This window comes from Streptomyces albidoflavus (genome assembly GCF_000719955.1).
Taxonomy (GTDB): domain Bacteria; phylum Actinomycetota; class Actinomycetes; order Streptomycetales; family Streptomycetaceae; genus Streptomyces; species Streptomyces albidoflavus.
Map to the genome: position 1 here is coordinate 1 of NZ_JOII01000037.1, position 50,805 is coordinate 50,805.

A 50,805-nucleotide genomic window follows, 5' to 3' on the forward strand; every position below is an offset into this window, starting at 1 on the left:
GACTTTTAGCACGCTGTTGAGTTCTCAAGGAACGGACGCTTCCTTTGTACTCACCCTCTCGGGCTTTCCTCCGGGCGCTTCCCTTCGGTATTTCGTGTTTCCAACCTTACCAGATCGTTTTTCCGTTCCGTTTCCGGTGCGGAATTCATCTCCGGTGGCCGTTGGAGGGCCTTTGCCTTTCGGCTGGGCACTACGTTAGCGGATTCTCTTCGCACCTCATAATCGAGGTATTCGGGATTTCATTCGGAGCATGCCGAAAGAAGCCCGGTGAAGGGATGTTGCTGGAGTAGTGGGTGCCGCCTCGGCCCGCAGAAGTGCGGAACCGTGTTCAGCGGCTCGGGCCACGTTATACCTCCGCCAGGGACGAGTCAAGTTCGTGGCCGGCGCCGGGGTGCGTGGGCCCGGTAGGGGCTGACCGTGCGGTCCTCGGCCTGCCAGTAGCGCCAGGGCCGGATGCCTCCTTCTCCGGCCACTCCCGTGCGGGGGCCGGTGCGGACCTGGTCGGCGGGGACCGGGCGGCCGGTGAGGATGCGCAGCGGTGCCGAGGGCGGGCCGCAGGCGTCGGCGCCGTCGAGCGCCCGGTCGATGGCGAGGGCCGTGGCGAGGCGGGCCGGGCCCTTCGCCAGTTCACGGTCGTGCCGGGCCGCCGGGCGCCGCGGCCGGGCCAGTTCGGCGCCGCGCACCACCTCCCCCGCGCGGAGCAGTACGGCTCCGGGGTCGCCGTCCTGGCCGCAGACCAGGTTGACGCAGTGCCACATCCCGTACGTGAAGTAGACGTAGACGTGGCCCGGCGGGCCGAACATGACGTCGTTGCGGGCGGTGCGGCCACGGTAGGCGTGCGAGCCCGGGTCGGTGGGGCCCGCGTACGCCTCCACCTCGGTGAGGCGGAGTTCGACGGGGCCGGCCTCGGTGGTGCGGACGAGGAGACGGCCCAGGAGTTCGGGGGCGACCTCCTGTACGGGCCGGTCGAAGAAGGACCTGCTGAGGGGCGTACGGTCAAGGGCCGCGATCATGGCGACCGAGCGTAGTCCAGGCTTCTCCCGCGCGCCGTGTGCCGTGCGGGCGGCGGCCGTTCGGGGTGCGTACGGAACCGGGCGGGCGCGGATCGCGTTCTGTCCGGCAGGAAGAAGACGACACCACAGGCGGGGCCTGGGGGAGGAGCGGGACATGGCTTTCAAGCGGCTGCTGGCGAGTCTGGGCGCGGGGGGTGCCTCCGTGGAGACGGTGCTGACGGAGGTGAACGTCGTACCGGGCGGTGTCGTCCAGGGCGAGGTGCACATCCAGGGCGGCTCCGTCGACCAGCGGATCGAAGGGCTCTCCGTGGGGCTCCAGGCCCGTGTCGAGGTGGAGAGCGGGGACCAGGAGTACAAGCGGGACATCGAGTTCACCAAGATGCGGCTGGGCGGTGAGTTCCAGCTGGAGGCCGAGGCGATGCACACGGTGCCGTTCGGGCTGGAGATCCCCTGGGAGACGCCGATCACCGTCTTCTCCGGGCACCAGCTGCCGGGGATGAACATCGGGGTGACCACGGAGCTGGCCATCGCCCGTGCCGTGGACTCCGGCGACCTCGACCCGGTGAACGTGCACCCGCTGCCGGCGCAGCAGGCGATCATCGACGCCTTCGGCCAGCTCGGGTTCCGTTTCAAGCACGCCGACATGGAGCAGGGGCACATCAGGGGGACGCGTCAGCGGCTCCCCTTCTACCAGGAGATCGAGTTCTACCCGCCGGCCCAGTACCGCGGGCTGAACCAGGTGGAGCTCAGCTTCGTCGCCGACGACCGCGCCATGGACGTCGTCCTGGAGATGGACAAGAAGGGCGGGCTCTTCAGCGAGGGCAGCGACACCTTCCGCTCCTTCCAGGTGGGCCTGCACGACTTCCAGAACACCGACTGGGCGGGATACCTCAACCAGTGGCTGTCGGAGGTCGGAAGCCGGCGCAACTGGTTCTAGGCTCGGCGGCGGCAGAGAGAACGACAGCCGTACTTGGAGGTACGCACGTGAGTGACCCGAGGCCCCCGCTCCCCCATGACTTCCTGCCCGAGGTCGCGTCGTTCACCGTGGTGAGCGACGAGGTGAAGCCGGGCGCGACGCTGGACGACGCGCAGGTGCAGGCGGCCGGGAACCGGTCGCCGCAGCTGCGCTGGGAGGGCTTCCCGGCCGGGACGAAGAGTTTCGCCGTGACCTGCTTCGACCCGGACGCGCCCACCGGCAGCGGGTTCTGGCACTGGGTGCTCTTCGACATCCCGGCCTCGGTGACCGAGCTGCCCGCGGGCGCCGGGTCGCCCGGTTTCGCCGGGCTGCCCGAGGGCGCCGTGCACGCGCGGAACGACTACGGCACGCGGGAGTTCGTCGGTGCCGCGCCGCCGCCCGGGGACGGCTCGCACCGCTACGTCTTCACCGTCTACGCGGTCGACACCGAGCACCTGGACGCCGACGCGGACTCCTCGCCGGCGGTGGTCGGCTTCAACCTGCGGTTCCACGCGCTGGGCCGCGCCCAGCTCGTCGGTGAGTACGAGGTGCCCGCCGAGGGCTGAGCCCTCCGCCCCGCTCCGCGTCCGCGCGGAGGTGTTTTCCCGATTGCTGCCCGCCCGTGGTCTGAATGTGGCCACGGGCGGGCAGCTTTCTTGCGTCGGGTGGCCGCCGTGCCCACGGCCGCCCGGTGCGCCGGCCTCGATATTGCGTTGTCCGCCGCGCCGCGCCCGGCCAGAGTTGTAGCGGTCCGCCAGGGGGCGGGCGGCGCACGGGAGGTGGGCTGGACATGCGGGACACGCTGGTGCTGAACGCGAGCTTCGAGCCGCTGTCGACGGTGACGTGGAACCGGGCCGTGGTGCTGGTCCTCCAGGACAAGGCCGTCGTGGAGATGGTCCACCCGGATCAGCGTGTGCGGGCCGCGCTGGTGGACATACCGGTGCCGCGGGTGATCAGGCTCTGCCGGTACGTACGGGTGCCGTTCCGAAGACGGGCGCCGTGGTCGCGGCGCGGGGTGCTCGTACGGGACCAGCACCGGTGCGCGTACTGCGGCGGGCGCGGGACGACGGTGGACCACGTGGTGCCCAGGTCGAAGGGCGGGGCGGACTCGTGGCTGAACACCGTGGCGTGCTGCGCCGCCGACAACCACCGCAAGGCCAACCGGACGCCGGAGGAGGCCGGGATGCCGCTGCTGCGGCAGCCGTTCGAGCCGACGCCCTCGGACGCGATGCTGCTTGCGCTGGGCCGGGGCGGCACCGAGGAACTGCCGGAGTGGCTGGCGCTCCCCGCCGCCTGATCCCGCCGCGTACGGCGAAGGGCCGCATCCCTGGTGCCAGGGGTGCGGCCCTTCGCCGTAGGCCGGCGTGCGGTCAGTCGATGGTGGGCTTCTCCATGCGCTCGCGGCCCGGTGCCTGAGGCGCCGCCGGGGCCGGGGCGCCGCCCAGTCCGCCGAGGTTGCCGAAGGCGCCGCCGAGGCCCTTGAGGGCGTCGCCGATCTCGCTGGGCACGATCCAGAGCTTGTTGGCGTCGCCCTCGGCGATCTTCGGCAGCATCTGGAGGTACTGGTAGGAGAGGAGCTTCTGGTCCGGGTCTCCGGCGTGGATGGACTCGAAGACCGTACGGATGGCCTGGGCCTCGCCTTCCGCGCGGAGGGCGGCGGCGCGCGCCTCACCTTCGGCGCGGAGGATCGCGGACTGCTTCTCACCCTCGGCCCGCAGGATCTCGGACTGGCGGACACCTTCGGCCTGGAGGATGGCGGCGCGCTTGTCGCGGTCGGCGCGCATCTGCTTCTCCATCGAGTCCTGGATGGAGGTGGGCGGCTCGATCGCCTTCAGCTCGACGCGGTTGACGCGGATGCCCCACTTGCCGGTGGCCTCGTCGAGGACGCCGCGCAGCGCCGCGTTGATCTCCTCGCGGGAGGTCAGCGTCCGCTCCAGGTCCATGCCGCCGATGATGTTGCGGAGGGTGGTGACGGTGAGCTGCTCGATGGCCTGGATGTAGCTGGCCACCTCGTAGGTGGCGGCCCGGGCGTCGGTCACCTGGTAGTAGATGACGGTGTCGATGTTGACGACCAGGTTGTCCTGGGTGATGACGGGCTGCGGGGGGAACGGCACGACCTGCTCGCGGAGGTCGATGCGGTTGCGGATCGTGTCGATGAAGGGGACGACGATGTTGAGGCCCGCGTTGAGGGTGCGGGTGTAGCGGCCGAAGCGCTCGACGATGGCGGCGCTGGCCTGCGGGATGACCTGGATCGTCTTGATCAGGGCGATGAAGACGAGCACCACCAGAATGATCAGGACGATGATGATCGGTTCCATCGCGGCTCCCCGTGCCTTTCGTGCCTTCGCGGGCTGGTGTTCCCTCCCGCCGGACGTGCGGGAGGATCTTGGTGGCCGAGTCTGTCAGACCTCGGCGGTGCGTGGGACCGATCCGGTCACATGACGACGGCCGTGGCCCCGTCGATGTCCACGACGTCGACCTCGCGGCCCGGTTCGTACGCCTGGTCCGCGTCGAGGGCGCGGGCCGACCAGATCTCGCCGGCCAGTTTGATGCGGCCGCCGGAGCCGTCCACCCGCTCGACCACGACGGCCTGTCTGCCCTTGAGGGCCTCGACGCCGGTGACCGTGCCCGGTGAATGGGCGCGGTTGCGCGCCGCTATGGGGCGGACCACGGCGATCAACGCCACCGAGACCACCACGAAGACCAGTACCTGGGCGACGATGCCGCCGCCGAGCCCCGCCGTGATCGCCGCGGCGACCGCTCCGACGGCGAACATGCCGAACTCCGGCATGGCCGTCATCACGAGCGGAATGCCGAGGGCGACCGCGCCGACAAGCCACCACACCCACGCGTCGATGTCCACGTGTTCATGGTAGGTGCGGGGGCCGCCCGGGGACAGGGCCCTTTCGGGCCCCTGTCTGACGGAAGGTCAGCGCATCGGGAGACCGCGGGCGGTCCAGCGGTCGTCCTGCTGCTCGACCACGAGGGGCAGGCCGAAGCAGCGGGAGAGGTTACGCGAGGTCAGTTCCAGCTCCAGCGGTCCGGCGGCGAGCACCTGGCCCTGGCGGATCATGAGGACGTGGGTGAAGCCGGGGGCGATCTCCTCGACGTGGTGGGTCACCATGATCATCGAGGGGGCGATCGGGTCGCGGGCCAGCCGGCCGAGGCGGCGGACCAGGTCCTCGCGGCCGCCGAGGTCGAGGCCGGCGGCGGGCTCGTCGAGGAGGAGCAGCTCGGGGTCGGTCATCAGGGCGCGGGCGATCAGGGTGCGCTTGCGCTCGCCCTCGGAGAGGGTGCCGAACCTGCGGTCCAGGTGCTCGTTCATCCCGAGGCGGTCGAGGAAGGCGAGGGCGCGGTCGCGGTCGACGTCCTCGTAGTCCTCGTGCCAGGCGGCGGTCATGCCGTAGGCGGCGGTGAGCACGGTCTGCAGGACGGTCTGGCGCTTGGGGAGCTTTTCGGCCAGGGCGATACCGGCGACGCCGATGCGCGGGCGGAGTTCGAAGACGTCCGTGCCGGGCTTGCCGAGCTGCTCGCCGAGGATCGAGACGGTGCCGGTGCTCGGGAAGAGGTAGCTGGAGGCGAGGTTGAGCAAGGTGGTCTTGCCGGCGCCGTTGGGCCCGAGGATGACCCAGCGCTCCCCCTCCTTGACCGACCAGGAGACCTGGTCCACCAGAGCCCGGCCCTCGCGGACCACGGATACGTCCACCAGCTCCAGCACATCGCTCATGAGCGCGTTGTCTCCCATTGCAGTCTCGGTGTTCGGCCGCGCCCCCGGACCTCCGGGACGCGGGCCCCCGTACAAACCTACGCCACCCGCCGAGCAGTGCCGTCCCCCCTCCTGTCCTTAGGGTGGGGGGATGCTCACGGAACCGCGTTCAGGACTGTTGGCGGCATGGGGAAATGCCCTACTTGCCGGATTGGTGTCCCCTGATGACGCCGCGTCGGCCATCGTCGGGGAGGACGCGCGCCATCGCGTCGTCGGGCTGCCGGACTGGCCGGAGCCGGCCGGGCTGACCCTCGCGCTCGGGCGGCTGCGGTCGCTCGGGGCGACCGGGTTCCGGGTGGCGCTGCCGGTGCCGGGCCACCCGCTGGGGCTGAGCGGGCCCCCGGAGTTCAACGAGCGGGCGATGGAGGCCGAGGAGGCCGTGGTGACGGTCGGGGCCGGGCTCGGTCTCGTACCGGAGGTGGCAGTGGCCGGGCCCGAGGGGGATGTGCACGTGGAGGTGGTGTGGCACTGCCTGCCGGTGCGGGAGGCGCCGCCGGCCGACGTGCCCTCGCTCGGGGAGGCGGAGCGGGAGCTGGCGCAGGCACTGCGGGAGGCGACCGAGGTGCTGGCCCGGCTCGACGTGGCCGGTTCGGGTCCGGTGGCGGAGGCGGCGCTCGACGCCTACCGGGCGCGGGCGCACGCCGGGGCGAAGGACGCGCTGGCGCCGGGGTACCCGCAGCGGGCGGTGCGGGTGCTGGAGCTGGCCGACCGGGTGGCGCTGCTGGTGGAGCTGGCGGGCAGCAGTGGCCACGGGGGGGCGGTGAGCGCGGCGGAGATGGCGGCGCGGGCCGAGGCGCTGCGGCCGGTGGAGCGGACCGCACGGCGGGCGAAGGTGGCGGCGTACGGGGCGGCGACCGAGGGCTGAGCCCCCACCCGCCCGTCCGCGCGGGGCGACGGCCCCTCGGGGGGAGCCGGGGGGCCGTCGCGGCAGGGTGGTGCGGGTCAGCCGTTGAGGCCGAGGTTGCCGAAGGCGGGGTTGAGGAGCCCGACGACGTTCACGGTGTTGCCGACGACGTTGACCGGGACGTGCACGGGGACCTGGACGGCGTTGCCCGAGCCGACGCCGGGCGAGTGGAGGGCGGCGCCGTCTGCCTGGGCACCGCCGGTGGCGGAGGCCGCGCCCGCGCCGGCGGCGAGGATGCCGCCCGCGATCATGGTGACGGCGGCGGCCTTCTGGAACTTCTTCACTGCTTACTCCTCGTACGGGGGACAGGTGCCGTGGCCGGCCGCCACGGCATGCCCCAGGAACGGGGTGCGCCGCCGCCCGGATACGCCGTCCGGGTGACATCCACCCGACAGTATGAATCTCATCCCGGCCGGGAACCGGGCCCTCCCACCGCCACGTACGCGCCGTTTCCGCAGGTCGTCAGCGCGCCATTCCGTGGCGTACGGCCCACAGGGCGGCCTGGGTGCGGTCGGCGAGGTCGAGTTTCATCAGGATGTTCGAGACGTGGGTCTTCACCGTCTTCTCGGAGAGGACGAGGGCGCGGGCGATCTCGCGGTTGGAGCGGCCGTCGGCGATCAGGCCGAGCACCTCGCGTTCGCGTTCGGTCAGGGAGCCGCCGCGCCCCTGGCCCTGGCCGTGCTCGTCCTGGCTGAGGAGGGCGCCGGCGACCTCGGGCTGGAGGAGGACGTGGCCGGCGTGGACGGAGCGGATGGCGCGGGCCAGCGCCTCGGGGTCGACGTCCTTGTAGACGTATCCCCCGGCGCCGGCGCGCAGGGCGGGGACCACGGTGCGCTGCTCGGTGAAGCTGGTGACGACCAGGACGCGGGCGGGGTTGGCCAGTTCCCGCAGGCGGCGCAGGGCCTCGACGCCGTCCATGCCGGGCATCTTGACGTCCATCAGGACGACGTCGGGCTGGAGCTCCTCGGCGCGGGCCACGCCTTCGGCTCCGTCGCCGGCCTCGCCGACCACCTCGATGTCGTCCTGGACCTCCAGGAAGGTGCGCAGGCCGCGGCGGACCACCTGGTGGTCGTCGACGAGGAGGACCCGGATGACCTGGGTGTGCCGTTCCTCGCGCTCGGTGTCAGCCACCGGGTACCTCCATCTCGATCGTGGTGCCCCTGCCGGGCTCCGCGTGCACGGTGAGGCGGCCGCCCACGCCGCCGGCCCGGTCCCGCATGGAGACCAGGCCCAGATGCCGTCCGGCTTCCCGGGTGGCGTCGGGGTCGAACCCGCTGCCGTCGTCGCGGACGGTCAGGACGGCGCCACTCCCCTTCTTCTCCAGGGCCACGTCGACGTGGGCGCCGCCGGAGTGGCGCAGCGCGTTGTGGAGCGCCTCCTGGGCGACCCGGAGCAGGGCCTCCTCCTGGGCGGCGGGGAGCGCGCGGACGCCGGTCGAGGTGAAGGTGACGCGGGCGGCGTGGGCCCGGTCGAGGACCTGGACCTGGGTGCGCAGGGTGGCAACGAGGCCGTCCTCGTCGAGGGCGGCGGGGCGCAGCTCGACGACGGCGGCGCGGAGTTCCTCGGCGGCCTCGGCGGCCAGCGCGGCGACCTGGTGCAGCTCCTCCTTGGCGCGGTGCGGGTCGCGGTCGACCAGGGCGGTCGCGGCCTGGGCGGTGAGGCGGAGCGAGAAGAGCTTCTGGCTGACGGCGTCGTGGAGCTCGTGGGCGAGGCGGGAGCGTTCCTCGGCGATGGTCAGCTCGCGGCTGCGCTCGTAGAGGCGGGCGTTGGTGAGGGCGATGGCGGCGTGCTGGGCGAGGATCGACAGAAGTTCCTCGTCGGCCTCGGTGAAGCCGCAGCTGCCCTCGGGCTTGGGGCAGCGCTTGTTGGCGAGGTAGAGGGCGCCGATGGTGCGGTCGCCGTCGCGGATGGGCAGGCCCAGGAAGTCGGACATCTCCGGGTGGGCGTCGGGCCAGCCACCGAAGCGGGGGTCCTCGCGGACGTCGGCGAGGCGTTGCGGGTGGTCGTCGTGGAGCATCGCGGCGAGGATGCCGTGCTGGCGCGGGAGCGGCCCGATCGCCTTCCACTGGGCGTCGCTGACGCCGTCCACCACGAACTGGGCGAAGCCGCCATGGTCGTCGGGGACGCCGAGGGCGGCGTACTCGGCGTCGAGGAGTTCGCGGGCGGAGGCGACGATCGTCTTGAGGACGTCGCGGACCTCCAGGGGGCGGCTCATCGCGAGCAGCGCGGAACTCACCGCGAGGAGCCCGGCGCCGGACGGCCGGCCGCCGGTCCTGGCGGGGCTCGTGGGGTCGGTCATGCGGTCACGCTACCGGCGGGCGGGGGCGGGTGTATCGGTCCCGGGGTCCGGGTGGCCGGGGCCGTGGGCCTAGGCCCCGGCGGGGTGCGGCCTAGGGCGAAGTGCCCCGGGGGCGTGGGGCGGGTGGCGGAGGCGGTGACGGGCGTCACCTTCCTACGGTGGGCGGGCCGGTGACGGTGACGGCCCGTGAGGGGCCACTCACGTCGTGCCGCCGGCGCCGGGGCGCGGCCGGTGCCCCGCGACGCGAGAGACAACGAGGGACAAGGGGAGAGCCATGCCGGTGGCGGTCGTCACAGGGGGTTCGAAGGGGCTGGGGCGGGCGCTGGCCCTGGCGCTGGCGGAGCGGGGCTGGTCGCTGGTGCTCACGGCGCGCGGTGCCGGGGAGCTGGCGGAGGCGGGGCGCGCCGCCGAGGGGCTGGGCGGCGTGGTGCGGACGGTGGCGGGGGACGTGGCCGACGCCGGGCACCGCGGTGCGGTGGTGGCGGCCGCGCGGGCGCTGGGCGGGGTGGATCTGCTGGTCAACAACGCCAGTGCGCTCGGGGCGTCCCCGCTGGTGGCCCTGGCCGGGCTGGACACGGCGGGGCTGCGGGAGGCGCTGGAGACCAATGTGGTGGCGGCGCACGGGCTGGTGCGCCAGGCGCTGCCGTTGCTGCGGGCGGCCCCGGCGGGCGCGGTGGTCTCGGTGAGTTCGGACGCGGCCGTGGAGGCGTACCCCACCTGGGGCGGGTACGGGGCGTCGAAGGCGGCACTGGACCACTGGTCGGCGGTGCTGGGGGTGGAGGAGCCGGGGCTGCGGGTGTGGGCGGTGGACCCGGGGGACCTGCGGACGGAGCTGTACCGGGCGGCGGTGCCGGACGACCCGGACGAGGCGGGGCGGCCGGAGCCGGAGTCGGTCGTACCGGCGTTCCTGCGGCTGCTGGACGAGCGGCCGGCGAGCGGGCGGTACACGGCGGCGGCGCTGCTGGAGGCGGCGGTGGACGGGGCGGGCCGGTGAGCGCCCGGGCCGTGGTGGGCCGGGTGCCCGGGGAGCTGTCGGCGCGGGTGCCGGTGGAGGAGCGGGAGCCGGGCCGGGGGCGGGACGGGGTGCGGCTGCTGGTCTCGGCCGGGGAGCGGGAGCCGAGGGTGGGGTGGTTCACGGAGCTGCCCGGGCTGCTGCGGGCCGGGGACCTGCTGGTGGTCAACACCTCGGCCACGCTGCCCGCGGCGGCCGACGGGCGCCTCGGCGGTGAGCCGGTGGTCGTCCACTTCTCCACGCGTGCGGACGGGACGGGACCCGGCGAGCGGTGGGCGGTCGAGCTGCGCTCGCCGGACGGGCGCGGGACGACGGTGCCGCGCCCCGGGGGTCCCGCCGGGGCCGTGGTGACGCTGGCGGACGGGGCGCGGCTGGAGCTGGTGGAGCCGCTGGCTCCGGGGGCCGAGCGGCTGTGGTGGGCGCGGGCCGGGGGGTTCGGGGCGGCCGACGGGTCCGGGTCGGCGGTGGTGGCGTGGCTGCGCCGGCACGGGCGGCCGATCCGGTACGCGTACACGGAGCGGGACCAGCCCCTCGCGGCGTACCGGACGGTCTTCGCGGCGGCCGGGGAGGACGGCGGCGGTTCGGCGGAGATGCCGAGCGCGGGCCGCCCGTTCACCGCGCGGACGGTCACGGAGCTGCTCCGGGCCGGGGTGCAGTTCGCGCCGGTGACGCTGCACACCGGGGTGGCCTCGGCGGAGGCGCACGAGCCGCCCTACCCCGAGCGGTACACGGTGTCGCCGCACGCGGCATGGCTGGTCAACGCGGTACGGGCCGGGGGCGGGCGGGTGATCGCGGTGGGCACGACGGCGGTGCGGGCGCTGGAGTCGGCGGTGGGCCCGGACGGGCGGGTGCGGGCCGCCTCCGGCTGGACGGGCCTGGTGGTGACCCCCGAGCGCGGGGTGCGCGTCGTGGACGGCCTGCTGACCGGCCTGCACGAACCGGAGGCCTCGCACCTGCTGATGCTGGAGGCGGTCGCGGGGGCGGCGGCCGTGGAGCGCGGCTACGCGGCGGCGGTACGGGCCCGGCTGCTGTGGCACGAGTTCGGGGACGTGCACCTGCTGACGCGGAGGGGGTGAGGGGCGGAGGCGCCGGAGGAGAGGGGCGGGCATGGGGCCGTGGGTCCTGGGCAGGCGCGGGACAGGACGGTTCAGACCCTGCGGAAACGCCCACTCCTCCGGAACTCCCTCGAAATCGGTCACGGAATGCGTTGCAGTGGCAACGGAGCGCGAGATCGAGGGGGGTGCCCTGTGAGGCCCGGCATAGGGCCCAGGTCACGTACGAAGCCGGTTAGTGGACCCGAAAAGCCTGGTTTGGCGAGGCGTAAAAGGGACAAGCGAGGAGTCTTCGCGTCCGGCGTCCACTATCCGGCTTCGTACGTCACATGATTGCCACGCATTTTTGCGGCCGCTAACAATGGCTCACGTCGCTCGGCGCTGCGACGGGCCAACCGCCCCGCAGCGTTAGTGCCGGAACATCGCAACTGTCCCCGCCGAGCCGAGAGCGACCTCCGCTACACGAAGAGGTCCTTCCCCATGACGCAGTCCCGCATTCTCGGTCTGAACACGCTGACCCGAAACCAGAAGATCACCATCGGTGGTGTCGCCACCGCAGGCATCGCCGCCCTGACGGTCTCCCTCGTTCCGGGCTCGTCCTCGACCGGGATCGAGCCTGTCGCCGCCTCCCACTCCGCCGTGGCCCCCGCGTGGTCGACCGCCAAGCAGTGGGAGCAGAGCTCCGAGCTGAGCGACCACGTCGCCCAGCAGCAGGTCGTCGCCTACCAGGGCGCGAAGTCCGCCGCCGCCGAGGCCAAGAAGGCCGAGGCCGCGAAGAAGGCCGAAGCCGTCAAGAAGGCCGAGGCCGAGAAGCAGGCCGCCAACGAGCGCAAGGCCGAGGAGTCGGCCAGCCGCTCCGCCGAGCGCTCGAAGCCGGCCTACGCCAACAACCTCGACGGCTGGATCAACGAGGCCCTCGACATCATGAAGGACAAGGGCATCCCCGGGTCCTACGAGGGTCTGCACCGCAACATCATGCGTGAGTCGTCGGGCAACCCGAACGCGATCAACAACTGGGACATCAACGCCATCAACGGCGTCCCGTCCAAGGGTCTGCTCCAGGTCATCCAGCCGACCTTCGACGCCTACCACGTCGCCGGCACCAAGCACGACCTGTACGACCCGGTCGCCAACATCACCGCCGCGGCCAACTACGCGGCCGACCGTTACGGCACCATCGACAACGTCGACAGCGCGTACTGATCGAAACCTCTCGCGGAGGTGTGTTCCGCACACGAGGACAGCAGTGAGGGCGGCACCCGGACCGGGTGCCGCCCTCGCGGCGTGTCAGCGGCGCCGGGTCAGTTGCGCATGACCTCGGGCTCGTGGCGGCGCAGCAGCCGGGCCACGGCGAAGCCGCAGATGGCGGCCATCACCAGGAGCACGGCGACGTTGATCCCCCACTGGGCGACCGTGGACTCCCAGAGCGGGTCGAGGTCGGTCGGGTTCTCGCGGTCCCACGGCGGCATGAGGTGGGCGAGGTCCAGGGTGGTGGCCGCACCGGCCATCGCCCAGCGCGAGGGCATCAGCCAGGCGACCTGCTCCAGGCCCGGCGAACCGAAGACCTTGAAGAGGACGCCGGTGAAGACGACCTGGACGATCGCGAACATGACCAGCAGCGGCATGGTCTTCTCGGAGGTCTTGACCAGCGAGGAGATGACCAGGCCGAACATCATCGACGTGAAGCCCAGCGCGATGACGACCAGGCACAGCTCGAGGGCCGGCGGCATCATCAGGCCCTCTTCGGGCAGCTCGCGCGGGATGAAGCCGATGGCGCAGATGATGACGCCCTGCACCGCGGTGATCACGCCGAGGACGATGACCTTCGACATCAGGTACGCCGAGCGGGAGAGGCCGGTGGCCCGTTCCCGTTCGTAGATGACGCGTTCCTTGATCAGCTCGCGGACCGAGTTGGCGGCGCCGGAGAAGCACATGCCGACCATGATGATGAGCATGATCGTTCCGGCGGTGCTGTTGAAGGTCGCCGGCGGGGTCGGCGGGGCCAGGCCGAAGTCGGCCGGGATCACCGTGGAGACCACGCCGAGCACGGCCGGCAGGGCCAGCATCAGCCCCATGAACCCCTTGTCGGAGGCGATCACCGAGGCGTATCTGCGGATCAGCGTCATCAGCTGGGAGCCCCACGCCTGCGGCTTGGGCGGGCGGATCGACTCGGCGGGCGGGACCGCGCTGGGCTGCGAGGCGACGGCGTCGATGTCGGCCGCGTACATCTGGAAGTGCTGCGAGCCCTTCCAGCGGCCCGCCCAGTCGTAGTCGCGGTAGTTCTCGAAGGCGGAGAAGACGTCGGCCCAGGTCTGGTAGCCGAAGAAGTTCAGCGCCTCCTCGGGCGGGCCGAAGTACGCCACGGAGCCGCCCGGCGCCATCACCAGGAGCTTGTCGCAGAGAGCCAGCTCGGCCACCGAGTGGGTGACGACCAGCACGGTGCGGCCGTCGTCGGCGAGGCCGCGCAGCAGCTGCATGACGTCGCGGTCCATGCCCGGGTCGAGGCCGGAGGTCGGCTCGTCGAGGAAGATCAGGGAGGGCTTGGTCAGCAGCTCCAGGGCGACCGAGACGCGCTTGCGCTGGCCGCCGGAGAGGGAGGTGACCTTCTTCTCCTTGTGGATGTCGAGCTTCAGCTCGCCGAGGACCTCGTCGATCCGGGACTGCCGCTCGGCCTCCGTGGTGTCCGCGGGGAAGCGGAGCTTGGCCGCGTACTTGAGGGCCTTCTTGACGGTCAGCTCCTTGTGCAGGATGTCGTCCTGCGGGACCAGACCGATGCGCTGCCGCAGCTCGGCGAACTGCTTGTAGAGGTTCCGGTTGTCGTAGAGGACGTCGCCCTGGTCGGCGGGGCGGTAGCCGGTGAGCGCCTTGAGCAGCGTCGACTTGCCGGAGCCGGAGGGGCCGATCACCGCGATGACCGACTTCTCCGGGACGCCGAAGGTGACGTCCTTGAGGATCTGCTTGCCGCCGTCGACGGTGACCGTGAGGTGGCGGGCGGAGAAGGAGACCTCGCCGGTGTCGACGAACTCCTCCAGCCGGTCCCCCACCAGCCGGAAGGTCGAGTGGCCGACACCGACGATGTCGTTCGGCCCGATCAGCGCGGTGCCCGACTTCGGTATCGGCTGGCCGTTGAGGTACGTGCCGTTGTGCGAGCCGAGGTCGCGCAGCTCGAACCGGCCGTCGGGCGTCGCGGTGAACTCCGCGTGCAGCCGCGAGACCTGGAGGTCGGAGACGACCAGCTCGTTCTCCAGCGCACGGCCGATCCGCATCTTGCGGCCCAGGGCGACCTGGTGGAACGTGGTCGGGCTGCGGTCGCCGTGGACCGGCCCGCCGCCCTGCTGCTGCCCGCCCTGCGGCGGCACCTGCGCCTGCGCCGCGTGGCCCTGGTGGGGCACCTGCTGCTGCGGCTGCTGGTGCTGCTGCCACTCCTGCTGCGCGTACTGCTGCTGGGCGTACGGGTCCTGCGCGTACGGCGCGGGCGCGGGCTGCTGCTCGGGCGCCGGGGCCTGAGCCGCCCAGCCTCCCGCCTGCTGCTGCGCGGGCGCCTGCTGCTGTGCCTGCGGTGCGGCCGCCTGCGTGGCGGCGCTGAGGTTCAGGCGCGGTCCGTCGGTGGCGTTGCCGAGATTGACGGCCGAGCCGGGACCGATCTCCTGCTGCTGGACGCGGCGCCCTTCGACGAAGGTGCCGTTGGTGGAGCCGTGGTCCTCGATGACCCAGCTGCCGCCCCTCCAGCTGATCGACGCGTGCCGCCAGGAGACCCTGGCGTCGTCGAGTGCGATATCCCCTTGCGGATCACGTCCGAGGGTGTATGGCCGGGACGCGTCGAGCGTCCAGGTCCGTCCGTTCACTTCCAGTACGAGTTCCGGCACTCCAGCCCCACTGAGTTGTCCCCCGATTAGCCCCCGTGGACGGGGAGTCTGAGGATGTCGAACATCGAGGCCGAACTATTCCAGGCCGGGCCCCAAGACCGAAAGTCGGGCCGCGGTGAAGACCTCGTGGCCGGGCCCGCGTTCGCCTCGCGCACGCCGGGCAAACAGCCCCGAAGCGGAGCATCGGCCCCACCGGCGGGAGCCGGTTTTCGGCCACCGGGCACCGCGCTGTCCACTCCTCGGCCTCGGGGACCGCGCGGTGCGGAAGCCGGATACGGTGGGACGCACCATGAGCGCATCGCAGCCCCCAGAGACCAACGGCGCACCGGCCGCCGACGTCCCCACTCTGCTCGTCAAGATCTTCGGCAAGGACCGGCCGGGCATCACCGCGGGCCTGTTCGACACACTCGCGGCCTTCTCCGTCGACGTGGTCGACATCGAGCAGGTCGTGACCCGGGGGCGCATCGTGCTGTGCGCCCTGGTGACGGAGCCGGCGGGGGTGAGCGAGGGAGAGCTGCGGGCGACCGTGCACGGCTGGGCCGAGTCGCTGAAGCTCCAGGCCGAGATCATCTCCGGTACGGGCGACAACCGGCCGCGCGGCGTCGGCCGCTCCCACGTCACCGTCCTCGGCAACCCGCTGACCTCCGAGTCGGCCGCCGCCATAGCGGCCCGGATCACCGAGACCGGCGGCAACATCGACCGCATCTTCCGGCTCGCCAAGTACCCCGTGACGGCCGTGGAGTTCGCCGTCTCCGGCGCGGAGACCGAGGCGCTGCGGACCGCGCTGGCCACCCAGGCGGCGGCGCTCGGTGTGGACGTCGCCGTGATGGCCTCCGGCCTCGGGCGCCGCGCGCAGCGGCTGGTGGTGATGGACGTCGACTCCACGCTGATCCAGGACGAGGTCATCGAGCTGTTCGCGGCCCACGCCGGGTGCGAGGAGCAGGTGGCCGAGGTGACGGCCGCGGCGATGCGCGGCGAGCTGGACTTCGAGCAGTCGCTGCACGCCCGGGTGGCGCTGCTGGCGGGGCTCGACGCCTCCGTGATCGAGAAGGTGCGCGGCGAGGTGCGGCTGACGCCCGGCGCCCGCACGCTGATCCGCACGCTGAAGCGGCTCGGCTACCAGGTCGGGGTGGTCTCCGGCGGCTTCACCCAGGTCACCGACGACCTCAAGGAACGGCTCGGGCTGGACTTCGCCCAGGCCAACACCTTGGAGATCGTCGACGGGAAGCTGACCGGCCGGGTCACCGGGGAGATCGTGGACCGGGCGGGCAAGGCGCGGCTGCTGCGCCGGTTCGCGGCCGAGGCGGGGCTGCCGCTCAACCAGACGGTGGCGATCGGGGACGGCGCCAACGACCTCGACATGCTGAACGCGGCCGGCCTCGGCGTGGCCTTCAACGCCAAGCCGGTGGTCCGCGAGGCCGCCCACACCGCGGTCAACGTGCCCTTCCTGGACACCGTGCTGTACCTGCTGGGCATCACCCGCGAGGAGGTCGAGGCGGCCGACGCCCTCGACTCCTGACCAGCCTCCCGCCGCACGCTTACGCGCCATGGGCCGGCCCCCCGAGGAGGGGGACCGGCCCATGGCGCGTACCGGGGTCCGTGCCGGGCGGGTCAGCCCGGGTGCGGGGTCCAGAACTCGGTGAGGGTGGCCGAGCCGGGCTCCAGGCTCTTCCAGGGGCCGGTGAAGGTCAGCAGGGCGACGGCGGCGGTGGGGAAGCCGCGGCGGCCGACGAGGGCGGCGGCCTCCGGCTCGGCGCTGCCGGCGAGGATCTCGGTGATGCCCTGGACCCCCGGGTTGTGGCCGATCAGGACGAGGTCCTGGACGTCGTCGTCGACCTCGTTGAGCACGGCGATCAGCTCGCCGGGCGAGGCCTCGTAGACCCGCTCCTCGTAGACGGTCCTCGGGCGCCGGGGCAGTTCGGCGACGGCCAGGCGCCAGGTCTCGCGGGTGCGGGTGGCGGTGGAGCAGAGGGCCAGGCCGAAGGGGAGGCCGGTGGCGGCGAGCCGGCTGCCGGCGGCGGGGGCGTCGAGGCGGCCCCGGTCGGTCAGCGGGCGCTCGTGGTCGCTGCTGTCGGACCATTCGGCCTTGGCGTGGCGGACGACGGCGATGGTGCGGACGGGGGACGGTCCGGGGGTGGTCCCGGTGGACGACTCAGCGGCACTCATGATTCCCAGCTTCGCACGAAACGGGGGGTGCGGCGCAGGGAGTTGGCCCCTCGCTCCCCTTCCGGGTAACGGTGTTCCCCAAGATCAGCCGGGGTGGTGGCCGAGGCTCTGCTGGACCCGCTCCAGCAGCTGCGGCAGGACGGGGTCGCCGCTCGCGGAGGCGGCGGTGGGCCCGAAGGCGAGCAGCAGCAGCACGGCGAAGGTGAGCGCGGGCAGGACCAGGGCCCACCAGGGCAGACCGGCGTGGGCGGAGGACGGGGCGGGGGTCCCGAGGGGCTCGGTCGTCGGGGCCTGCATGGCGCCTCCTGGCAGCGGTCGCACGCGTACATGACGGTGTGCGACGCCGGCGAGGGGGCCTGCGGAGCCCCGGTGCGGCCGCACGCTTCGAACGTACGCAGGTGAGGGTGCCGGGCCCATCAGGCGTTCCACCCAGTCGCCCCTGACGCTCGCCCCCTAGGGGACGGTGGGGCTGGCCCCACCCCCGCCGGAGACGGGGGCGGGGCGGTGGCCCCCGCGCCTCAGGGTGAGGCGATGGTGGCGATGATGCCGATGATCACGCTGATGCCGAGTATCAGGCTGAGCAGGCCGAGAAACTTGCGCTGCCCGTTCGGAGGGTTCGGTTCCAGTACGCCCATGGCCCCATTGTCGCAGCGCCGCCCGTCCCCGGTGGACCCGGGTCAGGCCCGTGCGGCGGCCTCGTCCTCGATGACGCGGTTCTTGCCCGCGAGGATGCCGGCGACGATCTGCGGCACCATCAGGGCGGCCATCAGCGCGATGGGCAGGCCCCAGCCGCCGCTGTGCTGGTAGAGGACGCCGACCAGGAGCGGGCCGGGGATGGAGATGAGGTAGCCGGTGCTCTGGGCGAAGGCGGAGAGCGAGGCGACCCCGGGGCCGGTCCTGGCGCGCATGCCGATCATGGTCAGGGCGAGCGGGAAGGCGCAGTTGGAGATGCCGAGCAGCACGGCCCAGAGCCAGGCACCGCCGACCGGCCAGAGGTAGAGCCCGGCGTAGCCGATGAGGCCGCAGGTGCCGAGGACGACCACGACCGGGCCCTGGCGGGGCAGGCGGGAGGCGACGCGGGGGATGACGAAGGCGAGCGGGATGCCCATGGCCATGGTGACGGCGAGCAGGATGCCGGCGGTGCCGGCGGCGACCCCGGCGTCGCGGAAGATCTGCGCCATCCACCCCATGGTGATGTAGGCACCGGTGGCCTGGAGGCCGAAGAAGACGGCGAGGGCCCAGGCGGTGGGGCTGCGGACCATGCTGAGCCTGGCGGCGGGCGCCCCGCCGGTGGGGGCGGGGGCGGCCTGTTCCTGCCGCTCGCGGACGAAGAGCAGCCAGGGCAGGACGGCGGCGACGCCGAGGGCGGCCCAGACCAGCAGGCCGAAGCGCCAGTCGTCGCCGAGGGCGCGGGTCAGCGGCACGGTGACGGCGGCCGCGGCGGAGGTGCCGACGGCCAGCGCCATGGAGTAGAGGCCGGTCATGGTGCCGACGCGGTCGGGGAACCAGCGCTTGACGATGACCGGCATCAGGACGTTGCTGACCGCGATGCCCATCAGGGCCAGCGCGCTGAAGAGCAGGAACGCCGGGGTGGTCCCGGTGAAGGGGCGGACCAGCAGGCCGGTCGCGATGGCGGCCATGCCGGCGCAGACCACGGCGGGCGGGCCGAAGCGGCGGGCCAGCCGGGGCGCCATGACGCCGAAGAGGGCGAAGCAGAGCGGGGGCACGGAGGTGAGGAGTCCGGCGACGCTGCCGCTCATGCCGAGCCCGTCGCGGACCTCTTCGAGGAGGGCGCCGAGGCTGGTGATGGCGGGGCGGAGGTTGAGCGCGGCGAGGACGACGGCGAGCGGCATGAGCCGCATCGCCCAGGTGCGCGCCGCGGGGGGTGCGGCGGGCTGCTGCTCGGTGGGTGCGGGCCGCTGGGGGGCGGGGGCCGTCCTCGTCTCGGTGTCGGTGTCCTCACGTGCCATGAGAGCCATCATAGATTCATGGGATGATTGGTTGTCCAATCGTCGTACGGTGCCTCCGGTCACCCGTGCCGCCCGCACGGCCCGGCCTCCGGCCGCCTTTCGATACCGTCTGTCTCCGCACCCCCTTCCGCCCCCGGCCGCCGCGACACCCCTCCGGCGCCGGGGCCCGACCGCACGAAGGTCCGACATGCCGCTGACTTCGCCCCGCCGCTCGGCCCTGTCCGAGCAGGTCATCGCCGAGCTGCGCCAGCAGATCACCTCCGGCGAGTGGCCGGTCGGCTCCCGCATCCCCACCGAGCCGGAGCTGGTCGAGCAGCTCGGGGTGGCCCGGAACACGGTGCGTGAGGCGGTGCGGGCCCTCGCCCACAACGGCCTGCTCGACATCCGGCAGGGCTCGGGGACCTACGTGGTCGCCGCCAGCGAACTGGCCGGGGTGATGCACCGCAGGTTCGCCGACGCCGACCCCCGGCACATCGCCGAACTGCGGGCCACCCTGGAGTCGACCGGCGCCGAGCTGGCCGCGGTCCGGCGTACCGAGAAGGACCTCAAACAGCTCGACGCGCTGCTGGGCCGCCGGGAGGACGCCTGGGAGTCGGGGGACGCGGAGCGGTTCGTGCAGGCGGACGCCACCTTCCACCTCGCGGTGGTCTCGGCCTCCCACAACGACGTGCTGACCGCGCTCTACGCCGACCTCGGCGAGGTGCTGCGGCACTGGCTGCGCGGCGACATCGGCGACCAGCTCCAGCCGGAGAACCACATGGACCACGACCGCCTGGTCGACGCGATCCGCGAGGGCGACGCGGAGCGGGCCGGGGCCGAGGCGGCCACCTACCCGCTGATGTGCCGGCCCGGACGGCTCTGGCAGCGCTGAGCCCGCCCGGGCCGCTCAGCGGGCGTGGCTGACCCAGGCGGTGTCGACCGCCTGCCAGCAGCGGCCGGTCAGCTTCACCGTGCGGGCGGGGCCGATCTCCCGGGCCGGACCGTCGGTGTCCAGGTCCCACCAGGCCGCGCACCGCAGGTGGAGCCGGACCTGGTCGGATTCGGGATACGGGTTGTGGCAGACGCCGGTGACCTCGGAGTCCTCGGTGATCACCCGGCAGTGGGCGCCGAAGGCGCGCGGGGGCGGGTCCTCGTCGGCCGCGTGCGCGGGGACGGCGGTCAGCAGCGGCAGGAGCAGCGCGAGCGCGGCCGCCACGGCGCGGGGACGACGGGCGGCGGGGCGGGGCGGGCTCGGGGACGCGTACACGGGAGGGACCTCCTCGGCCGTACTGCGCCCGGGCCCGGTGGGGCCGGGGCGCTGCTGCACCACAAGGGGTTACTCGTGCTCCACCCTGCGGCCCGGCCCCTCGCGCCGCCCGCCGGGCCACCCGAACGGGCGACGCCCCGCCACCCGCCGAGGTGCGGGGACGGGGCGTCGTCAGGGCGCCTACGCCGAGGTCAGGCTCCGATGGCGTGGAGGCCGCCGTCGACGTGGACGATCTCGCCGGTGGTCTTCGGGAACCAGTCGGAGAGCAGCGCCACGACACCGCGGGCGGCGGGCTCCGGGTCGCTCAGCTCCCAGGCGAGCGGGGAGCGCTCGTCCCAGACGGTGGCGAGGTCCTCGAAGCCGGGGATGGACTTGGCGGCCATGGAGCCGAGCGGTCCGGCGGAGACGAGGTTGCAGCGGATGTTCTTCGGGCCGAGGTCGCGGGCGAGGTAGCGGCTGGTGGACTCCAGGGCGGCCTTGGCGACACCCATCCAGTCGTACTTCGGCCAGGCGAGGGTGGCGTCGAAGGTGAGGCCGACGACCGAGCCGCCGCGCTTCTCCAGGAGCGGCAGCACCGCCATGGTGAGCGACTTCAGGGAGTACGCCGAGACGTGGACGGCGGTGCCGACCGACTCCCAGGGCGTGTTGAGGAAGTTGCCGCCCAGGGCGTCCTGCGGGGCGAAGCCGATGGAGTGCACGACGCCGTCGATCCCGGCGTCGTCGCCGTAGTGCTCGGCGACCTTGTCGGCGAGGGAGGCGAGCTGCTCCTCGTTCTGCACGTCCAGCTCGATGACGGGGACGGGCTTGGGGAGGCGCTTGGCGATGCGCTCCACCAGGGAGAGGCGGCCGAAGCCGGTGAGGACGACGTCGGCGCCCTCGTCCTGGGCGAGGCGGGCGACGTGGAAGGCGATCGACGCCTGGGTGATGACGCCGGTGACGATGATGCGCTTGCCTGCGAGAAGTCCACTCATGGCGATCAGTGACCCATGCCCAATCCGCCGTCAACGGGGATGACGGCTCCAGTGATGTACGCGGCGTCGTCGGAGGCGAGGAACCGGACGGCGGCGGCGATCTCCGCGGGCTGCGCGTAGCGGCCCAGCGGGACCTGTCCGACGATCCCGGCGCGCTGCTCGTCGGTGAGGACCTTGGTCATGTCCGTGTCGACGAAGCCCGGGGCGACGACGTTGAAGGTGATGTTGCGCGAGCCCAGCTCCCTGGCGAGGGAACGGGCGAAGCCGACCAGGCCGGCCTTGGAGGCGGCGTAGTTGGCCTGTCCGGCGGAGCCGAGGAGGCCCACGACGGAGGAGATCAGCACGACGCGTCCCTTGCGGGCGCGGAGCATCGCGCGGTTGGCGCGCTTGACCACGCGGAAGGTGCCGGTGAGGTTGGTGTCGAGGACGGAGGTGAAGTCCTCCTCGGACATCCGCATCAGCAGCTGGTCCTTGGTGACGCCGGCGTTGGCCACCAGTACCTCCACGGGCCCCTGCTTCTCCTCGATCTCCTTGTAGGCCTGCTCCACCTGTTCGGCGTCGGTGATGTCGCACCGGACGGCGAGGAAACCGGCGGGGGGCTCACCGGAGCGGTAGGTGATGGCGACGTTGTCGCCTGCGTCGGCGAAGGCCTGGGCGATGGCGAGGCCGATGCCCCGGTTGCCTCCGGTGACGAGTACCGAGCGGCTCAACGGACCACCCTTTCGGTTGCGGTTGTGCGGGCGCGACTACAGCCGAAAACCTATCGGTACGGACAGTGAACCGAAGAATCGGTCACCGACAGGGGCGTGCGGGCGGCACTGTCGGGTCTCTACAGTCCGGGCCGCGGTCCCGCCCGCGCGGGCGGTGGCGGCTCCACCGCGCTCCGGGGCGCCCATACACTGGCCGGGGGGTCGTGATTCCCCCTTCACCATCGTTCAAGGAGACAGTGGATCGTGACGGACATCGTCGACGAGCTGAAGTGGCGCGGGCTGTTCGCCCAGTCCACCGATGAAGACGCTCTGCGCAAGGCTCTCGCGGACGGGCCCGTCACCTTCTATTGCGGGTTCGACCCGACCGCGGCCAGCCTGCACGTCGGCCACCTGGTGCAGGTGCTGACCATGCGGCGGCTCCAGCAGGCCGGGCTCAGGCCGCTGGCGCTGGTCGGCGGCGCGACGGGCCAGATCGGCGACCCGCGCCCGACCGCCGAGCGCACGCTGAACTCCCCCGAGACCGTCGCGGAGTGGGTGAACCGGCTGCGCGACCAGATCGAGCCCTTCCTCGACTTCGACGCCTCGCTGCCCAACGCCGCCCGCATGGTCAACAACCTCGACTGGACCGCGAACCTCTCGGCCATCGAGTTCCTGCGGGACATCGGCAAGCACTTCCGGGTCAACAAGATGCTCACCAAGGAGTCGGTGGCCCGCCGCCTGGAGTCGCAGGAGGGCATCAGCTACACCGAGTTCAGCTACCAGCTCCTGCAGGGCATGGACTTCCTCCAGCTCTACCGGAACTACGGCTGCACCCTCCAGCAGGGCGGCAGCGACCAGTGGGGCAACCTCACGGCGGGCATCGACCTGATCCACCGCCTGGAGCCGGACGCCCAGGTGCACGCCCTGGCGACGCCGCTGATGACCAAGGCGGACGGCACCAAGTTCGGCAAGTCGGAGGGCGGCGCCATCTGGCTGAACGCCTCGATGACCACGCCGTACGCCTTCTACCAGTTCTGGCTCAACACCGACGACCGGGACGTCTCGCGGTACCTGCGCATCCTGTCGTTCCGCAGCCGCGAGGAGCTGGAGGAGCTGGAGAAGGTCACCGAGGAGCGGCCGCAGGCGCGGACCGCGCAGCGGGCGCTGGCCGAGGAGCTGACCACGCTGGTCCACGGCGAGGACGAGTGCCGGGCCGTGATCGCGGCCTCCAAGGCGCTCTTCGGCCAGGGCGAGCTGGCGGACCTCGACGCGGCGACGCTGGAGGCGGCCCTGTACGAGCTGCCGCACGTGCGGGCCGACGGCTTCGCCCCGGTGGTCGACCTGCTCGCCGAGACCGGCCTGGTGGCCAGCAAGTCGGCGGCGCGCCGGACGGTGAAGGAGGGCGGCGCCTACGTGAACAACGTCAAGGTGACCGCCGAGGACGCCGTCCCGGGCCCCGAGGACCTGCTGCACGGCCGGTGGCTGGTGGTGCGGCGCGGCAAGAAGAACCTGGCCGCCGTCGAGATCACCGGCTGACCCCGGGCGTACGCCTGCTGCCCCGGTCCCCTCGGAAGGGGGCCGGGGCAGCGGCGCCTGGGGGGCCGGGTCAGGTGCGTGGCCTGCCCTTGACCTTGGCCCAGAACATGTCGCCGATCCAGACGATGAGGACGGCACCGGCCAGCTGGAGCACGTGCCTGATCCAGTCGATGCCCTTGGTGTCCCCGACGCCGAGTCCGCTCGCCACGGAATTGCCGATGATGCTGCCGATGATTCCGCAGATCACCGTCAGCCAGATGGGGATCTGCTGCTTCCCGGGCAGGATCGCCTTGGCGAGCAGACCCAGGATCAGGCCGACGATGATGGCCCACAACCAGCTCATGTCTCCTCCTCGGGGAGGCGTACTGTCGCCCCAGTCTCCGCCCGGCGGGCGTTCGGCGCATGTCGGACATGGCCAACGGGCCACCCGCCGGTGCCCGCGCGGGCGGGCGGGCGTAATCTGAGGGCCGCCGGGGCGGTCTGGCTCCGGCGGACGGACCTGTTTCTCCCCGGGCCCCCGATGGAGCGAGGAAGGATGGCGGAGCGGATGCGGAAGCAACGCGGAGCCGAGGTCTTCCGGATCACCGGGGCCCGGCAGTCCCTCGCGGACGACGTGCGGGGCCGCCAGCGGCGCTATGTGATCGCGATGCTGGTGCGCACCCTGTCGGTGATCGCGGCGGCGGCCCTGTGGAACGTCGAGCGGTACGTGGCGGTCGTCGCCCTCGTCCTCGGCGTCCTCCTCCCCTACGTGGCGGTGGTGATCGCCAACGCCGGCCGGGAGAACGCGCCGGGGCTGCCCGACGCGTACGTACCCTCGGGCCTCAAGGCGCTGCCCTCGGGGTCCTACGAGCTGCCCCCGGCGGCCGGGCGGGAGTCCGCAGGGGCACGGAGCGAGGGCACAGCCCCCTCCGCCTGAGCGCGACCCGGGTGTGGACACCGGCAGACACCGGCTCTGATCAGGGGCGTTACCGGCTCTCCTGATCCGCTTCCCGGAAACCTCAAGAAAAGCTCAGATCAATCATGTTGTTCCGGTGCACCGCACCGGGTACCCCGTGACATACTTCGAAAGCGCTCCGCATCCCCCGTCGGAGCGACGGACCGACGCCGGGCAGCTCCCCCCGTGGCTGCCCGGCGTCGTTTTCCTTTCCCCCTCACCTCGGCTGACGACGCGTCAGGTGAGCGCCTCCGGAAGCTCCATCGGGACGGCGCGCAGGCTGCGGCCCCGCCGGTCGAGGACCCGTCCGACGTTCTTCTCGGTGCGCAGCACCATCACCCGGTCGTCGACGCGGAAGCGCAAGTGGGCCAGTTCCTGGACGAGATGGGCCTCCAGGGTGTGCACCTCGGGGACGCCGCGCAGCCACACGTCGAGGATCAGGTTGTGCGGACCGGCGGTGACGGTGCAGAGCCGCAGTTCGGGCAGGGTGCGCAGGGAGGCGGTGGCCGCGTCGAGGTGCTCGGCCGGGACCGAGGCGAAGTAGACCACCGAGACGGGCCAGCCGGTGAGCGGGCGGGCGAGGCTGCACCGCAGCACGAACTGGCCGCTGCCCACCAGCCGCCGCACCCGCCGGCCGACGGTGGCGACGCTGGTCCCCGCCCGTCGGGCCAGTTCGGCCAGCGGCATCCGCCCGTCCTCGCCGAGGGCGACCGCGATCCGCCGGTCGACGGCGGTGACCGGCTCGGGCCTGGCCGGGGCGGCGGGCGGGGCGAGCCGGGCGCGCTGCCCGGCCGACAGACTCCGCAGCCGCCAGCGGCTCCCCTCGAAGGGGGCGCCGGTGATGACGTGGGTACGGGTGAGGCGGACGCCGGGCAGGCCCGCGATCCGGCCGCCGATGTAGTCGACCAGCCCGTCCATGTCGTACGCCCAGACGATGGCGAGGAGGTCGCGGGCGCCGGAGGTGTGCTTGACGCTCATCGTCTCCGGGTCGTGGGCGATGATCCGGCCGATCTCCCAGGAGCGGTCGGCCTCGGTGACGATCTCGACCTGGGCGCGGACCTGCCCGTCGTCGGCGGGCGGCCAGTAGCCGTCGACCCAGGCGGTGCCGGAGTCGCTGAGCCGCTTCCAGCGGCGGGCCACCGTGGCGGCGTCGACGCCCAGCACCTCGCCGACCAGGGACCAGGGGGCGCGCGGCTGGATCTGGAGGGCGTTGACGACGGCGAGGTCCAGCTCGGTGAGGGCTGGCAGCGGCGCGTCGGCCGGTCCGGGCGGCGCGGCGGGCCTTGGCCAGAGCCTCTCCGGGGCCGCCCACGGCTGATCGGTCTGCCGCTCCCGGGAGCCCGGGCTGATCGATTCCTGCATTGGATCTCTTCCTGTGACCGGATCAGGCGATTACACCGTGTCGTGACCCTGGCGTTCCAGCGTGCTCCGTCACACGCACGTTCCGGCGTGGAGGCGAGGACCGCTCCTTTTCGCGGCCGTCGCCTTCCCCCACCGGCTGGAGAAGGAGTCACCTGTGACCACCGCCACCCCCCTCAGGATTACCGGCGCCCGCATCGTGGACGGCACCGGCGCCGCCCCCGTCACCGACGGGGTGGTGTGCGCGGACGCGGACGGCGTGCTGCGGTACGTCGGTCCGGCGGCGGGGGCGCCCGCGGCGGCCCCCGGCGACCGGGTCGTGGACGTCGCCGGGCGGACCGTGCTGCCCGGCTTCATCGACTGCCACGTCCACCTCGGCGTGGAGACCGCCAAGGACCTGGGCAACCGGGTACGGCTCGATCCGACGGTGGAGGTCTTCCGGACCGCCGAGCGGATGCGGCGCACCCTGGAGGCGGGCATCACCACCGTGCGCGACCTGGGCGGCCTGCCCGCCGGGTACCGCACGGCCGTCGAGACGGGGCTGGCCGTCGGCCCGCGCATCCGGACCGCCGTGCGGCTGCTCGGGCACACCGGCGGCCACTCGGACTTCACCCTGCCCGGCGGCTTCGACCCCTCGGCGGGGCTGAGCGAGATCGCCGACTCCCCCGACGAGGTGCGGGTGGCGGTGCGGCGGCTGCTGCGGGACGGCGCGGACGTGATCAAGCTCTGCGCCACCGGCGGCATGAGCAGCCCGCACGACCACCCCGACGACGAGGGGCTCAGCGAGGAGGAGATCCGCACCGTCGTCGACGAGGTCTCCCGGCACGGCGGCCGGCCGGTGGCCGCGCACGCGCAGGGCACGGCGGGCATCCTCAACGCCATCCGCGGCGGCGTCACCAGCGTCGAGCACGGCTACGGCCTGGACGCGCACGCCCGGGAACTGGCGGGCGAGCGCGGCACGTACGTGGTGCCGACCCTCTCCACGGTCTTCGACGGCATCGACCGCAGCCGGATGGAGCCCTCGCACTACGAGAAGAAGGTCCGCTGGTCGGGGGTGACCAAGGAGAACATCTCGGCGGCCATCGCCGACGGCGTGAGGATCGCCCTGGGCACCGACTCCGCGATGGTCCCGCACGGCCGGAACCTGCGGGAGCTGATGCACCTGGTGGCGCTCGGCATGTCCCCCGCGGACGCCATCGCCGCCGGGACCCGCGTCGCCGCCGAACTGCTCGGCGTCCAGGACCGCGCCGGGACGCTGGAGGCCGGCAAGGAGGCCGACCTCGTGGTCTGCGACGGCGACCCGCTGGCCGACGTCGCCGCGCTCGCCGACCCCGCCTCGGTCCGCCTGGTCGCCCAGTCCGGCGTGATCCGCAAGGACACCCTGCCGCGCGGCTGACCCCCTGAACGGGGCGCCGGGTGCGGCAGGGAACCGCCCGCCGCACCCGGCCGCCCACCACCCGCACCACGACCAGCCCGCACCGCTGTCACCCCGCTGTCACCCCCACCCCCGTCCCCGACCTCGAAAGGCCGCCGCAGTGCAGGACACCGCCACCGCGCCCGACACCCGGGCCGGACGCCTACTCGACCGGCTGATGACCGGCCTGGAGCGCTTCGGCAACAAGCTGCCCCACCCCTTCTACCTCTTCACCGTCCTCTTCCTGGTGCTCGGTGTCGTCTCCACCGTCCTGGCCGCCACCGGCGCCGGGGTCACGGTGCCCGGCACCGAGGAGCGCCTGGAGGTGAAGGGGCTCTTCTCCGGCGCCGGGATCAGCTGGCTGCTGGAGAACGCGCTGGTCAACTTCACCGGCTTCCCGCCGCTCGGCACCGTGCTGCTGATGATGATGGCGGTCGGCGTGGCCGAGCGGGCCGGTCTGCTGGAGACCGCCGTCCGCGCCACCATCGCCCGCGCCCCGGTCCGCGTGCTGCCGTACGTGGTGGCGTTCGTCGCCTGCCAGGCGCACGTGATGAGCGACATCGCGATGCTCGTCATCCCGCCGCTGGCCGCCCTCGCCTTCCGGGCCGCCGGGCGCAACCCGGTGGCGGGGCTGATCGGCGCGTTCGCCTGCGTCTGCGCCGGTTACGCGGCCGGCTTCACCGTCGGCGCGCTGGACGCGCTCTACGTGGGCATCACCGAGAAGGCCGCCCAGGTGCTGCCGATGGGCGCCGAGATGGCCACCCATCTGCTGGTGAACTACTTCTTCACCGCCTCGGCCAGCCTCCTGCTGGCGCTGGTCGGCGGGCTGCTGATCACCAAGGTGCTGGAGCCGCGGCTGCCGCAGCCGACCGGCGACGGTTCGGCCCCGGAGGGCGAGGAGGAGCACTCGGGCGAGGTCACCCCGCTCCAGATGCGCGCGCTGCTGGCGGCGGGCGCCGCCGTCGCCCTCTACGCGGCGGTCGTGCTGACGGTGTGGCTGATGCCGGGCAGCCCGCTGCGCGGGGAGGGCGGAGCACTGGTCCCCTCCCCCGTGCTGACCGGTGTGGTGCCGCTGCTCTTCGGCGCCTTCCTGATCGGCGGCGTGGTCTACGGCGTGGTGGCCCGCACGGTGAAGCAGGCGGCGGACGTGCCGCGGATGATGGCCGAGTCGGTGACCGGCATGGCCTCGTACATCGTGCTGATCCTGGTGATCGCGCAGTTCATCGCGGTCTTCAACTGGTCGAACGTCGGCACGCTGCTGGCCGTGGAGAGCGCGGAGCTGCTGGAGTCGGTGGGGCTGACCGGCTTCACCGCGGTGGTCCTCTTCGTCCTGCTGGTGACGGTGCTGAACCTCTTCATCACCTCGGGTTCGGCCCTGTGGTCGCTGATGGCGCCGGTCTTCGTGCCGACCTTCATGCTGCTCGGCATGGAGCCGGCCTTCACCCAGGCCGCGTTCCGCATCGCCGACTCCGCGACGCAGATGATCACCCCGCTCAACCCGTACCTCTTCCTCGCCCTCGCGCTGCTGAAGCGGTACGAGCCCAGCGCGCAGCTCGGCACGCTGATGTCCCGGCTCGCCATCTTCGTGGTGCCGTTCCTGGTGACCTGGCTGGCGGTGCTGGGGCTCTTCTACGCCTTCGACCTGCCACTGGGGCCGGGGGCGGGAATTCACCTGGAGTAGGAGAGTTAGGGTCGCGGGTGTGAATCTCCCCGACTTTCCCGGGCCCCTCGGCGGCGCCCGGCAGCCCGACGCCGTGATCTGTTCGGCGAAGGGGTGCCGGGCCGCCGCCGTCTGGGTGCTGGCCTGGAACAACCCGAAGCTGCACACCCCCGAGCGCCGCAAGACCTGGCTGGCCTGCGAGGAGCACCGCGAGCACCTCTCGCAGTTCCTGGGGGTGCGCGGCTTCCTCAAGGACGTGGTGCCGCTCGCCGACTGGGAGGCGCCGGACCAGGGGGTGTCAGACACCCCCTAGCGCTGAGTCAGCCGCCGATGGCGGACATGGGGCGCTGGGGCTGGAGGAAGGAAGGGTCGTCGAGACCCGAGCCGGCCTTCTTGCCCCACATCGCCTGCCGCCAGATTCGGGCCAGTTCCTCGTCGGGGGCGCCCGAGCGCAGCGCGGCCCGCAGGTCGGTCTCCTCGGAGGCGAAGAGGCAGGTGCGGATCTGGCCGTCGGCGGTGAGCCGGGTGCGGTCGCAGGCGGCGCAGAACGGCCGGGTGACCGAGCCGATGACGCCGACGCGGTGCGGGCCGCCGTCGACCAGCCAGCGTTCGGCGGGGGCGGAGCCGCGCTCGCCGGCCTCCTCCTCGGTGAGGGTGAAGCGGGTGCGCAGCGAGGCGAGGATGTCCCCGGCGGTGATCATGCCCTCGCGCTTCCAGCCGTGCTGGGCGTCGAGCGGCATCTGCTCGATGAAGCGCAGCTCGTAGTCGTGCGCGACGGCCCAGGCGAGCAGGTCGGGGGCCTCGTCGGCGTTGTGGCCGGGCATGAGGACGGAGTTGACCTTGACGGGGGTCAGGCCGGCCTCGTGGGCGGCGGCGAGTCCGGCGAGGACGTCCTTGTGGCGGTCGCGCCGGGTGAGGGTCTTGAAGACCTCGGGCCGCAGGGTGTCCAGGGAGACGTTGACCCGGTCGAGGCCGGCCTCCTTCAGCGCGGCCGCGGTGCGGCCGAGGCCGATGCCGTTGGTGGTGAGGGAGAGCTGCGGCCGGGGTTCGAGGGCGGCGCACTCCTGGACGATGCCGACCAGGCCGGGGCGGAGCAGCGGCTCGCCGCCGGTGAAGCGGACCTCGGTGACGCCGAGGGCGGTGACCGCGACGCGGACCAGCCGCACGATCTCCTCGTCGGTCAGCAGATCGGGCTTGGCCAGCCAGCTGAGTCCCTCCTCCGGCATGCAGTACGTGCAGCGGAGGTTGCACCGGTCGGTGAGGGAGACGCGCAGGTCGGTGGCGACTCGGCCGTAGGTGTCGATGAGCATCTGCCGCGCCAGCTCCCGTGATCGTCGTTCGGTTACTTCCTGGCGAGCGTACGCGAGCCGGGGCCGAACGGCAGAGGCCCGATTCGCACGAGAAGGGGGCACGCACGGGGCGGCCGGGTCGTGGGGATCTCCACGACCCGGCCGCCCGGGGGTGTCACGTCCCGGCGCCGGTCACCGGCCGTGGGGGCCGGTGGGCGCGCCGGGGGCGGGTCAGTGCGCGCCGGTACCGGTCAGCGAGCGGACCTCCAGCTCGGCGTACTTCTCCTTGTCCGGGGTCTCCTTCGACAGCATCGTGCCGAGCCAGCCGAGCAGGAAGCCCAGCGGGATGGAGATGAGGCCGGGGTTCTCCAGCGGGAACCAGGCGAAGTCGACGCCCGGGAACATCGAGGTCTCCTTGCCGGAGACGACCGGCGAGAAGAGGACCAGCAGCACCGAGGAGGCGAGGCCGCCGTAGATCGACCACAGCGCGCCCTGGGTGGTGAAGCGCTTCCAGAAGAGGCTGTAGAGGATCGTCGGGAGGTTGGCCGAGGCGGCGACCGCGAAGGCGAGGGCGACCAGTCCGGCGACGTTGAGGTCGCGGGCGAGGGCGCCGAGCGCGATGGAGACGATGCCGATGGCGACGGTGGCCCAGCGCGCGGCGCGGACCTCCTCCTTGTCGGTGGCCTCGCCCTTGCGGATGACGTTGGCGTAGATGTCGTGGGCGAACGACGAGGACGAGGCGAGGGTGAGCCCGGCGACCACCGCGAGGATGGTGGCGAAGGCGACCGCGGAGATGGTGGCGAGCAGGATCGCGCCCCACGTCGAGTCGACGCCGCCGATGTGCAGGGCGAGCAGGGGCGCGGCCGTGTTGCCCGCCTTGTTGGAGCTGGTGATCTCCTCGGGCGAGATGAGCGCGGCGGCGCCGAAGCCGAGGGCGATGGTCATCAGGTAGAAGGCGCCGATGATGCCGATGGCCCAGTTGACCGACTTCCGGGCGGCCTTGGCGGTCGGCACCGTGTAGAAGCGGATCAGGATGTGCGGCAGGCCGGCGGTGCCGAGGACCAGGGCGATGCCGAGCGAGAGGAAGTCCAGCTTCGAGGTGGGCGTGAGGCCGTACTTGAGGCCGGGTTCCAGGAAGGCGGCGCCGTGGCCGCTGTTCTCGGCGGCCGTGCCCAGGAGGTCGGAGATGTTGAAGTTGAACTTCAGCAGGACCAGGAAGGTGATGAGCAGGGTGCCGAAGATGAGCAGGACGGCCTTGACCATCTGCACCCAGGTGGTGCCCTTCATGCCGCCGATCGTCACGTAGACGATCATCAGGACGCCGACCAGGGCGACGATGAGGATCTTGCCGCTGTCGCTGGTGATGCCGAGGAGCAGCGAGACGAGGACGCCGGCGCCGGCCATCTGGGCGAGCAGGTAGAAGATCGAGACGACGATGGTCGAGGTGCCGGCGGCGGTGCGGACCGGGCGCTGGCGCATCCGGTAGGCGAGGACGTCACCCATCGTGTAGCGGCCGGAGTTGCGCAGCGGTTCGGCGACCAGCAGCAGCGCCACCAGCCAGGCGACGAGGAAGCCGATGGAGTAGAGGAAGCCGTCGTAGCCGAAGAGGGCGATGGCGCCGGCGATGCCGAGGAACGAGGCGGCCGACATGTAGTCGCCGGAGACGGCGAGGCCGTTCTGGAAGCCGGTGAACTGGCGGCCGCCGGCGTAGAAGTCGGAGGCGTTCTTGGTCTGGCGGCCGGCCCACACGGTGATGAAGAGGGTGGCGACGACGAAGAGGCCGAAGAGGGTGATGATCAGCGGGCGGTGCTGGCTGGCCTCGTTGGCGGCCAGGTCGACCGCTCCTGCCGCGAGCGTGGTCGTGGTGCTCATGCGTCGCCCTCCAGACGGGCCTTGATCGCCTCGGCGCGCGGGTCGAGCTTCTTCGCGGCGTGCTGGGAGTACCACCAGGCGATGAGGAAGGTGGTGGCGAACTGGCCGAGTCCGAGGACGAGGGCCACGTTGATGTTGCCGAAGAGCTTGGTGCCCATGAAGCCGCCCGCGTAGTTCGAGAGCAGCACGTAGAGCAGGTACCACAGGACGAAGGCGATCGTCAGGGGGAAGGCGAAGGAGCGGTGGGCCCGGCGGAGTTCGCCGAACTCCGCGCTTTCCTGCGCCTCCACGAACGCCGCCGTCGAGGGCATGGCAGGGGGCTTGTCGGGCGCTTCGCCCTTCGACGGGGGAGAGGCTTCGGTAGCCACGGAATCTCCTCGCGGTGCGGGTGCGGTGGTCGGTGACGGGTCCACCGGGCCGGTCGGTTCTGTCGGGACCGAGGGGCCCGGCAGCCCGGTCGTGCCGGACGGAAGGGGTCGTTCAGCGGGGGTGGGCATGGTGGTGCGCGGACCTCGCAGTGATGTGGATCACGCGACGGTTGGCGATGCTAGGTGGCCGGGGCGTGATCCGTAAGGGGTTGGACCAGGGGCTTTCCTCGAAGCGGCGAGACGGGCCGCCGAGAACACCTCTGGCTCTTGTCCCCTGCACAACGTCACGGCGGCGCGGCCGAAGTGGTTCACGGCGAAGTTGATTTCTTCCTGAAGACCATTGCTGGCCGCGCGCCTTGGTGATTGGCTGCGTTCTGCACACGCGTCATGTACCTGCCCAGGCGCCGCGATTCGGCATGCCGGGCGGTCGGTCCACGGTGCACGAACGCCGGGTCCTCCGCACGACTCCGGTCGACCGGGGGGTCCACGCGTCCTGGCGGCCGGGTGGTGCGCCCTCCTTACAGAATTCGGAGAGCCTCATGACCGCTTCCTCCGCACGCGCACGCCGCGCGTTCGCCCTCCCGATGGGACTGGCGGTGGCCTCGTCCCTCGTCCTGGTCCCCGTCACGACGGCCACGGCCGCCGAGGCCGCGCCGGTCGCCACCACGGCCACCACCGCCGCCGGGGGCGAGCAGACCAGCTACGTGGTGAACATCCTCCCCGGCAAGCTCGCCGCGGCCCTCGCCGAGAGAGCGATAACCAAGGCCGGCGGCACCGTCGTCAAGGCGTACGAGAAGATCGGCGTCGTCGTGGTGCACTCGGCCCGGGCCGACTTCGCCGAGAAGATCCGCAAGGTGCCCGGCGTGCAGAGCGCGGGCGCGACCCGGACCACGCCGCTCGCCGCCCAGTCCACCGACGACATGGGCGCCCCGGTGGAGCTGAGCGAGAAGCAGCTGGACGCCGCGTCCGCCAAGGCCGAGGGCGACGAGGACCCGCTGCAGGGCCTCCAGTGGGACCTGCCGGCCATCAAGGCCGACAAGGCGCACCAGAAGTCGCTCGGTTCGAGCAAGGTGACCGTCGCCGTCATCGACACCGGCGTGGACGACACCCACCCGGACCTGGCCCCCAACTTCGACCGTGCGGCCTCGGTCAACTGCGTCGGCGGCGTGCCGGACACCACGGACGGCGCCTGGCGCCCGCAGCCCGGCGAGAGCGCGCACGGCACGCACGTGGCGGGCGAGATCGCCGCGGCCAAGAACGGCATCGGCATGACCGGGGTCGCCCCGGGCGTGAAGGTCTCCGGCATCAAGGTGTCGCAGCCCGACGGCTACTTCTACACCGAGGCCGTGGTCTGCGGCTTCATGTGGGCGGCCGAGCACGGCGTCGACGTCACCAACAACAGCTATTACACCGACCCGTGGATGTTCAACTGCACGGACGACCCGGACCAGAAGGCGCTGGTCCACGCGGTCGGCCGGGCCACCGCGTACGCGGAGCTGAAGGGCGCGGTCAACATCGCCTCGGCCGGCAACTCCAAGCTGGACCTGGCCGCCGACACGCTGCCGGACGCCACCAGCCCCAACGACTCGACCCCGGTCGACCGTGAGATCGACCCGAGCACCTGCCTGGACATCCCGGCCCAGCTGCCCGGCGTCGTGACGGTCTCCGCCACCGGTGCGAAGAACCTCAAGTCGTCGTACTCCAACTACGGCAAGGGCGTCATCGACATCACCGCCCCCGGCGGCGACTCGACCGCCCGCCAGGCCCCCGAGGCCCCGGCCGTCGACGGCCGCATCCTCGGCACCCTGCCGGGCGGCGGCTACGGCTACATGATGGGCACCTCGATGGCGGGCCCGCACGTCGCGGGCGTCGCCGCGCTGATCAAGTCGACCCACCCGAAGGCCCCGGCCTTCCAGGTCAAGGCGCTGCTGAAGGCCCAGGCCGACACGCTGGCCTGCCCGGAGCCGTACGACCTCGACGGTGACGGCGTCAACGACGCGGTCTGCGAGGGCGGCAAGTCCGGTGCCGGCTTCTACGGCGCGGGCATGGCCGACGCGCTGGACGCGGTCACCAAGCGCTGAGCCGGGCGCCGGGCCGACACCCGGCGCTCACCCCGGTCAGGGCCTGGGCCCGGGCGGCGGGAGCGGGACGACGGCGGCGACGCCGGAGTCCCGCCCCTCCCCCGGGCCTTCGCACGCCCGCGCGGCAGGATGGCCGCATGACCGACGACGACCTGGTACGTGAGCTGTGGGCGGCGCTCGACGGCCCGCCCGACGCGCCGGAGCGGATCACCCGGGACCGCGCGCCGACCGCGCTGGACCGGGCCGCGCTGCCCGCCGCCGCGCTGGCCCGCGCCACCGTGGCCGTCTGCTCGCTCGCCGCGGCCGAGCTGGCGGCGGCCCGGAGCGGCGGCCCCGTGCCCCGGGTGCGGGTGTCCGACCGGGCGGTGGACGGCGCGTTCCGCAGCGACCGGCTGGTGCGGCTGGACGACCGCGCGCCCGTCACCTTCGCCCCGCTCTCCGGTTTCTGGCGGGCCGCCGACGGCTGGGTCCGCACCCACGCCAACTACCCGCACCACCGTGCCCGGCTCCTCGGCGCGCTCGGGCTGCCCCAGAGCGCCGGGCCGTCCGAGCTGGCCGCCGTACTCGCCGGACGGGACGCCGCCGCCACCGAGGAGGCGGTGTACGCGGCGGGCGGCCTCGCCGTCGCCCTCCGGGACCGCGACACCTGGGCCCGCCACCCGCAGGGCGTGGCCGCGGCCGCCCAGCCCCTGGCCGGGCGCCGGCCGCTCGCGCCGGGCGGCGCGCCGCTGCCGCCGCCGGGCCGGGAGCCGGGGTACGCGGCGGCCGGGCTGCGGGTGCTGGACCTCACCCGGGTGCTGGCCGGGCCCGTCGCCACCCGCACCCTGGCGCTGCTCGGCGCGGAGGTGCTGCGGCTGGACGCGCCGTGGCTGCCGGAGAGCCAGGACGCGCTGGACGACACCGGGATGGGCAAGCGCTCGGCCCGCCTCGACCTGGCCACCGCCGACGGCCGGGCGGCCTTCGGCCGTCTGCTGGAGAGGGCCGACGTGGTCGTCACCGGCTACCGGCCCGGCGCCCTGGAGGCGCTGGAGGGGATGGCCCCGGAGGAACTGGCGGCGGGCAGGCCGGGGCTGGTGATGGCCCAGCTCTCCGCGTGGGGGCGGACCGGCCCCTGGGCCGGGCGGCGGGGCTTCGACAGCCTGGTGCAGGCGGCGAGCGGCGTCGCCCTGGCCGAGCGGGCCGCCGGCCCGGCGGACACCCCGCCCGGCGCCCTGCCCGCCCAGGCCCTCGACCACGGCACCGGCTACCTCCTGGCGGCGGCGGTGCTGCGCGCCCTGACCCGGCGCCACCGCACCGGCGAGGGCTCCCTGCTGCGCCTGAGCCTGGCCCGCACCGCCCACACCCTGCTCCACACGGACGTACCGGTCCAGGCGCCGCCCCCGGTGCCGTACGTGGAACCGGTGCTGCGCGAGGCGGTCACCGGGCGGGGGCGGCTGCGGTACGCGCCGTCGCCGGTGGAGTTCGCGGACGGTCCCCGCGACTGGTCCCGGACACCGGGCCTGTGGGGAGCGGACGCGCCGTGCTGGGAGGAGCCGCCGCACTGAGCCGGAAGGGGGTCCTCCTGTTGAGCGCCGCGACTTGCCGTCCTCGCGCGGGCCCGGTGAAGATCCGGTGATGAGCTTCATACGCCCGCCCGCCGACGGCCCCGTCGGCACGTCCCGCCCCGCCGAGGGCGCCGCGCCGGCGCCCGGGGAGCACGGTGTCCGGCCCGGCCGGGTGGTCGCCCTGCCGTCGGCGACGGGGGCGGCGCGTGCGCTGGCCGTGGTGGGTCTGCTGACGCTCGGCGCGCTGATCCCGCTGCTCGGTCCCGGGGCGGCGCTGGAGGGGACCGGGGAGGCCCTCGCCCCGGCGGCCCGGCCGGTCGGGGTGTTGCGGACGGTGCTCTTCGCCGCCCTCTGCGTCCAGGCGGGCGAAATGTGGGTGGCGCGGATGGTCCCGGCGGTCCGGGGTGCCCCGGCCGGGCTGCTGCCGCGCGCCTGGTCGCCGGTGGCCGCCTGCTGCGGCCTTCTCGCGGCGGTGGCCCTCTCCGCGATCGTCGCCAACGGCAACATCTGGCCGCGCACCTGGTCCGAACTGCGCTTCGGCGAGCTGTACGGCACCGGGGACGGCGTGCTCGCCCTGCTGGAGATCAACGCCTTCGCGGCGGCCTGGCTGCTGGCGCTCTCCAGGCGGCCCGGACTCGCCGCGCTGCCGCTGGCGGTGCTGGTGGTGGCCGAGGCGGTGCGCGCCCACCCCGAGATCGAGACACCGCTGCTCGGCTCGGCCCTGACCCTGGTCCACCTGACGTGCGGCGCCCTGTGGGCGGGCGGCCTCCTCCAGGTGCTGCGCGTGCTGCGCCTCTGGCAGGGCCACGGCCTGCGGCAGCAGGGGGCGGCCCTGCTGGCCCGCTACGCCCGCGCCGCCGCCTGGCTCTTCGCGGCGGTCACCGTCACCGGCACCCTCTCCACGCTGCGCCGGATGGAGCCGCACACCGTGCTGGAACAACTCACGACGACCGGCTACGGGCGGACCCTGCTGGCCAAGCTGCTGCTCCTCGCCGTCGTCGCGGTGCTGGCGCTGCGGGCCCGGCGCCGCGCGGTCGCCGCCGGCGACCCGGGGGCGGTGTTCGCCCCGGGCCGCGCGGAGGTGGCACTGCTCGGCCTGGTGGTGGCGGTGTCGGCGCTGCTCACCGCCCTGCCCGTACCGATCCGCTGGTGAGCCCTCAGGCGTCCACCGCCGGCCGGTTCTCCTCGGGCACCGCCCCGGCACCCGGCGTCCGGGCGGCCCGGAGCACGCCCGTCACCAGCAGGTACTGCGCGGCCAGGTAGGTCGACATCACCCAGAAGTCGTGCGGGGCCGGGGTGTTCCACTCGGCGATGTTCATGGCGATCAGGGCGTCCGAGAGCAGGAAGAGCAGCCCGCCGGCGGCGGTGGCGGCGCCGAGCCGCAGCGCGCCGAAGGCCATCGCGGTGAGCAGCAGGCTGTACGCGGCGACCGGTATCCGCAGTCCGGCGGGGAGGTCGGGCCAGAGCAGCGCCACGAGCAGGACGAGGACGGCGGCGTAGGCGGCCCCGAGCGGCAGGACGTGGCGGGGCGTGGTGCCGTACCGGCGGAAGAGGAGCAGGTAGCAGACGTGGCCGAGGGCGAAGGAGCCCATGCCGAGGAGGAAGGCGGTGTCGTCCTCGAAGCGGAGCAGGGTGTCGCCGCCCCAGCCGAAGGCGGCGGCGGCGATGAGCAGCGGGGGGCCGCCGCGCACGGCGACCCAGGCGGCGAGGACGGAGAGCAGCAGCGGTTTGACCGTCAGATGCAGCTCCGGGTACCCGGCGAGCAGGCCGCCGAGGTCCAGGGCGACGACCACGGCGAAGGCGGCGAGCAGCAGGCGCGCGGCGTGGGCGCGGCGCGGGGTCAGCTGGGGCAGTGGGGTCGTCGTGTTCATCGGGTGGCCTCCGGGGCGAGGGGCGCGGCGGCCGGGGCGGGCGCGGCGGGCGGGTCGGGTGACCAGCCGGGGCCCCGGAAGACGCGGCCGGCCCGCTCGCGCCAGGTGGTGGCGGCGCGGACGTCCCGGGCGATGGCGGCGTACTCGTGGGTGGCGACGCGCAGCGGGTTGTAGGTCTCGATGTTCTTGGTGAGGCCGTAGACGGGGCGGACGGTCTCGGCGGCGAAGGAGCCGAAGAGGCGGTCCCAGACGATGAGGATGCCGCCGAAGTTGCGGTCCAGGTAGCCGCCCTGGGAGGCGTGGTGGACCCGGTGGTGGGAGGGGGTGTTGAAGAGGAACTCGACCGGGCGCGGCAGGCGGCCGATCCGCTCGGTGTGGATCCCGAACTGGTAGACGAGGTTGACCGAGGAGCAGAAGGCGAGCACCGCCGGGTGGACGCCGAGCAGGATCAGCGGCAGGTAGAAGGGCCAGGAGGTGAGGCTGGTCCAGGGCTGGCGGAGCGCGGTGGTGAGGTTGAACCGGCGGCTGGAGTGGTGCACCACGTGGCAGGCCCACAGGATGCGGATGACGTGGTGGCCCCGGTGCGACCAGTAGTAGAAGAAGTCCTGGGCGAGCAGGACCAGCGGCACCGTCCACCAGAGCACCGGGACGCGCAGCGGGGTCAGCTCGTACGCCAGGGTGTAGACGGCGACGACCGGGATCTTCCAGAGGAAGTCGAAGCCGAGGCTGCCGATCCCCATCGTGACGCTGGTGGCGGCGTCCTTGGTGTCGTACCCGGCCTGCTCCTCGTCGGGATGGAGGCGTACGGTCACGATCTCGACGACGGTCAGCAGGACGAAGGCGGGTATGGACCAGAGCACCACGTCGGGCAGGTTCGGCATGACCGCACGGTAAGGCGGCGCGCCGCCCGGCGGGAGGGGTCCGGCACGACAACTCTTACCGCAGGTAAGGGCGCTCCGGTTGGCGGATTCCACCAAGTACGCGCCCCCGCGTGCGCCCGCCTGACACTCCGTCCGCTCCGGTCTGTCGGCCGTACCCCGTATTCTCTACGACCATGCTCGAAGACCACACGCCCGCATCCGCCTGGCCGGCCACCTACCCGACGGGTTACGCCGTGGTCGACGTCGAGACCACCGGTCTGGCCAGGGACGACCGCATCGTCTCGGCCGGTGTCTACCAACTCGACGCGCTGGGGCGGGTGGAGGACCACTGGTACACGCTGGTCAACCCGGAGCGCGACCCGGGCCCGGTGTGGATCCACGGGCTGACCACCGGCGTCCTCAAGGACGCCCCGCTCTTCAAGGACATCTCGGACGAACTGTCGGCGCGCCTCGCCGACCGGGTCCTGGTCGCCCACAACGCCGCCTTCGACTGGTCGATGCTGGCGCGCGAGTACGCCCGCGCCGAACGGATCGCCCCGGTCCGCCAGCGGCTGTGCACCATCGCCCTCTCCAAGGAGCTGGGGCTGCCGCTGCCCAACCACAAGCTGGAGTCGCTCGCCGCGCACTTCGGGGTCGTCCAGGAGCGCGCCCACCACGCGCTGGACGACGCCCGGGTGCTGGCCGAGGCGTTCCGCCCGAGCCTCGTGGCGGCGGCCGGCGGCGGGGTGCGGCTGCCGCTGCTGGAGTGCCGCCCGCTCACCGAGTGGTCCGAGCCGCCCGCCACCCCGAGGATCGGCCGCCAGCCCTCGTACGGCGGCCCGTCCTCCTGGCGCCCGGCCCGCAAGCGGCCCGCCTGCCCCTACCCGAACCCGGGACGGTACGAGCCGGGCGGGCGGCTGGTGCAGGGGATGCGGATCGCCTTCTCCGGGGACACCTCGACCGAGCGGGACCTCCTGGAGGACCGGGCCACCGAGGCGGGGCTGCACGTGGCGACCAGCCTCTCGCGGCTGACCAGCCTGCTGGTGACCAACGACCCGGACTCGGGGACGTCCAAGACGGTCAAGGCCCGCCAGTTCGGCACGCCGGTGGTGGACGAGGCCGCCTTCGGCCAGCTGCTCCAGGACGTGGCGCCCGCACCGGGCGGCTGAACCGCCCGCCGGGGCACGGGACGAAAGGGGCGGGCCCGCCCTGAGGGGCCCGGGGGCAGCCAGGTACCGTCAAGGCGTGTACCGCTTCCTGTTGTCCCGGCAGTGGGTGATCGTGACGCTGCTGTTCGTGCTCCTGATCCCCGTCATGATCGAGCTGGGTTTCTGGCAACTGCACCGCCACGAGCACCGCGTCGAGCAGAACGCGCGCATCGAGCGGTCGGTCAAGGCCGACCCCGTGCCGGTGCGGGAGCTGACCGGGCCCGGCGGCTCGGTGGCCGAGGGCGACCGGTGGCGGCGGGTCACCGCCGAGGGCACCTTCGACCCGGAGCACGAGGTCGTGGTGCGCCGCCGCACCAACTCCGACGACAAGGTCGGCGTCCACGTGCTGACCCCCTTCCGGCTGGGCGACGGCACGGTCCTGCTGGTCAACCGGGGCTGGATCCCCTCCGACGGACCGCAGACCTCGCTGCCGGAGATCCCCGCCCCGCCCTCCGGCGAGATCACCCTGACCGGCCGGCTGATGCCGGACGAGACCACCGCCGCCAGCGGCATCAAGGACCTCGAAGGACTGCCCGACCGGCAGATCATGCTGATCAGCAGCGGCCAGCAGGCCGACGCACTCGGCGTGCCGGTCCTCGGCGGCTACGTCGAACAGGTCGCCCCCGACCCCGGCGCGGACGGCCCCGAGCTGATCAAGGGCCCCGACTACGGCGGCATCGGCCCGCACATGGCGTACGCCGTGCAGTGGTGGCTCTTCGCGGCGGCGGTCCCGGTCGGCTGGGTGATCCTGGTCCGCCGCGACCTGCGCGACCGGCGCGAGGCCGCCGCCGAGGAGGCCGCGAGCGGTGCGGGCGGCGACGGCGGCACGCCCGAGCAGGAGCCCGCCACCGTCGGCGGCTGAGCGCTGCCGGAATCCGCGCCACCCCCCACCTCGCCTCCCGCCGCCCCCGCACGGCAGGATGTGCGCCATGGATCTTGGACTGAAGGACCGCGTCTACGTCGTCACCGGCGCCACCCGTGGCCTCGGCAACGCCACCGCCCGCGCGCTGGCCGCCGACGGCGCGAAGGTCGTCGTCAGCGGGCGTGACCAGGGCACCGCCGAGCAGGCCGCTGAGGCGATCGGCCCGAACGCCGTCGGCATCGGTGCCGACAACGCCGACCCCGAGGCGGCCGGTCGCCTGCTGGCCGCCGCCCGGGAGCGCTTCGGCCGCCTCGACGGCATCCTCATCAGCGTCGGCGGGCCGCCGCCCGGCTCCGCCGCCTCCACCACCGACGAGCAGTGGGAGGCCGGGTTCGCCTCGGTCTTCCTGGGCGCGGTGCGCCTCGCCCGGGCGGCCGCCGCCGAGCTGGGCGAGGGCGGCGTCATCGGCTTCGTGCTCTCCGGCTCCGTCCACGAGCCGATCACCGGCCTGACCGTCTCCAACGGGCTGCGCCCGGGCCTCGCCGGCTTCGCCAAGTCGCTGGCGAACGAGGTCGGCCCGCGCGGCATCCGGGTGGTCGGCGTGCTGCCCGGCAAGATCGACACCGACCGCATCCGGGAGATCGACGGCTTCGCCGAGGACCCGGCCGCCGCCCGCGCCGCCGCCGAGGCGTCCATCCCGCTCAAGCGGTACGGCCGCCCGGAGGAGTTCGGCCGCACCGCCGCCTTCCTCCTCTCCCCCGCCGCCTCCTACCTCACCGGCGTCATGGTCCCGGTCGACGGCGGCGTACGGCACGGCTTCTGACCGGCCGCACGGCACGCACGAGAAGGGGCCCGGCACGCCGCCGGGCCCCTTCTCTCTTCGTACGCCGGGTCAGGAGACCCGTTCCGCCTTGTGCCGGGCGGCCTTGAGGACCACCTCGGCGGGGAGTTCGTCGCGGCCCAGGGAGCCCCGGGCGTTGCGCAGCCCCTGGCCCACCAGACGTTCCAGCGTCTCGCGCGGCCCGGCGGCGGGCTCCAGCCGCAGCCCGGCCCGCACCTCGGGAGAGTCCCGCCGGCCGCGCAGGAGCACGCGGGCGCGGTCCACTCCGGGCAGCCGCTCGGCCTCGTCGCCCAGGGCGTCCTCCACCGCGCGCCCGCGCACCTCGGCGCCGTCCCCGTCGCCGGTGTCGACGGCGAGCGCGGCGAGGCGGTGGCGGCGCAGTTCGGCCGAGAGCCACCACAGGGCGAGCAGCAGGAGCACCGCGAGGACGGCGATCACCACCGGCCACCACCAGCCCTCGTCGCGCCAGCGGGTGCGGTTGGCCTCGGTGAGCAGCACCTCGTGGCGGTCGTCGTAGATCCACCAGGAGGGCGGCTTCACGCCCAGGCCGACGGCGAGGGTGGCACCGCCCGCCACGACCAGCAGGAGGCCGGCGAGGGTGAGCAGGACACGGTTGACCTTGGTTCGCACGCCGGTCACCCCTTTCGCCGAGGACGGACGACCTTGACCGAGACCTTCGGCGGGCGGGCGAGGCCGAGGTCCTCGACGGCCCGCCCGGAGGCGGAGCGCAGATCGGTGCGCACCTCGTCCACGTCCCGGAAGTGCGCGACCGCCCGCACCTTGGCCTTACGCCGCTTCAGCCGCACCTTGGCGCTCTGCACGCCGGGCACCTCCATCGCCCGGTCCCGCAGGACGAGGGCGGCGGCCTTGCGGTGCAGCACCGCGCGGACGTCCGGGTGGACCTTGTTCATCTGCAGCAGGCGGCGCCGGCCGGGGGTGAGGGCGAGCAGCAGCAGCCACAGGCCCAGCGCGGCGGCGACCCCGGCGCCGACCAGCGTCCAGGTGTCGTCCAGCGGGCGCGAGGCCAGTTCCCGGGCGAGGGTGCGGCGCCAGGCCATCGCCCGGTGCCCGGCCCGGACCGCGACCACGTCGTACAGCAGCAGCCCGCTGGCGCCGAGGAGGACCAGGGCGGTGAGGGCGGCGGGGATGCGGCGGGCCGACCAGAAGCGGTGGGCGCGGCCGCCGGGGGCCAGTCCCGGTCCCCGCTCGGGCGGGGTGGGGTCGAGCACGCGCGGGTCCTTCTCCAGCACCCCGCCGCTGCCGGCGCGGGTGGCGCCGTTCTGCTCGGGGGTCTCGCTCATCGGGCCCTCCCTTGCTTCCCGGCCACGCGCAACTTCTCGACCTGGACGGCGACCTCGGGCACGGTCATGCCGGTGAGCCCTTCGACGCGTTCGGTGACCCGGCGGCGTACGGCGCCGCACTGGCGGCCGATGTCGGTGGGGTAGCCGAGTTCGACGCTCACCCGGACCCGGGCGTGGTCCTGGTGGATGCTGACGGTGGCGCGGGGCGGGTCGGCGTCACGCTGGTTGCCGCGCAGGGCCTCCCGCGCGGCCTGCCCGGCGATCCTGGCGACGACCCGGTCCGCGATGCGGGTCTCGCCGCGCTCCGCGGGGGCGACCGGTCTGCTGGTCACCGGCGTCACCGGCGCCCGGAGTCACGTCCGCGCGGGCGGAAGAAGTCGCCGGGCTCCAGGTCCCCGTCGGCGATCCGGCCGGCGAGGAATCCGACCGCGCCGAGCGCCGCCACCAGGACGAAGGCACCGAACCCGCCGAAGTATCCGGCGAAGCCCAGCGCCAGACCGGCCACCAGGCCGATCAGGGCCATGCTCATCTCGTACTCCTTCCGGCCGGCCGGAGCCGGCCGCTGGGGCCCGGGTGCGCGGGCCGAGGCGGGCGGGTCACTGGAGGTTGCGGCCGTCGCCGCCGTCGTCCTGGTCGTCGTCCTCGTCGGGCAGCTTGACGTCGCTGACGGCGATGTTGACCTCGACGACCTCCAGGCCGGTCATCCGCTCGACCGCGTTCACCACGTTCTCCCGCACGGAGCGGGCCACGTCGGCGATCGACACGCCGTATTCGACGACGATCTCCAGGTCGAGGGCGGTCTGCACCTCGCCGACCTCGGCGCTCACGCCCCGGGTGACGGACTTGCCGCCGCCGGGCACCCGGTCGCGCATCGCGCCGAGGGTCCGGGAGATCCCGCTGCCCATGGCGTGCACGCCGTCGACATCCCGGGCGGCGAGGCCCGCGATCTTCTCCACCACGCCGTCGGCGATGGTGGTCTTCCCCCGGGTGCCCGGGCCGCCGTGGCTCCGGCGGCCTCCCAGCTCGCCCTGGCTCTCGCGCTGTGTGGGCTCGGTCATCGCGGCACTTCCCTTCCGCACGGTGATCCACTCGTGGCGCCCACGTTATGCCGGGTTGCCCCGGTTCGCGCCCTGGATACGGCAGTCTGGGGTCATGAGTACGGACGGGTGGACCGAAGCGGTACGGCATCAACTGGGTCTCGGCAGGCTGTTGCCGATGGGAGGGGCGCGGGACGGCGCGTGGTTGACGGAGGCGGCGGCGCGCCCGGTGCTGCGCCAAGCGGCGGACACGGTGCCCGGGGCGCGCCTGGGAGCGCTGCGGATCGGCCCCGTGGACGGCGCCCCGACCGAGGAGCCCGGGGTGCCACCACCCCCGAGCGCCCTGTGGCCGGGCCCCCTGCGGATCGGCGCGGAGTTCGCGGCGACCCGCCTGGAGCCCTTCCCGGCCCTGGCCGACCGCCTCCGCGCGACCCTCTCCGAGGCGGCCACGCACCGCCTGGGCCTGCACGTCACCGAGGTGGACCTGCGCATCACCGGCGTGGACCGGCCGGGCGAGGCGTCCGAGGCGGAATCACCCGCCTCCCCCGCCGCCCCCGGCTCCTCCCCCGCCGAGAGCCGCCCGCCGCACGAGGACACCCCCGAGGCGCGGGCCGCCACGGCCGCCCTCGCGGTCCCGGGAGTGGCCCGCCTCGCCGGCGCCTTCGGCGGCCGCACCGGCGCGGTCCGCATGGACCACCCCGCCCCCGGCCGGCCCGGCCACGTCCGCCTGGAACTGGCGGTCTCCCCCGGCCACCGCCCCCTGGAGGTGGCCCGCGCGGTCCGACAGGCGGTCAGCGAGGCCCTGCCGGACCGTCCTTCGGTGGCGGTGCTGGTGACCGAGGTGGGGTGAGCGGGGAGCGGGTCACGGGCTCTGCCGCGCCCCGCTCCCGGCCGCTACGCCGGCCGCGTGACGGTGACCTCGGTGACCGTCACGCCCGGGGCGAGCAGGCCGACGGTCCTGGACGGAACCGGTCGCGGTCAGCGACCTCTCGGGGGGGCGGCGTCGAGGAAGCCTGGAGGATGGCGGTGAATCAGTCGCCCTGGCCCACCAGGTCGCGCAGGCGGCGGCCCTGGGCGGCGCGCTCGGCGGCGCGCTGCTCGTCGAGGCCACGGCCGACGGCGCCCTGGAGCAGGACCTTGGTCTCCACGACGGCGTCCCGGGGAGCGGCGAGCAGGGCGGCGGCCAGGTCGGCAACGGCCGCGTCGAGCTGCTCGGCGGGGACGACGAGGTTGGCGAGGCCGGTGCGCTCGGCCTCCTCGGCGTGGACGAAGCGGCCGGTGGCGCAGATCTCCAGGGCACGGGCGTAGCCGACCAGGTGGACCAGCGGCTGGGTGCCGGTCAGGTCGGGCACCAGGCCGAGGCTGGTCTCGCGCATGGCGAACTGCACGTCCTCGGCGACCACCCGCAGGTCGCAGGCGAGCGCCAGCTGGAACCCGGCGCCGATCGCGTGCCCCTGCACGGCGGCGATGGTGATCAGGTCGCTCCGCCGCCACCAGGTGAACGCCTCCTGGTACGAGGCGATGATGGCGTCCATCTCCTCGGCCGGGCCCTTGCCCATGTCGACGAAGGAGGGCTCACCCTCGAACCCTTCCGGCGTGAACGCCTGCCGGTCCAGCCCCGCGGAGAAGGACTTGCCCTCGCCCCGGATCACGGCGATCCGCACGGAACCGGGCAGCAGCCGGCCCGCCTCGGCGAGGCTGCGCCACAGGGCCGGGCTCTGCGCGTTGCGCTTCGCCGGGTTGGTCAGCGTCACCGTGGCGGTCGCCCCGTCCACGGTGAGGCGGACGCCGTCCTGGTCGAGCAGCGGGGTTGCGGGATCGGTCGCGGCCATGGCCTGCCTCCGTGCGGTCGGTGCGGGCGCGCGGAAGCGCCCGTAAGTGACTGCACAGTAACCACCCGGCCGACCGGATGACCGACCGGGTGGTACGCGAGCAGGTGAGGGATTGCGGGCCGCGGGCCGGGGTCAGTCCGACGAGGGCTTCTTGCCTCTGGTCGCGCCGCCGCGTCCGCGCAGTGTGACACCGGATTCGCTGAGCATCCGGTGGACGAACCCGTAGGAACGTCCGGTTTCCTCCGCCAGCGCACGAATGCTCGCGCCGTCGTCGTACTTCCTCTTCAGGTCGGCGGCGAGCTTGTCGCGCGCCGCGCCGGTCACCCGGCTGCCCTTCTTCAGAGTCTCGGCCACCCGTGCCTCCTCATGCGAAGTGCGCTCTTGTCTCTCATGATCACCCCTCCCGGCCTTCCTGGCCACCCATTCGGCAAGGTCGGCGGGAGCGGGTTTTGCCAGGGAAATGGGCCATGGCCAGTGGAATCAAGCATTCCGCACGGTTCGGCGCACTGCCGCCGAACGGGTGTCGCGGGGAAGCGGCTGGTCAGCGTGGCGGAGCGGCAGAGCCCAAGCGGCACAAGGGCTGCAGGGAGGAAGACGCGGCCCGGTCGGCGCCTGTCGACGGCCGCGGAGCGCGGGGGTGAGAGCCGCTCACGCAGATGACGGATCAGGACTGGGCCGAATGATCCATCCGAGGACGATCTCCGCGCTCCGTTCCCACCCACGGGGGAACGCGCCGGCCGGCGCACACGCCGGAGCCGCCCGCCCCGGGCAGGGCGGACGGCTCCGAGGGTGCGTGTGCGGTCAGGCCAGGGTGACCAGGTCGAGGTAGTCCGCGCCCCAGAGGTCCTCGACCCCGTCGGGGAGCAGGATGATCCGCTCGGGCTGGAGCGCGTCGACGGCACCCTCGTCGTGGGTGACGAGGACGACGGCGCCCTTGTACGTCTTGAGCGCGCCGAGGATCTCCTCGCGGCTGGCCGGGTCGAGGTTGTTGGTGGGCTCGTCCAGGAGCAGCACGTTGGCCGAGGAGACGACCAGGGTGGCCAGGGCCAGCCGGGTCTTCTCGCCGCCGGAGAGGACCCCGGCCGGCTTGTCGACGTCGTCGCCGGAGAAGAGGAACGAGCCGAGCGTCTTGCGGACCTCGACCAGGTCCAGGTCGGGCGCGGCCGAGCGCATGTTCTCCAGGACGGTGCGGTCGGGGTCGAGCGTCTCGTGCTCCTGGGCGTAGTAGCCGAGCTTGAGGCCGTGGCCCTCGACGACGCTGCCGGTGTCGGGCTTCTCGGTGCCGGCGAGCAGCCGCAGCAGGGTGGTCTTGCCGGCGCCGTTGAGGCCGAGGATGACGACCCGGGAGCCCTTGTCGATGGCGAGGCTGACGTCGGTGAAGATCTCCAGCGAGCCGTACGACTTGGAGAGGCCCTCGGCGGTGAGCGGGGTCTTGCCGCAGGGGGCGGGCTCGGGGAAGCGCAGCTTGGCGACCTTGTCGCTGACCCGCTCGGCCTCCAGGCCGGAGAGCAGCCGCTCGGCGCGGCGGGCCATGTTCTGCGCGGCGACCGTCTTGGTGGCCTTGGCGCGCATCTTGTCGGCCTGGGCGTTGAGGGTCGCGGCCTTCTTCTCGGCGTTCTGGCGCTCGCGCCTGCGGCGCTTCTCGTCGGCCTCGCGCTGCTGCTGGTAGAGCTTCCAGCCCATGTTGTAGATGTCGATCTGGGCGCGGTTGGCGTCCAGGTAGAAGACCTTGTTGACGACGGTCTCGACCAGGTCGACGTCGTGGGAGATCACGATGAAGCCGCCGCGGTAGGTCTTCAGGTAGTCGCGCAGCCAGGCGATGGAGTCCGCGTCGAGGTGGTTGGTGGGCTCGTCCAGGAGCAGCACGTCGGCGTCGGAGAAGAGGATGCGGGCCAGTTCGATCCGGCGCCGCTGACCGCCCGAGAGGGTGTGCAGGGGCTGGCCGAGCACCCGGTCGGGGAGGTTGAGCGCGGCGGCGATGGTGGCGGCCTCGGCCTCGGCGGCGTACCCGCCCTTGGTGAGGAACTCCGTCTCCAGCCGCTCGTACTTGCGCATCGCCTTCTCGCGGGTGGCGCCCTGGCCGGTGGCCATCCGCTGCTCGTTCTCCCGCATCTTCTTGATCAGGGTGTCGAGGCCGCGGGCGGAGAGGATGCGGTCGCGGGCGAGGACGTCGAGGTCGCCGGTGCGGGGGTCCTGCGGGAGGTAGCCGACCTCGCCGGAGGAGGTGATGGTGCCGGCGGCGGGCTGGCCCTGGCCGGCGAGGCACTTGGTGAGGGTGGTCTTCCCCGCGCCGTTGCGGCCGACGAGGCCGATGCGGTCGCCCTTGGCGATACGGAAGGTGGCGGACTCGATGAGGACGCGGGCGCCGGCGCGCAGCTCGACACCGGAGGCGGTGATCACGGACAGACTCCTGGGCAGGAATGGAACGGACGGCGGACTGAAGAGAACGGTCGACGCCGTCTAATGCGTGAGGAGAATGGCCATACGGCGATTCTACCGGCGGCGGTCAACCGCTTTTCGCCCCGCGGGCGGCGCACTCCCCGGGGGCGCGGGGGCAGGAACCGGCAGATACTCGGCACCGGGGCCGGCCGGCGCCCCTCCCACCGGTGAGCGGAATCACCCGTACCGGCCCCGGAGACCCGAGGAGTGCATGCCATGGCCGCCACGGCGAGCGGACCCCCCACCGTCTTCCCGACCGTCCTCTACGCGGACGCCCGGGCGGCCGTACGGACCCTGACCGAGGCGTTCGGCTTCGCCCCGGCGGCGGTCCACGAGACGGCGGACGGGCGGATCGCCCACGCCGAGCTGTCGCTGGGCAACGGCGCGGTGATGATCGGCCCCAAGGGCACCGGCAGTGCCTACGACCGGGCGATGGCGGAGGGCGGACCGGTCGGCGTCTACGTCGTCGTCGCCGACGTGGACGCCCACCACGCCCGGGCCGCCGCCCACGAGGGCGTCGAGATCCTCGTCCCGCCGACCGACCAGGAGTACGGCTCCCGCGACTACATGGCGCGGGACGCCGAGGGCAACATCTGGAGCTTCGGTACGTACGGTCCCGAGCTGCCCGCCTGACGCGGCGGCCGGGGCCCGGCGGCGGGCCGGGCCCCGGTCCGCTCAGGCGCCGCCGGTGTGGACCTGGAACGCGGCCCGGCGCACGGCCTTGGCGAGCGCCGGGTCCGGGTGGGCGGCGGCCAACGCCACCAGCACCTGGACGGTGCGGGGGTGGCCGACCGCGCGCACGTCCGCGAGGAGCGCGGGCACCGTCGGCTGCACGGCGGCCTCCAGGTGCCGGACGAGCAGCGGGGCCTCGCCGTGGTCGGCGACGGCGGCGGCCGTGTCGACCCAGAGCCAGGTGGCCTCCTGGCGGCTGAGGACCAGCGGCGCGTCCTCGGGGTCGGTGCCGTCGTGCTCGGCGAGCCAGAGCAGGGCGTAGGGCCGCAGCAGGGCGTCCTCGGCGGCGGCGCGTACCTCGGCCTCGGCGGGGGCGCCCACGACGCGGAGCGCCTCGAAGGCGAGGCTGCGGACCATGGCGTCCTCGCCCCGGGCCGCCTCCAGCAGCTCGGCCACAGCGCTGCCGACGGGGCGGGCGGCGAGCCAGGCGCGGTACTCGGAGCGGGCCGACTGCGGGCGCAGCCGGGCGCAGCCGCGCAGCATCTCCTCGGCGGGCTGCTCGATGTTGCCCGCCGGGCTCTGGGCGGCCACGCAGATCTGCTCCAGCCGCACCCACACCGCCCAGCTGCCGAGCGGGGTCAGCGTGGCGTGGCCGTCGGCGTAGGTGAGGGCGCCGACGGCGGCGAGGCCGTGCAGGGCCCAGTCGAGCAGGGTGGCCAGCGGAACGTCCTCGGCCGGCTCGGCCGCCGGTTCGGTCCGGGGGCCGTACGGGATCTCGCAGCGCTGGGTGCGCAGTTCCTCCACGCGCTGTTCGAGGAGGTCCAGGAGCTGGGTGACCGGGACGGGGCCGTCCGAGAGCTGGAGCAGGGTCAGCAGCTGCGGGACCGCCTCGATCACCTCGGCGCCCGCGGCGGGGGTCAGCTCGTCGGGGCCGGGGTGGACCAGCGACCAGGCGTCGAAGAGGGCCACCCAGCCGCGCAGCACGGCGGAGTCGTCCCGGTCCCAGGCGCGCAGGCGCCAGCCGGGACGGGCCACGCCGCCGTGCACCTCGACCAGACCGGCGAGGCGGGCGGTGTCCCAGTCGGCACGGACTTTGGCCGGGGTCAGCCCCAGCTCACCCGCGGCGCGGGCGGCGGTCGCCTCGGAGAGCGTGCCCTCCCCGTCGGCGGGTGCGGCCGGCCGGGCCGCCGGGCCACCACGTGGCAGGGCCGCCTCGGCCCAGCGGGCGACCCGGACGGCGTCGGCCAGGCCCTCCCTCGCCATGGCGGCGAGCCGGGCCCGGGGCGGGGTGCCCTCGGGCGGACGGGGGGCGGGCCTGCGGGCCCGGCGTTCGGCGACCGCGGCCGGGGCGGCGGCGAGGGGTCGTGGGCGGACGATTCTGAGCCTGGAGTCGCGCGGGATACGGGACGTCACAGGGGCAGTCTTCCGGGTGAAACCCGGAAATCCCAAACGGAAGCGGGGGCGGGGCTGCTATGGGCGGCTCGGAGCGAAATGTTCCAGCCGCTTTGTCCCCTCCCGGGTGGGGCTTGGGGTTGGGCTCTGCCCGGGCTGGGCCCGTTTCTCGGGGCGCGGGGTTTGCGCCGCCCTCACTTGTGGCCTCATGCGCCGGCCGGGCTGGGTTGCGTCGTGGGCTGGGCTCCGCCCCGGCCTTCCGCGCCTCGACCCTGCGGGTCACCGACTGGCCTCAGTCGCCGGCCGGGCTGTTGGGTGCCGGGCTCCGTCTCGACCGTGCCGGTCAAAGATGGCCTCAAACGCCGGCCGGGCTGTCAGGTTCGCGGTTCCTCCGGCACGTGGGTGGGGCGGGGCCGCGCCGGGGTACCTCCTCACAAACTGCATGGTGCGGGGTGAGTTGGAGCATGGCTGCCTCGTGTGCAGTTTGCTGCGGGGGCACCCCGACACGACCCCACCCCACGGTC

53 protein-coding genes are annotated in these 50,805 nt (G+C 73.3%); 22 read left to right on the forward strand and 31 right to left on the reverse strand.

The features are described 5' to 3' along the window. Positions 1 to 368: 368 nt before the first annotated feature. Positions 369 to 1,013: a DNA-3-methyladenine glycosylase gene (locus IF45_RS0126735; RefSeq protein WP_003947354.1), complete on the reverse strand. Its 645-nt coding sequence runs from the start codon at positions 1,011 to 1,013 to the stop codon at positions 369 to 371. A gap of 154 nt (positions 1,014 to 1,167) precedes the next feature. On the opposite strand from IF45_RS0126735, the gene IF45_RS0126740 reads away from it, so the two are divergent. From IF45_RS0126740 to IF45_RS0126750, 3 genes are all read left to right on the forward strand, one after another. Then, the gene (locus IF45_RS0126740; RefSeq protein WP_003947355.1) at positions 1,168 to 1,950 is read left to right on the forward strand and encodes a sporulation protein; all 783 of its coding nucleotides are present in this window, start codon (positions 1,168 to 1,170) and stop codon (positions 1,948 to 1,950) included. Positions 1,951 to 1,997: 47 nt separating this feature from the next. Beyond that, positions 1,998 to 2,534 (forward strand): YbhB/YbcL family Raf kinase inhibitor-like protein, encoded by a 537-nt coding sequence (locus IF45_RS0126745; protein WP_030310015.1) that lies wholly within the window; start codon positions 1,998 to 2,000, stop codon positions 2,532 to 2,534. Positions 2,535 to 2,758: 224 nt separating this feature from the next. Further along, a complete protein-coding gene (locus IF45_RS0126750; protein ID WP_003947357.1) occupies positions 2,759 to 3,265 on the forward strand; it encodes an HNH endonuclease in 507 nt (168 codons plus the stop codon). 73 nt (positions 3,266 to 3,338) lie between these two features. Here the strand turns inward: IF45_RS0126750 and IF45_RS0126755 are convergent, their stop codons facing one another. The 3 genes from IF45_RS0126755 to IF45_RS0126765 form a co-directional block, all read right to left on the reverse strand. After that, positions 3,339 to 4,286, reverse strand: a complete 948-nt coding sequence (locus IF45_RS0126755; RefSeq protein WP_008410203.1) for an SPFH domain-containing protein — start codon at positions 4,284 to 4,286, stop codon at positions 3,339 to 3,341. 116 nt (positions 4,287 to 4,402) lie between these two features. Next, on the reverse strand, positions 4,403 to 4,831 hold the full coding sequence (locus IF45_RS0126760; RefSeq protein WP_003947359.1) for an NfeD family protein: 429 nt from the start codon (positions 4,829 to 4,831) through the stop codon (positions 4,403 to 4,405). A gap of 66 nt (positions 4,832 to 4,897) precedes the next feature. Then, a complete protein-coding gene (locus IF45_RS0126765) occupies positions 4,898 to 5,695 on the reverse strand; it encodes an ABC transporter ATP-binding protein (RefSeq protein WP_015508085.1) in 798 nt (265 codons plus the stop codon). 130 nt (positions 5,696 to 5,825) lie between these two features. Between IF45_RS0126765 and IF45_RS0126770 the strand changes: the two genes are divergently transcribed. Continuing rightward, positions 5,826 to 6,599 (forward strand): Rv1486c family protein, encoded by a 774-nt coding sequence (locus IF45_RS0126770; RefSeq protein WP_008403834.1) that lies wholly within the window; start codon positions 5,826 to 5,828, stop codon positions 6,597 to 6,599. 77 nt (positions 6,600 to 6,676) lie between these two features. Here the strand turns inward: IF45_RS0126770 and IF45_RS0126775 are convergent, their stop codons facing one another. The 3 genes from IF45_RS0126775 to IF45_RS0126785 all read right to left on the reverse strand — a co-directional run bounded on the left by IF45_RS0126775 (position 6,677) and on the right by IF45_RS0126785 (position 8,937). After that, complete coding sequence (locus tag IF45_RS0126775) at positions 6,677 to 6,922, reverse strand: chaplin family protein (protein ID WP_003947362.1); 246 nt, start codon at positions 6,920 to 6,922, stop codon at positions 6,677 to 6,679. Between the two features lie 178 nt (positions 6,923 to 7,100). After that, positions 7,101 to 7,769, reverse strand: coding sequence for a response regulator (locus tag IF45_RS0126780; RefSeq protein ID WP_003947363.1), 669 nt, complete (start codon positions 7,767 to 7,769; stop codon positions 7,101 to 7,103). Further along, on the reverse strand, positions 7,762 to 8,937 hold the full coding sequence (locus IF45_RS0126785; RefSeq protein ID WP_003947364.1) for a GAF domain-containing sensor histidine kinase: 1,176 nt from the start codon (positions 8,935 to 8,937) through the stop codon (positions 7,762 to 7,764). Before IF45_RS0126785 ends, IF45_RS0126780 begins: the two co-directional genes overlap by 8 nt. Before the next feature lie 274 nt (positions 8,938 to 9,211). Between IF45_RS0126785 and IF45_RS0126790 the strand changes: the two genes are divergently transcribed. From IF45_RS0126790 to IF45_RS0126800, 3 genes are all read left to right on the forward strand, one after another. After that, positions 9,212 to 9,931 carry an SDR family NAD(P)-dependent oxidoreductase gene (locus IF45_RS0126790; protein WP_030310017.1) on the forward strand — a complete coding sequence of 240 codons (720 nt, stop codon included), beginning with the start codon at positions 9,212 to 9,214 and terminating at the stop codon, positions 9,929 to 9,931. After that, the gene (locus tag IF45_RS0126795; RefSeq protein WP_030310019.1) at positions 9,928 to 11,025 is read left to right on the forward strand and encodes an S-adenosylmethionine:tRNA ribosyltransferase-isomerase; all 1,098 of its coding nucleotides are present in this window, start codon (positions 9,928 to 9,930) and stop codon (positions 11,023 to 11,025) included. Before IF45_RS0126790 ends, IF45_RS0126795 begins: the two co-directional genes overlap by 4 nt. Before the next feature lie 456 nt (positions 11,026 to 11,481). Next, positions 11,482 to 12,204 carry a transglycosylase SLT domain-containing protein gene (locus tag IF45_RS0126800; RefSeq protein WP_008403843.1) on the forward strand — a complete coding sequence of 241 codons (723 nt, stop codon included), beginning with the start codon at positions 11,482 to 11,484 and terminating at the stop codon, positions 12,202 to 12,204. Positions 12,205 to 12,302: 98 nt separating this feature from the next. On the opposite strand, the gene IF45_RS0126805 is transcribed toward IF45_RS0126800, so the two are convergent. After that, positions 12,303 to 14,867, reverse strand: coding sequence for an ABC transporter ATP-binding protein/permease (locus IF45_RS0126805; protein ID WP_030310021.1), 2,565 nt, complete (start codon positions 14,865 to 14,867; stop codon positions 12,303 to 12,305). A 289-nt stretch (positions 14,868 to 15,156) separates the two neighbouring features. Here IF45_RS0126805 and serB point away from each other — a divergent pair, with 289 nt between their 5' ends. Next, complete coding sequence (serB, locus tag IF45_RS0126810) at positions 15,157 to 16,386, forward strand: phosphoserine phosphatase SerB (protein ID WP_003947369.1); 1,230 nt, start codon at positions 15,157 to 15,159, stop codon at positions 16,384 to 16,386. 92 nt (positions 16,387 to 16,478) lie between these two features. Here the strand turns inward: serB and IF45_RS0126815 are convergent, their stop codons facing one another. The 4 genes from IF45_RS0126815 to IF45_RS0126830 form a co-directional block, all read right to left on the reverse strand. Further along, complete coding sequence (locus IF45_RS0126815; RefSeq protein ID WP_003947370.1) at positions 16,479 to 17,033, reverse strand: SixA phosphatase family protein; 555 nt, start codon at positions 17,031 to 17,033, stop codon at positions 16,479 to 16,481. A gap of 84 nt (positions 17,034 to 17,117) precedes the next feature. Next, a complete protein-coding gene (locus tag IF45_RS0126820; protein WP_030310024.1) occupies positions 17,118 to 17,330 on the reverse strand; it encodes a hypothetical protein in 213 nt (70 codons plus the stop codon). Between the two features lie 221 nt (positions 17,331 to 17,551). Further along, entirely contained in the window at positions 17,552 to 17,668 is a 117-nt protein-coding gene (locus tag IF45_RS34105; protein ID WP_003947372.1) for an SGM_5486 family transporter-associated protein, read from the reverse strand. 42 nt (positions 17,669 to 17,710) lie between these two features. Next, positions 17,711 to 19,003: a CynX/NimT family MFS transporter gene (locus IF45_RS0126830; protein WP_370443967.1), complete on the reverse strand. Its 1,293-nt coding sequence runs from the start codon at positions 19,001 to 19,003 to the stop codon at positions 17,711 to 17,713. Positions 19,004 to 19,190: 187 nt separating this feature from the next. Between IF45_RS0126830 and IF45_RS0126835 the strand changes: the two genes are divergently transcribed. Continuing rightward, positions 19,191 to 19,874, forward strand: coding sequence for a FadR/GntR family transcriptional regulator (locus tag IF45_RS0126835; RefSeq protein ID WP_003947374.1), 684 nt, complete (start codon positions 19,191 to 19,193; stop codon positions 19,872 to 19,874). Between the two features lie 15 nt (positions 19,875 to 19,889). Here IF45_RS0126835 and IF45_RS0126840 read toward each other — a convergent pair whose 3' ends face one another. The 3 genes from IF45_RS0126840 to fabG all read right to left on the reverse strand — a co-directional run bounded on the left by IF45_RS0126840 (position 19,890) and on the right by fabG (position 21,930). Further along, entirely contained in the window at positions 19,890 to 20,249 is a 360-nt protein-coding gene (locus IF45_RS0126840) for a hypothetical protein (protein WP_030310028.1), read from the reverse strand. 191 nt (positions 20,250 to 20,440) lie between these two features. Beyond that, complete coding sequence (gene fabI, locus IF45_RS0126845) at positions 20,441 to 21,220, reverse strand: enoyl-ACP reductase FabI (protein WP_003947376.1); 780 nt, start codon at positions 21,218 to 21,220, stop codon at positions 20,441 to 20,443. A gap of 5 nt (positions 21,221 to 21,225) precedes the next feature. Further along, positions 21,226 to 21,930: a 3-oxoacyl-[acyl-carrier-protein] reductase gene (gene fabG, locus IF45_RS0126850; RefSeq protein WP_003947377.1), complete on the reverse strand. Its 705-nt coding sequence runs from the start codon at positions 21,928 to 21,930 to the stop codon at positions 21,226 to 21,228. A 243-nt stretch (positions 21,931 to 22,173) separates the two neighbouring features. On the opposite strand from fabG, the gene tyrS reads away from it, so the two are divergent. Further along, on the forward strand, positions 22,174 to 23,445 hold the full coding sequence (tyrS, locus tag IF45_RS0126855) for a tyrosine--tRNA ligase (protein ID WP_003947378.1): 1,272 nt from the start codon (positions 22,174 to 22,176) through the stop codon (positions 23,443 to 23,445). Between the two features lie 70 nt (positions 23,446 to 23,515). Here tyrS and IF45_RS0126860 read toward each other — a convergent pair whose 3' ends face one another. Beyond that, positions 23,516 to 23,788 carry a GlsB/YeaQ/YmgE family stress response membrane protein gene (locus IF45_RS0126860; protein WP_008403813.1) on the reverse strand — a complete coding sequence of 91 codons (273 nt, stop codon included), beginning with the start codon at positions 23,786 to 23,788 and terminating at the stop codon, positions 23,516 to 23,518. Between the two features lie 192 nt (positions 23,789 to 23,980). Between IF45_RS0126860 and IF45_RS0126865 the strand changes: the two genes are divergently transcribed. After that, positions 23,981 to 24,361, forward strand: a complete 381-nt coding sequence (locus IF45_RS0126865) for a DUF3099 domain-containing protein (RefSeq protein ID WP_015508080.1) — start codon at positions 23,981 to 23,983, stop codon at positions 24,359 to 24,361. Between the two features lie 255 nt (positions 24,362 to 24,616). On the opposite strand, the gene IF45_RS0126870 is transcribed toward IF45_RS0126865, so the two are convergent. After that, positions 24,617 to 25,741 (reverse strand): Lrp/AsnC family transcriptional regulator, encoded by a 1,125-nt coding sequence (locus tag IF45_RS0126870; protein ID WP_015508079.1) that lies wholly within the window; start codon positions 25,739 to 25,741, stop codon positions 24,617 to 24,619. Between the two features lie 154 nt (positions 25,742 to 25,895). Here IF45_RS0126870 and IF45_RS0126875 point away from each other — a divergent pair, with 154 nt between their 5' ends. From IF45_RS0126875 to IF45_RS0126885, 3 genes are all read left to right on the forward strand, one after another. Continuing rightward, complete coding sequence (locus IF45_RS0126875) at positions 25,896 to 27,134, forward strand: metal-dependent hydrolase family protein (RefSeq protein ID WP_003947381.1); 1,239 nt, start codon at positions 25,896 to 25,898, stop codon at positions 27,132 to 27,134. 139 nt (positions 27,135 to 27,273) lie between these two features. Beyond that, a complete protein-coding gene (locus IF45_RS0126880) occupies positions 27,274 to 28,833 on the forward strand; it encodes an AbgT family transporter (RefSeq protein ID WP_010636970.1) in 1,560 nt (519 codons plus the stop codon). Between the two features lie 19 nt (positions 28,834 to 28,852). After that, on the forward strand, positions 28,853 to 29,125 hold the full coding sequence (locus IF45_RS0126885) for a hypothetical protein (protein ID WP_008403804.1): 273 nt from the start codon (positions 28,853 to 28,855) through the stop codon (positions 29,123 to 29,125). 7 nt (positions 29,126 to 29,132) lie between these two features. Here IF45_RS0126885 and moaA read toward each other — a convergent pair whose 3' ends face one another. From moaA to IF45_RS0126900, 3 genes are all read right to left on the reverse strand, one after another. After that, a complete protein-coding gene (moaA, locus tag IF45_RS0126890; protein WP_010636974.1) occupies positions 29,133 to 30,122 on the reverse strand; it encodes a GTP 3',8-cyclase MoaA in 990 nt (329 codons plus the stop codon). Positions 30,123 to 30,332: 210 nt separating this feature from the next. Beyond that, entirely contained in the window at positions 30,333 to 31,973 is a 1,641-nt protein-coding gene (locus IF45_RS0126895) for a monocarboxylic acid transporter (RefSeq protein WP_003947385.1), read from the reverse strand. After that, positions 31,970 to 32,284 (reverse strand): DUF485 domain-containing protein, encoded by a 315-nt coding sequence (locus IF45_RS0126900; protein ID WP_018470487.1) that lies wholly within the window; start codon positions 32,282 to 32,284, stop codon positions 31,970 to 31,972. Before IF45_RS0126900 ends, IF45_RS0126895 begins: the two co-directional genes overlap by 4 nt. A gap of 596 nt (positions 32,285 to 32,880) precedes the next feature. Here IF45_RS0126900 and IF45_RS0126905 point away from each other — a divergent pair. From IF45_RS0126905 to IF45_RS0126915, 3 genes are all read left to right on the forward strand, one after another. After that, entirely contained in the window at positions 32,881 to 34,422 is a 1,542-nt protein-coding gene (locus tag IF45_RS0126905; RefSeq protein ID WP_010636980.1) for a S8 family peptidase, read from the forward strand. 137 nt (positions 34,423 to 34,559) lie between these two features. Continuing rightward, the gene (locus tag IF45_RS0126910) at positions 34,560 to 35,966 is read left to right on the forward strand and encodes a CoA transferase (RefSeq protein ID WP_030310031.1); all 1,407 of its coding nucleotides are present in this window, start codon (positions 34,560 to 34,562) and stop codon (positions 35,964 to 35,966) included. Positions 35,967 to 36,036: 70 nt separating this feature from the next. Further along, positions 36,037 to 37,119: a CopD family protein gene (locus tag IF45_RS0126915; RefSeq protein ID WP_003947389.1), complete on the forward strand. Its 1,083-nt coding sequence runs from the start codon at positions 36,037 to 36,039 to the stop codon at positions 37,117 to 37,119. A 4-nt stretch (positions 37,120 to 37,123) separates the two neighbouring features. On the opposite strand, the gene IF45_RS0126920 is transcribed toward IF45_RS0126915, so the two are convergent. Further along, on the reverse strand, positions 37,124 to 37,837 hold the full coding sequence (locus IF45_RS0126920; RefSeq protein WP_030310033.1) for a lysoplasmalogenase: 714 nt from the start codon (positions 37,835 to 37,837) through the stop codon (positions 37,124 to 37,126). Then, the gene (locus IF45_RS0126925) at positions 37,834 to 38,718 is read right to left on the reverse strand and encodes a sterol desaturase family protein (RefSeq protein ID WP_008403790.1); all 885 of its coding nucleotides are present in this window, start codon (positions 38,716 to 38,718) and stop codon (positions 37,834 to 37,836) included. Before IF45_RS0126925 ends, IF45_RS0126920 begins: the two co-directional genes overlap by 4 nt. A gap of 173 nt (positions 38,719 to 38,891) precedes the next feature. On the opposite strand from IF45_RS0126925, the gene IF45_RS0126930 reads away from it, so the two are divergent. The 3 genes from IF45_RS0126930 to IF45_RS0126940 all read left to right on the forward strand — a co-directional run bounded on the left by IF45_RS0126930 (position 38,892) and on the right by IF45_RS0126940 (position 41,590). Beyond that, positions 38,892 to 39,866: a DEDDh family exonuclease gene (locus tag IF45_RS0126930; RefSeq protein WP_030310035.1), complete on the forward strand. Its 975-nt coding sequence runs from the start codon at positions 38,892 to 38,894 to the stop codon at positions 39,864 to 39,866. A 76-nt stretch (positions 39,867 to 39,942) separates the two neighbouring features. Further along, positions 39,943 to 40,767 carry an SURF1 family cytochrome oxidase biogenesis protein gene (locus tag IF45_RS0126935; protein ID WP_003947393.1) on the forward strand — a complete coding sequence of 275 codons (825 nt, stop codon included), beginning with the start codon at positions 39,943 to 39,945 and terminating at the stop codon, positions 40,765 to 40,767. A gap of 67 nt (positions 40,768 to 40,834) precedes the next feature. Beyond that, positions 40,835 to 41,590, forward strand: coding sequence for an SDR family oxidoreductase (locus tag IF45_RS0126940; protein ID WP_003947394.1), 756 nt, complete (start codon positions 40,835 to 40,837; stop codon positions 41,588 to 41,590). A gap of 69 nt (positions 41,591 to 41,659) precedes the next feature. Here the strand turns inward: IF45_RS0126940 and amaP are convergent, their stop codons facing one another. The 5 genes from amaP to IF45_RS0126965 all read right to left on the reverse strand — a co-directional run bounded on the left by amaP (position 41,660) and on the right by IF45_RS0126965 (position 43,967). After that, positions 41,660 to 42,247, reverse strand: coding sequence for an alkaline shock response membrane anchor protein AmaP (gene amaP / locus IF45_RS0126945; RefSeq protein WP_003947395.1), 588 nt, complete (start codon positions 42,245 to 42,247; stop codon positions 41,660 to 41,662). Beyond that, on the reverse strand, positions 42,244 to 42,909 hold the full coding sequence (locus IF45_RS0126950; protein ID WP_008403786.1) for a DUF6286 domain-containing protein: 666 nt from the start codon (positions 42,907 to 42,909) through the stop codon (positions 42,244 to 42,246). The genes amaP and IF45_RS0126950 overlap by 4 nt, the downstream gene beginning before the upstream one ends. Further along, the gene (locus IF45_RS0126955) at positions 42,906 to 43,250 is read right to left on the reverse strand and encodes an Asp23/Gls24 family envelope stress response protein (RefSeq protein WP_030310037.1); all 345 of its coding nucleotides are present in this window, start codon (positions 43,248 to 43,250) and stop codon (positions 42,906 to 42,908) included. Before IF45_RS0126955 ends, IF45_RS0126950 begins: the two co-directional genes overlap by 4 nt. After that, positions 43,247 to 43,438, reverse strand: a complete 192-nt coding sequence (locus IF45_RS0126960; RefSeq protein WP_003947398.1) for a hypothetical protein — start codon at positions 43,436 to 43,438, stop codon at positions 43,247 to 43,249. The genes IF45_RS0126955 and IF45_RS0126960 overlap by 4 nt, the downstream gene beginning before the upstream one ends. A gap of 67 nt (positions 43,439 to 43,505) precedes the next feature. After that, positions 43,506 to 43,967: an Asp23/Gls24 family envelope stress response protein gene (locus IF45_RS0126965; protein ID WP_008403778.1), complete on the reverse strand. Its 462-nt coding sequence runs from the start codon at positions 43,965 to 43,967 to the stop codon at positions 43,506 to 43,508. Positions 43,968 to 44,175: 208 nt separating this feature from the next. Between IF45_RS0126965 and IF45_RS0126970 the strand changes: the two genes are divergently transcribed. Continuing rightward, entirely contained in the window at positions 44,176 to 44,796 is a 621-nt protein-coding gene (locus tag IF45_RS0126970; RefSeq protein WP_037638617.1) for a hypothetical protein, read from the forward strand. Between the two features lie 181 nt (positions 44,797 to 44,977). On the opposite strand, the gene IF45_RS0126975 is transcribed toward IF45_RS0126970, so the two are convergent. The 3 genes from IF45_RS0126975 to IF45_RS0126985 form a co-directional block, all read right to left on the reverse strand. Beyond that, positions 44,978 to 45,778 (reverse strand): enoyl-CoA hydratase/isomerase family protein, encoded by an 801-nt coding sequence (locus IF45_RS0126975; RefSeq protein WP_008417072.1) that lies wholly within the window; start codon positions 45,776 to 45,778, stop codon positions 44,978 to 44,980. Positions 45,779 to 45,910: 132 nt separating this feature from the next. Next, a complete protein-coding gene (locus IF45_RS0126980; RefSeq protein ID WP_003947402.1) occupies positions 45,911 to 46,132 on the reverse strand; it encodes a helix-turn-helix domain-containing protein in 222 nt (73 codons plus the stop codon). Between the two features lie 447 nt (positions 46,133 to 46,579). Continuing rightward, positions 46,580 to 48,178 carry an ABC-F family ATP-binding cassette domain-containing protein gene (locus IF45_RS0126985; RefSeq protein WP_003947403.1) on the reverse strand — a complete coding sequence of 533 codons (1,599 nt, stop codon included), beginning with the start codon at positions 48,176 to 48,178 and terminating at the stop codon, positions 46,580 to 46,582. Positions 48,179 to 48,433: 255 nt separating this feature from the next. On the opposite strand from IF45_RS0126985, the gene IF45_RS0126990 reads away from it, so the two are divergent. Then, the gene (locus IF45_RS0126990) at positions 48,434 to 48,850 is read left to right on the forward strand and encodes a VOC family protein (RefSeq protein ID WP_015508074.1); all 417 of its coding nucleotides are present in this window, start codon (positions 48,434 to 48,436) and stop codon (positions 48,848 to 48,850) included. A gap of 42 nt (positions 48,851 to 48,892) precedes the next feature. Here IF45_RS0126990 and IF45_RS0126995 read toward each other — a convergent pair whose 3' ends face one another. Further along, complete coding sequence (locus tag IF45_RS0126995; RefSeq protein ID WP_003947405.1) at positions 48,893 to 50,302, reverse strand: hypothetical protein; 1,410 nt, start codon at positions 50,300 to 50,302, stop codon at positions 48,893 to 48,895. Between the last annotated feature and the right edge of the window lie 503 nt (positions 50,303 to 50,805).

What these genes read in the sequence shown, in the direction of transcription:
- IF45_RS0126735 (WP_003947354.1), bottom strand. Translation starts at nt 1,013, where the DNA reads ATGATCGCGGCCCTTGACCGTACGCCCCTCAGCAGGTCCTTCTTCGAC.
- IF45_RS0126740 (WP_003947355.1), top strand. Translation starts at nt 1,168, where the DNA reads ATGGCTTTCAAGCGGCTGCTGGCGAGTCTGGGCGCGGGGGGTGCCTCC.
- IF45_RS0126750 (WP_003947357.1), top strand. Translation starts at nt 2,759, where the DNA reads ATGCGGGACACGCTGGTGCTGAACGCGAGCTTCGAGCCGCTGTCGACG.
- IF45_RS0126755 (WP_008410203.1), bottom strand. Translation starts at nt 4,286, where the DNA reads ATGGAACCGATCATCATCGTCCTGATCATTCTGGTGGTGCTCGTCTTC.
- IF45_RS0126765 (WP_015508085.1), bottom strand. Translation starts at nt 5,695, where the DNA reads ATGAGCGATGTGCTGGAGCTGGTGGACGTATCCGTGGTCCGCGAGGGC.
- IF45_RS0126770 (WP_008403834.1), top strand. Translation starts at nt 5,826, where the DNA reads ATGCTCACGGAACCGCGTTCAGGACTGTTGGCGGCATGGGGAAATGCC.
- IF45_RS0126785 (WP_003947364.1), bottom strand. Translation starts at nt 8,937, where the DNA reads ATGACCGACCCCACGAGCCCCGCCAGGACCGGCGGCCGGCCGTCCGGC.
- IF45_RS0126790 (WP_030310017.1), top strand. Translation starts at nt 9,212, where the DNA reads ATGCCGGTGGCGGTCGTCACAGGGGGTTCGAAGGGGCTGGGGCGGGCG.
- IF45_RS0126800 (WP_008403843.1), top strand. Translation starts at nt 11,482, where the DNA reads ATGACGCAGTCCCGCATTCTCGGTCTGAACACGCTGACCCGAAACCAG.
- serB (WP_003947369.1), top strand. Translation starts at nt 15,157, where the DNA reads ATGAGCGCATCGCAGCCCCCAGAGACCAACGGCGCACCGGCCGCCGAC.
- IF45_RS0126815 (WP_003947370.1), bottom strand. Translation starts at nt 17,033, where the DNA reads ATGAGTGCCGCTGAGTCGTCCACCGGGACCACCCCCGGACCGTCCCCC.
- IF45_RS0126820 (WP_030310024.1), bottom strand. Translation starts at nt 17,330, where the DNA reads ATGCAGGCCCCGACGACCGAGCCCCTCGGGACCCCCGCCCCGTCCTCC.
- IF45_RS34105 (WP_003947372.1), bottom strand. Translation starts at nt 17,668, where the DNA reads ATGGGCGTACTGGAACCGAACCCTCCGAACGGGCAGCGCAAGTTTCTC.
- IF45_RS0126830 (WP_370443967.1), bottom strand. Translation starts at nt 19,003, where the DNA reads ATGGCACGTGAGGACACCGACACCGAGACGAGGACGGCCCCCGCCCCC.
- IF45_RS0126835 (WP_003947374.1), top strand. Translation starts at nt 19,191, where the DNA reads ATGCCGCTGACTTCGCCCCGCCGCTCGGCCCTGTCCGAGCAGGTCATC.
- fabI (WP_003947376.1), bottom strand. Translation starts at nt 21,220, where the DNA reads ATGAGTGGACTTCTCGCAGGCAAGCGCATCATCGTCACCGGCGTCATC.
- IF45_RS0126860 (WP_008403813.1), bottom strand. Translation starts at nt 23,788, where the DNA reads ATGAGCTGGTTGTGGGCCATCATCGTCGGCCTGATCCTGGGTCTGCTC.
- IF45_RS0126865 (WP_015508080.1), top strand. Translation starts at nt 23,981, where the DNA reads ATGGCGGAGCGGATGCGGAAGCAACGCGGAGCCGAGGTCTTCCGGATC.
- IF45_RS0126870 (WP_015508079.1), bottom strand. Translation starts at nt 25,741, where the DNA reads ATGCAGGAATCGATCAGCCCGGGCTCCCGGGAGCGGCAGACCGATCAG.
- moaA (WP_010636974.1), bottom strand. Translation starts at nt 30,122, where the DNA reads ATGCTCATCGACACCTACGGCCGAGTCGCCACCGACCTGCGCGTCTCC.
- IF45_RS0126895 (WP_003947385.1), bottom strand. Translation starts at nt 31,973, where the DNA reads ATGAGCACCACGACCACGCTCGCGGCAGGAGCGGTCGACCTGGCCGCC.
- IF45_RS0126900 (WP_018470487.1), bottom strand. Translation starts at nt 32,284, where the DNA reads ATGCCCTCGACGGCGGCGTTCGTGGAGGCGCAGGAAAGCGCGGAGTTC.
- IF45_RS0126905 (WP_010636980.1), top strand. Translation starts at nt 32,881, where the DNA reads ATGACCGCTTCCTCCGCACGCGCACGCCGCGCGTTCGCCCTCCCGATG.
- IF45_RS0126910 (WP_030310031.1), top strand. Translation starts at nt 34,560, where the DNA reads ATGACCGACGACGACCTGGTACGTGAGCTGTGGGCGGCGCTCGACGGC.
- IF45_RS0126915 (WP_003947389.1), top strand. Translation starts at nt 36,037, where the DNA reads ATGAGCTTCATACGCCCGCCCGCCGACGGCCCCGTCGGCACGTCCCGC.
- IF45_RS0126920 (WP_030310033.1), bottom strand. Translation starts at nt 37,837, where the DNA reads ATGAACACGACGACCCCACTGCCCCAGCTGACCCCGCGCCGCGCCCAC.
- IF45_RS0126925 (WP_008403790.1), bottom strand. Translation starts at nt 38,718, where the DNA reads ATGCCGAACCTGCCCGACGTGGTGCTCTGGTCCATACCCGCCTTCGTC.
- IF45_RS0126930 (WP_030310035.1), top strand. Translation starts at nt 38,892, where the DNA reads ATGCTCGAAGACCACACGCCCGCATCCGCCTGGCCGGCCACCTACCCG.
- IF45_RS0126940 (WP_003947394.1), top strand. Translation starts at nt 40,835, where the DNA reads ATGGATCTTGGACTGAAGGACCGCGTCTACGTCGTCACCGGCGCCACC.
- IF45_RS0126950 (WP_008403786.1), bottom strand. Translation starts at nt 42,909, where the DNA reads ATGAGCGAGACCCCCGAGCAGAACGGCGCCACCCGCGCCGGCAGCGGC.
- IF45_RS0126960 (WP_003947398.1), bottom strand. Translation starts at nt 43,438, where the DNA reads ATGAGCATGGCCCTGATCGGCCTGGTGGCCGGTCTGGCGCTGGGCTTC.
- IF45_RS0126965 (WP_008403778.1), bottom strand. Translation starts at nt 43,967, where the DNA reads ATGACCGAGCCCACACAGCGCGAGAGCCAGGGCGAGCTGGGAGGCCGC.
- IF45_RS0126975 (WP_008417072.1), bottom strand. Translation starts at nt 45,778, where the DNA reads ATGGCCGCGACCGATCCCGCAACCCCGCTGCTCGACCAGGACGGCGTC.
- IF45_RS0126990 (WP_015508074.1), top strand. Translation starts at nt 48,434, where the DNA reads ATGGCCGCCACGGCGAGCGGACCCCCCACCGTCTTCCCGACCGTCCTC.